This window comes from Solibacillus sp. GQ1, from assembly GCF_059758555.1.
In genome coordinates this window covers 115,343-169,445 of record NZ_JCAXEX010000005.1, presented here as the reverse complement: position 1 = coordinate 169,445, position 54,103 = coordinate 115,343, and the positions used below count along the sequence as shown (strand labels likewise).

The following is a 54,103-nucleotide window of genomic DNA, read 5'->3' as shown; positions in this document are numbered from 1 at the left end:
TCGTTGTGACAACTTTTATATCTTAACATTATTCCATGTTGTTTGTCAACACTTTTTAATGAAAAGTTTTTTTGCTGTTGAAGCATTTCTTTTTCATGCGACAACTTTTATTATATTACAGCATCCTTAGGCTTAAGTCAACACTTTTTATTATTTACCTTTCAAAAGATGTTATCTTGTAAGGACTTTATATATATTAACATTTGATTTTCTAATCGTCAATAGTTTATTCATTGTTTTTCTGTTTTTATTTTGAGTTTGTTTATCCAGGCAAAACTAATATAAAAAGGGGGTATTTCTTCTTTTAAAGAAACACCCTTTAACGATTAATTAGTTCAATTTATATCCTTGAGTAATGACACGCGAAATATAGAAACTTCTATTAGAAGAAAGATCCACAATTTCTCCTGTACGTGTTAATTTTACAAGTGGACGTGTAGGTGAATATTTATTGATGAACATTACTTCGCCCAGCTCTAAATTAGATAATTCAATTTTTGTTCCTATTGGTAGATCAACGACAATATTCATTAAAGCTTGAACAACTTTAATATCAAATTTTCCAAACTCCTCTTCCTTAATCATTTCGATTACTTTGAAAGGAGATTGCTTTGAACGATACATACGTTCACTAGTCATCGCATGGAATACATCCGCTACCGCAATAATTTGGGCAAATACTGAAATAGACCCAATACGATCACCTTTTGGATAGCCACTGCCATCCAAACGTTCATGGTGCTGATAAACAGCTACTTTCATAATATCCTTTATAGCCGTTACGTTTTTAATTAGTAAGTAACTATAGTAAGGATGTTTTCTTACTTCTCCAAATTCGGATTCTGTTAAAACGCTTTTCTTATCCCGTATACGTGAAGGAATTCTCGACATTCCACTATCTGCTAACATTCCGGCGATGGCAAGCTGAATTGTATCCCCTCGCTCATATCCCATTTTCTTTGCAATGACTGCTGCAATTAAACCTGTAGCAATACAATGATGGTATAAATAGTCCTTTGCATTTGAATAACTGTTCAGATCAAATATATAAGTGCGATTTTCTAAAACCATATCCATTAACGGAATCATTATGTTTCTTACTTTTGGCAGATCTACTCTTCCGCCAGCTTCCCAATTTAAAAATTCCTTTTTTAATTGTCCTATTCCATCAAGATAGGACTTTTCGAAACTTGTGGGTTGCTGTAACGGTAATGCTACTGAAGTATTATCTAACTTTTCTTCAATTATCTCCGTTTCTTCAACTTCGACTTCATTATGTACTAACACTGTTTTAAAATTAAATAACTCAAACACACGTAAATGCTCTGGTTTTACTTTTGTATTTTTGTAGATAATCGGATATTGTGTATTGGCAAAAATATCTTCAGCAATTACCTTACCTAATCGCAATTCCTCAACTCTTATCAATATTGCTTCCAATTTCACAACCCCTTAAGCTTGTTATCGGTTATTAAGTATGGATAAATTCTCACCCAATGATTTAATCTTTCTAAATAACTACTAATTTTTTCATATTAACGTTAATTATAACGAATGGAAAATAAATTACAACCAAAAAAAGTAATCTAGATAGTCTAAACTAACTAGATTACTTTTCGAATTACTCTTCTATAGCTGAATTTGACTCTTCTTCAGTTTCAGAATCGATTTCTTCTTCATCCGGAGCGTCATCTTCTTTTTTCACCCGTGCCACAGTTGCTACATATTCGTCATCAGCAAGTCTGATTAAGCGAACACCCTGTGTACTACGGCCGATAACAGATATATCGTTTACGTCCATTCGAATTAACATCCCATTAATCGTAATCAACATAATGTCTTCTGATCCATCTACAGCCTTTACCGCGCACATTTTACCGTTCTTATCAGTAATTTGCATCGTTTTCAGACCTAACCCGCCACGGCTTTGTAAACGGTATTCGGATTCAGGTGTACGCTTACCGTAACCATTTTCAGTGACAACTAAAATTTCCTGACCTGGCTCAAGAATTTCCATTCCTACTACAAAGTCACCTTCACGAAGTTTAATACCGCGTACCCCGGCAGCCGAACGACCCATCGAACGAATATCGTCCTCTTTAAATCGTACTAACATACCATCGCTTGTACCGATAATAATTTCCTTTGTGCCATCCGTTAAGTGAACAGAAATTAAATCATCATCTTCACGTAATGTAATGGCGATTAAACCATTCGTACGGATATTTGCAAACTGATCAACAGGTGTACGCTTTGTTACCCCTGTTTTTGTAGTAAAGATAAAGTAAGCATCTTCTTTAAATTCTGTTACGCGAATCATTGCTGTAACATGCTCACCTTTATCAATATTAAGTAAGTTTACAATTGGCAGCCCTTTCGCTTGGCGACCGAACTCCGGAATTTCATATCCTTTTGCACGGAATACTTTCCCTTTTGAAGTGAAGAAAAGAATTGTATCGTGTGTAGACGTGAATAATAAATGTTCTACGAAGTCATCTTCATTCGTTCCCATACCTTGTACACCACGGCCACCGCGTTTTTGCGAGCGGTACGTGTTTGCAGCTAAACGTTTAATATAACCGTTATGTGTTAATGTAAGTACCGAGTTTTCACGAGGAATTAAATCTTCGTCTTCGATCATTTCTAAGCCGCCAGCTGTAATTTCTGTACGGCGGTCATCACTGTAACGCTCTTTAATATCCGTCATTTCTGTGCGGATAATCTCGACTACTTTCGCTTCATCAGCTAAAATCGCTTTTAATTCATCGATTAACTTTAAAAGTTCCTGATACTCAGCCTCAATTTTTTCGCGTTCCAATCCGCTTAAACGCACAAGACGCATGTCTAAAATTGCTTGTGCCTGGCGTTCAGATAAATTAAAGCGCTCCATTAATTGAGGTCTTGCTTCTTCACCGCTGCGAGAAGCTCGGATAATAGAAATAATTTCATCAATATGATCAAGCGCAATACGTAAACCTTCTAAAATATGTGCACGTTCCTCTGCTTTTCGAAGTTCGAATGCAGTACGACGTTTAATAACTACTTTCTGGTGTTCTAAGTAATGATAAAGCACTTCTTTTAGACTTAATACTTTTGGCTGCCCGTCAACTAGCGCAAGCATATTTACACCAAAGCTTGATTGCATCGCTGTTTGCTTGAATAAATTGTTCAATACGACATTTGCATTGGCATCACGGCGTACTTCAATCACTATACGCATACCATTACGGTCTGATTCATCACGTAAATTAGTAATGCCATCGATTTTTTTGTCGCGAACTAACTCAGCAATTTTTTCAATTAGTTTTGCTTTGTTAACCTGATATGGCAATTCGTGTACTAAAATTGTCTCTTTGCCGTTTGAAGCTTGTTCAATTTCTACTTTAGCCCGAATTGTCAGTGAACCACGGCCCGATTCATATGCACGGCGAATACCGCTGCGCCCTAGAATAATTCCCCCTGTAGGGAAGTCAGGACCTGGAATGATTTCCATTAGCTCTTCTGTCGAAATACCTGTATTATCAGCTACTGCCAATACACCGTCAATTACTTCTCCAAGATGATGGGGCGGTATATTTGTAGCCATACCTACTGCGATACCAGAAGCACCATTCACCAATAGATTCGGATAGCGTGCCGGCAATACTAAAGGTTCATTTTCACTGCCATCATAGTTCGGTCCATAATCAATCGTATCTTTGTTAATATCGCGCAACATTTCCATCGCGATTTTAGACATACGTGATTCTGTATAACGCATTGCTGCTGCACCGTCACCATCAACAGAACCAAAGTTACCATGGCCATCGACTAGCATATAACGGTAGCTGAAGTCTTGCGCCATACGCACCATTGCATCATAAATTGATGAGTCACCGTGAGGGTGGAATTTACCCATTACGTCCCCTACAATACGGGCACTCTTTTTATAGGGTTTATCTGAAGTATTTCCTAGCTCCTGCATACCATAGAGGATACGACGATGTACTGGTTTAAGCCCATCACGTACGTCTGGTAAGGCACGCGAAACGATAACGCTCATCGCATAGCTTAAGAAAGATGATTTAATTTCTGTTGTAATATTTCTAGATTCAATATGTCCATGCTGAATGTCAGACAAAATAAGGACCTCCTTCCAATTGCACTAACTAATCAATTATGTCCAAGCATAATTGCATCCTTCAGCGGGTGTTTGAAAACCCGCTGAAGGATGTTAAATATCCAAGTCTTGCACGTATACTGCATTTTCTTCGATAAAATCACGACGAGGTGCAACTTCATCACCCATTAAGTGATCGAAAATTTTATCTGCTTCAATTGCATCATCCAATTCTACTCGAATTAAAGTACGGTGCTCTGGATCCATTGTTGTATCCCATAATTGCGTTGCATTCATTTCCCCTAAACCTTTATAACGCTGTACATTAGGCTTCGGTAACTTCGGAAGACGGTTTAAAATATCTTCTAACTCCTGATCCGAGTAGCAGTATTCAACATGCTTCCCTTGTTTCACCTGATAAAGCGGTGGTTTTGCGGCATATACATAGCCTGCTTCGATTAACGGACGCATGAAACGGAAGAAGAATGTCAGCAATAGCACACGAATATGTGCCCCATCGACATCGGCATCCGTCATAATGACGATTTTGTGATAACGTGCTTTCTCTAAATTAAACTCTTCCCCAATACCAGTACCGAATGCTGTAATCATTGCACGGATTTCAGCATTAGATAAAATACGGTCCAAGCGTGCTTTCTCAACGTTAAGGATTTTCCCGCGCAGTGGTAAGATCGCCTGGAAATGACGGTCACGGCCTGATTTAGCAGATCCACCGGCAGAGTCACCCTCTACAATATAAATCTCAGATTCAGCAGGGTTTGTCGAAGAACAGTCTGCTAATTTACCTGGTAAGCTTGAAACTTCCAATGCAGATTTACGACGTGTAAATTCACGAGCCTTTTTCGCTGCTACACGCGCACGTGCCGCCATTGTACCTTTTTCGATAACTTGGCGCGCAACCGTTGGATTTTCAAGTAGGAAACGTTCAAATCCGTCTGAGAATAAAGCATTTGTAATCTGACTTACTTCAGAGTTTCCAAGTTTTGTTTTAGTTTGGCCCTCAAATTGAGGTTCCGGGTGCTTTATTGATACGATTGCGGTTAAACCTTCACGAACATCTTCGCCTGTAAGGTTGGCATCCGATTCTTTAATCAAGTTTGATTTGCGGGCATAGTCGTTAATAACACGTGTTAAGGCCGTTTTAAAGCCTGATTCGTGCGTACCACCTTCATACGTGTTGATGTTGTTGGCAAAGGACATAATATTAGAGCTGAAGCCTGCATTATACTGCATGGCAATTTCAACCGTAATGCCTTCTTTTTCGCCTAACACATCAATCGGTACATGGATAGGGTCTTTATTTTCGTTTATATGCTCAACATATTCACGAATACCACCCTCAAAGTGGAATGTTTCAGAACGTTCCTGTCCTATGCGCTCATCTGCAATCGTAAGGCTGATGCCACGATTTAAGTAAGCTAATTCACGGATACGTGTCGCTAAAATATCGTATTCATAAACTGTTGTTTCTTTAAATATTTCGCTGTCAGCTTTAAATCGAGTTGTTGTACCTGTATGGTCTGTTTCACCAACCACTGTTAACTTTTGAACCGTTTGACCGCGCTCAAAAATAATTTCATGGATTTTACCATCGCGGTGTACTTGAACAATTGTCTGACTTGATAATGCGTTTACTACAGAAGCACCAACACCGTGAAGACCACCTGATACTTTATAGCCTCCGCCGCCAAATTTACCGCCGGCGTGCAGTACTGTCATAATTACTTCAACAGCAGGCATACCCATTTTTTCTTGAATATCTACGGGAATACCACGACCGTTATCTTCTACGCGAATCCAATTGTCTTGTTCAATTGTTACTGTGATTCCTGTACAATAACCTGCTAAAGCTTCATCAATACTATTATCAACAATTTCCCAAACTAAATGGTGCAATCCTTTTGAACTTGTTGAACCAATATACATACCCGGACGTTTTCGAACAGCCTCTAATCCTTCTAATACTTGTATTTGATCCGCATCATAAGATTGCTGGACTTTATTATCTTCTAAAGCCACTATTGTTCACCTACTCTTTCATAACTATCAGTATGCTTCTTTATTACGTATTTCAATGCACTTATGGTTGTTCAATTGTTCCTTGTGTGACGTGGAACAATTTTGCGTGCTGTATTGTGTCATGGTGAATACCTTCTACACTCGTTGTTGTAACGAATGTCTGGACCTCACCTTGAATTGTATTTAATAAATGTGATTGGCGGTAATCATCCAATTCAGATAAAACATCATCCAATAAAAGAATCGGAGTTTCCTTCGTTTCCTGTTTGATAAGTTCAATTTCGGCAAGTTTTAAAGATAATGCCGTTGTGCGTTGCTGCCCTTGTGAGCCGTATACTTGAACATCATAATCATTGACAAAAAACTGCAGATCGTCCCGATGAGGACCTATAAGTGTTACGCCTCTTTCAATTTCACGCTGCTTCACTTCTTCTAGTTTTTTTGTTAAGTAATCCGCCATTTCTTCAGTAGTCCAGCTTGCTTCCATCCCTGTTACAGGACGGTATTTTATGACAAGCTTTTCTAATCCCCGCGAAATGCCAAAGTGAATCGGTTCAGCCCAATCTTGTAAAAGCTCGATAAACTGAAATCTTTTACGGATAATTTGAATTGCCGCCTGCACATATTGTTCTGTATAAATTTCAAACATCACATCAGATGCGAGTGATTGTTTTCCCGCATTCTTTTTTAGTAAATGATTACGTTGTTTCAAAATCTTTTGGAATGTTAGTAAATCATGTAAGTAAACTGGGGAAATTTGTCCGATTTCCATATCGATGAATCTTCGGCGAATTTGGGGGCTGCCCTTTACGATATTCAAATCTTCCGGTGCAAACATTACTACATTCATCTGTCCGATATAATTGCTTAGTTTCGTTTGTTCAAGATGATTGATTTTGCCCTTTTTGCCTTTTTTTGAAATCGTCAATTCGATAGGAACGCCACCGTAACGCTTATTTACCACACCTTCTATTTTACCATAATCCGCATCCCAACGTATTAATTCTTTATCGTTCGCGGTACGATGAGATTTGGCCATCGCTAGTACATAGATTGATTCCATTACATTTGTTTTTCCTTGAGCATTTTCCCCAATAAAAACATTAATCTTATCTGAAAAATCCAGTGTTAACGATTCATAGTTACGATAATTTGTTAGCTGCAAGCGCTCGATGTTCATTAATTAATTTTCTCCGTTTTCAATAAATGCATCGACAATTTTGTAACGTCCTACACCAGGGATATTAATTACATCCCCATGACGCAATTTTTTTCCGCGGCGATCTTCCACTTCTCCATTTACGTATACTTCATGTTCACTTAAAAACCACTTTGCCATACCGCCGGAGCTAATTGTATCTGTCATTTTCAGCGCTTGACCAAGCGTAATAAATTCTGTATCAATTACTAATTCATTCAACGTAATTCATCCTCCACTTAAATAAAGTCTTATCATTCTATCATACCTAAAAATCGTCCATAAGTAAAAAAGGAACGGTCTCAATAACAAGTTAAGACCATTCCTTTAAGAATTTTTATTGAATTTTAGTAAGTACGTACCGGTAAAATCAATTGCAGTATTGCATCATCTGCAACAGAACGTAAGATGAACGGGCGCATTGCACCTGTAAATTCAATTACTACATCTTGTCCATCAATCGCTTTTAAGGCTTCCATCATATATTTTGCACTAAATGAAATCTTCAATGTTTCACCTTCCAGACTTTCCACTTGGATCTGCTCTTCGACTTTACCAATCTCAGGTGAATTTGATGAAATTTCGACTGTTTGATTTTCCAGTGTTTCAAAACGAACGACATTATTACGATCTTCACGAGCTAAAAGTGAAGCACGGTCAATTGCCTGCAATAAAGATTTTCCGTTAATCGTAATCATTGTTTTAAACTCTTCCGGAATTAAACGTGATGTATCCGGATAGTTGCCTTCTAAAAGACGAGAGAAGAACAGGACATCATCTGTTTTAAATAATACATGCTGGTTTGTCAGTACGATTTGAACAGGATTATTTGTGTCTTCTAAAATCTTGTTTAATTCATTTAAGCTTTTACCTGGAATTACGACTGAAGTAATATCATTTGGTAAATTTTCAAGATTTACTTTACGACGTGCTAAACGGTGACTATCCGTTGCAACGCATATTAATGCATCACCTTCAACTTTCCAGTTTACACCTGTCAACACCGGACGGCTTTCCGATGTCGCTACAGCAAATACAGTTTCTCTAATAACTGATTTTAATAAATCTGTTGGAATCGTAAATTGGCGGTCAGCAGCAATTTCAGGTAACTGTGGATATTCCGTTGCATCTAGGCCGATAAGGTGGAACTCTGATTTACCTGAACGGATAATAGTTGCATAGCCGTTTGTAATTTCGATTTCCACTTCATTAGTAGGCAATTTACGGATAATTTCATTGTACATACGAGCTTGTAGCACAATAGAGCCTGTTTGTGTAATATCCATAATCTGTTCGCCATTTTCTTCTACAGGAATGAAAGTCTGGATTGTAATGTCTGCATCACTACCAGTTAACGTCATACCTTCGTTTGTAACATCGATTTTAATCCCCGTTAAAATAGGGATCGTCGTTTTGGAACTTACGGCTTTCATTACATCGTTTAATCCTGCTAAAAGACGATCACGTAAAATAGTAAATTTCATTAGTTTACCTCTCTTATATAATTAATTATTTATTTAAAGATATTAATAGATATAGTAATAGGGCCTGTGAATTTGTGGATAACCCCTAATTTAAACAGGCAGAGCACGCTATCCACATGTTGATAAGCTGTGAATAGGTATGTGTGAAAAACATAAAGTTATACACAGAGATTATTTACCTAACATACTACGTATTTGTTTAATATCCTGCTGAAGCTGCTGATCTGTTTTAAGTAAGGAAGAAATCTTTTCATGGGCATGGATTACTGTTGTATGATCACGGCCTCCAAACTCCTCACCAATTTTAGGTAATGAGTAATCTGTTAGCTCACGCGATAAATACATCGCCACTTGACGAGGATAAGCAATCGATTTTGTCCGGCGCTTAGCCTTAAAATCTTCCAGACGTATACTGTAATGTTCACCAGTTGCAGTTTGAATATCTAAAATCGAAATCATGCGCGGTTTTGAATTTGGCATAATATCTTTTAAAGCTTCTGCAGCAAGTTCAGGCGAAACATCCATATTTACTAAAGATGAATAGGCCACAACCCGTATTAATGCCCCTTCAAGTTCACGAATATTTGTATCAACCTGATTGGCAATATAAAGCATGACTTCATTTGGAATATCGAGTCCATCAGCTTTGGCCTTCTTACGTAAAATAGCAATACGTGTTTCCAAATCTGGTGGTGCAATATCTGTAATTAGTCCCCATTCAAAGCGTGAACGCAAACGGTCCTCTAAAGTAGGGATTTCCTTTGGAGGGCGGTCACTTGAGATGACAATCTGCTTTGATTCTTCATGCAGTGTGTTGAATGTATGGAAGAATTCCTCTTGTGTCGATTCCTTACCAGCCAAAAATTGAATATCGTCAATTAGCAGTACATCAACATTGCGGTATTTATTTCGAAAATCGATTGTTTTATTATCACGGATGGAGTTTATGAACTCATTTGTGAACTTTTCAGATGATAAATAGACGACATTTGCTGTCGGATTATGTTCTTTTACATAATGGCCAATTGCATGCATTAAGTGAGTTTTTCCTAAACCTACCCCCCCATAAATAAAGAACGGGTTGTAAGCTTTTGCGGGTGCTTCTGCTACAGCTAGGCTCGCTGCATGGGCAAAGCGGTTACCGGAACCAATAACGAATGTATCAAATGTGTACTTTGGATTGAGCATACCCGGGGTAATGTCATGGTGTTCACTTGATTTTGCTTGAGTAATTGGGGGCGGTAGTTCAAAGTCGTCTGCCGTCTGATCTTTCTGGACAACAAAATTAATGACTAGATCCTCTCCAGTTAACTCGTTTAATATTCCTGTAATCATATGGATGTAATATTGTTCAAGCCAATCGCGGGCAAAAGAGTTAGGCGCGGAAATCGTCACTTTTGTGCCACTATGCGCAAGAAGTTTTGTTGATTTCAGCCAAGTATCAAAGCTCGGTTTCGAGATTTTCTGTTCAGCTTGGGCAAGGACGGCATTCCATAGGTTTTCTAAATGTTCCAAGCTCTTTCTTCCTTTCATTAATTCATTTCACATTCGATTCGTATATTTAAATGACAAGGCTCATACTAACCAAAATTAGATGAGAGTCTTTTTTATGTGAATTTCCTTACAATGCAAACTTTCTTGCTTACGAAAAAAGAAAGGCTCTGTTAAATGATTAATAGTAAACAGAGCTATAAAATATATATTTTATAATTAAAAAGGAGTTCATACACATAACCACAAGTTGTGGATAAAGGTTGTTCTAGAGTATGGGAAATCTTTGTCCACAGATTATCAACAATTGTGGATAATATATTTCCCAGAAAAGAATTCCACAAAGTAAAACACAGTTATCGTATCAAATAAAGTTAGGTATTTCAATACTTAAACGATCTTATCCACATAATCATATGTTATATACATAACAGTTGTCCACAGGTTTGTTATATGTGAAAAACATGTAGATAAGCGCTGTGGATAATTTTTAAGAGCAAAAATACTATTCACAGCATAAACGTAAATTAATTTTATAAATTGTGGATAACTGAGAGTGTGGATCAGGAAAGGGATTTATATGAGGTTTATAGAGAAAAAGAGAAAAATTATAATGAAGCATTGACAAACAGGTTTTATTCTTTATATAATATCATGGTCTGTATGTAGAGATAGATATAGTAACGCTCGAATTCAGGAGGTGTATATAAATGAAACGCACGTACCAACCTAAAAAACGTAAGCACTCTAAAGTTCACGGTTTCCGCGCTCGTATGAGCACTAAAAACGGCCGTAACGTATTAGCTCGCCGTCGTAAAAAAGGAAGAAAAGTATTATCAGCATAAGTCCACTGAGCCACATCAGTGGTCTTTTTTTTCTTTTATCGTTGTTGAATGAGCAAAAAAAGTACCAATGATTAGATGGAGCAGGTGAATGGATCATGAATAAACGCCAACGTATAAAGAAAAATGAAGATTTTCAAAAGGTGTTTAAAAAAGGTAAGTCGTTTGCGAATCGCCAATTTGTTGTATATTGCTTGAAAAAGGAAGAACAACAGGCGTTTCGTATTGGCTTATCAGTGAGCAAAAAAGTAGGAAATGCGGTCACTCGGGTTCAAGTGAAACGCTATATTCGCCAAGCTTTTCTGGAATTAAAAGATGAAGTAAAACAAGATATGGACTATGTTATTATCGCCAGAACGCAGGCGGCCACACTGGATTTTCACGAAACCAAAAAAAGCTTGCAGCATGTTTTAAAGGTTGCAAGAGTATATAAAGGATAGTTCCACAATTAATTGTTTATCATTCATTGCTCTATTCTTTGAATTTACAGAACAATTAGTAGTGTACGAACGTCCATAATGGTAAAATATTGTCATAAAAATTGAATAGGTTTGCTTTAGGAGGAAGAAGGTTGAAGAAAAATCTATGGATAATGCTGTCACTTGTTTCAGTAGTATTACTGCTATCAGGCTGTACAGAATTTGACCAACCAATTTCATCTGAAAGTGATGGCTTTTGGAATGAATATATTGTTTGGCCATTAGTATCATTTATCAAGCTTTTTGCTGATATGTTTGAAGGTAATGCGGCGAATTATGCATTTGCAATTATTATCGTAACTGTTATTATTCGTCTAATCATTCTGCCTTTAACTATCAAACAAGTAAAAAGTTCTAAGAAAATGCAGGAAATGCAACCGAAATTAAAAGAGCTGCAAGCAAAATACAGCTCAAAAGACGCGGCAACTCAGCAAAAATACCAGCAGGAAATGATGCAGTTAATGCAGACTTCAGGTGTTAACCCATTAGCTGGATGTTTACCGATTCTTATCCAAATGCCGATTTTAATCGGTTTCTATCATGCGATTAGCCGTATGAATGCAACACCGGATGCATTTGAATTAGGGACATTTTTAGCGGTTCCATTAGCAGAGCCTAGTATTGTATTTGCTGTTATCGCAGGTCTTATCCAGTACGTTGTATTAATGACTGGACCAGCAGTAGATAACCCACAAATGAAAATTATGATGTACATCATGCCATTAATGATCGTTGGTTTCGGTATTATTTTACCTGCCGCGTTATCATTATATTGGGTAGTCGGGAACTTTGTATCTGTATTACAAAACCTTGTTATTTACAAACCTTGGAATAAAAATAAACCGGATGCTACCGATGCTAAAGGAGCGAAATAAGTGAAACAAACTACGCAAATAGGCGCAACAGTAGAAGAAGCGATCTCATTAGCGTTACAAAAGCTTGGCCATACTCGTGAACAAGTTGATGTGGAAGTTTTACAAGAGGGTAAAAAAGGATTTTTAGGTTTTGGGGCACGAAATGCTGAAGTTCGTGTCACTGTAAAGGAAATTGTTCAGCAGCAAGTGGATCAAGAGACGACTTCAGATTCTGCATCTGATGTGGAAGAACTGACAATTGTCGAGGAAACAATCGAGAATGAGCCGGTTTCATCTAATGAAGATCAATCAATTCACCATGAACAACAACAAGTGGATCCTATTGAAGAGGCAAAAGGGTATTTAACGAATATTGCTTTAGGAATGGGAATTACAGATTTAACAATTGACCATGAAACAGATGGCAAACATGTTTCATTTAAGTTATCGAGCGAGAAAGCAGCGTTATTAATTGGAAAGCGTGGCCTTACATTAAATGCGCTTCAACATTTAACTCAGCTCATTCTTAATAAAACAGCCAAATCGTTTATGATTTTACAAATGGATGTGGAAGATTATCGTGAGCGACGTCAAGTAGCGCTTGAACAGCTGGCATTACGTATGGCGGACAAGGCTATTCGAACACGAAAACCCGTATCATTTGAACCGATGGCATCTTATGAACGAAAAATTATTCATAATGCCCTGGCAAATCGTATAGATATTGAAACGCACTCAGAAGGTGTCGAACCAAATCGATATTTAGTCATAGAGCCAGTAAAATAATATACAGACAGTTTTCGACCTATTCTTTTGGATAGGTCGTTTTTTTAATGAAAGATGGAACCAAATCTACATTACTTTAGATTTTAATTAAAATATGTTAGTCTAAATTGTTAGTTAGTATAGCACGGATGTGATTTATCCACATGTGGATAACACTGAAATAGGAGGATATAAATGGAATTCGATACGATTGCTGCGATTTCCACTCCAATGGGAGAAGGAGCTATTGCGATTGTTCGTCTGAGCGGCGATGAGGCGGTAGCGATTGCAGATAAAATATTTAAATCACCAAATCATAAGCGTTTGACGGAAGTTGCGACACATACGATCCATTACGGACATCTGATCGACCCGAAAACGGATGAAGTGGTAGAGGAAGTTATGTTGAGCTTAATGCGCGGACCGAAGACATTTACGCGAGAAGATGTTGTCGAAATCAATTGTCATGGAGGTATTGTGTCTGTTAACCGAGTATTACAGCTTGTCTTACGTTACGGTGCACGTTTAGCAGAGCCTGGGGAATTTACGAAACGTGCATTTTTAAATGGCCGTATCGACTTATCACAGGCAGAAGCGGTAATGGATTTAATTCGTGCAAAAACTGACCGCGCGATGAACGTTGCGCTTGGCCAGATGGATGGAAAGCTATCACGTCTTATTACATCTTTACGCCAGGCATTATTAGAGACGTTGGCACAAGTGGAAGTAAACATTGATTATCCGGAATATGACGATGTAGAAGAAATGACGATTCCTGTACTTCTTGAAAAATGCGGTTGGGTACGAGAGGAAATAATTAAATTACTTCAAACATCATCTCAAGGTAAAATTTTACGTGAAGGTTTATCTACCGTTATTTTAGGACGTCCAAACGTAGGTAAATCATCTCTTTTAAATAGTTTGGTTCAAGAAAATAAAGCGATTGTAACCGACATTGCAGGCACAACTCGTGATATTATTGAAGAATACGTAAATGTACGTGGAGTTCCTTTACGTTTAGTTGATACAGCAGGTATTCGGGAAACAGAAGATATTGTTGAACGAATCGGAGTTGAACGTTCGAGAGAGGCATTAAAAGATGCCGATTTAATATTGCTTGTATTAAATTACGGAGAAGAGCTTACAGAAGAAGATGAACGCCTTTTTGAAACGATTCAGGCGATGGATTATATTGTCGTTGTCAACAAGACAGATATCGAACGCAAAATCGATTTAAACCGTGTTCATGAATTGGCTGGAAAACATCGTGTCGTAACGACTTCGTTATTGAAAGAAGAAGGTGTAATCGAGCTGGAAGAAGCGATTGCAGCATTGTTCTTTGAAGGGCAAGTAGAAGCGAATGATTTAACATATGTATCAAATGCGCGGCATATTGCGCTATTGCATCAAGCTCAACAGGTGATTGAGGATGCGCTTGCTGCAGCTGAGTCAGGTGTACCTGTCGATATGATTCAAATCGATGTGACACGTACATGGGAAATTCTTGGTGAAATTATTGGAGATACTGTACAGGAAAGCTTAATTAATCAGCTATTCTCGCAGTTCTGTTTAGGGAAATAAATCGGAATAAAAGAGAGGAAGAACAACATGTCAATACAATACGAAGCAGGTAATTTTGACGTAATCGTTGTTGGTGCAGGACATGCAGGTGTGGAATCTGCCTATGCAGCTGCGAAAATGGGTGCTAAGACACTCATGCTTACAATTAACTTAGATATGATTGCGTTTATGCCTTGTAATCCATCAGTCGGCGGACCTGCAAAAGGAATCGTTGTTCGCGAAATTGATGCACTTGGCGGTTTAATGGGACGCATTATCGATAAAACACATATTCAAATGCGCATGTTAAATACCGGGAAAGGTCCAGCAGTACGTGCTTTACGTGCACAAGCGGATAAATTCCAGTATCAGCATGAAATGAAACGGGTTTTGGAAGAAGAAGAAAACCTTCAAATTCATCAGGCAATGGTCGATGAACTAATTGTAGAGGATGGCGAAGTAAAAGGTGTTATTACACAAGTTGGAGCAATTTACCGTGCACCGGCTGTCATCATTACTACAGGTACGTTTTTACGTGGGGAAATTATTTTAGGAAATCTGAAATATTCTTCAGGTCCAAACAACCAGCAGCCATCGATTAAATTAGCGGATAACTTAAAAGAATTAGGGTTTGACTTAATTCGTTTTAAAACAGGAACACCACCACGTGTAAACAACCGTACAATTGATTATTCAAAAACGGAAATTCAACCTGGTGATGATGTACCCCGTGCATTCAGTTTTGAAACAACAGAATATATTATGGATCAGCTTCCTTGCTGGTTAACTTATACAACAGAAGAAACACATCGTACAATTGAGGAAAACCTGCACTTGTCTCCAATGTTTTCAGGGATGATTAAAGGGACAGGTCCACGTTACTGCCCATCAATTGAAGATAAAGTAACGCGCTTTAACGATAAGCCGCGTCACCAGATTTTCCTTGAGCCTGAAGGACGCAATACACGTGAAGTATATGTCCAAGGTTTATCGACAAGCTTACCAGAGCATGTTCAAAAGAAATTAATCGCATCGATTCCTGGTTTAGAGAATGCCGAAATGATGCGTGCAGGCTATGCGATTGAGTACGATTCAGTTATTCCTACACAATTATGGCCAACGTTAGAAACGAAAAAAATCCAAGGTCTTTATACAGCAGGTCAAATTAACGGTACTTCAGGCTATGAAGAAGCAGCAGGGCAAGGGTTAATGGCCGGAATGAATGCCGCAGCAAAAGTATTAGGCCGTGAAGAAATTATTTTAGACCGTTCAGATGCCTATATCGGTGTATTAATTGACGACCTAGTTACAAAAGGTACGAATGAACCTTACCGTCTATTAACTTCACGTGCAGAGTACCGTCTTCTATTACGTCATGACAATGCAGATTTACGTTTAACTGAAATTGGTTATAAAGCAGGGATGATTACAGAAGATCGTTACGCGAAGTTCCAAGTGAAAAAAGCACAGATTGAACAGGAAATTGCACGTCTGCGTGAAATAATCATTAAGCCGAATGAGACGACACAAGAAGTCATCCGCAATGCTGGCGGCGCGGAGCTAAAAGATGGTATCCGCGGAGCAGACCTTTTAAAACGTACTGAAATGACGTATGATTTAGTTGCTTCCCTAACTCCATCAGAAGTGGAACTTTCAGGTGATGTAAAAGAGCAGATTGAAATTCAATTAAAATATGAAGGGTATATTCAAAAAGCACTTCAGCAAGTAGAAAAAATGAAGAAGCTTGAGGATAAGAAAATCCCTGAAAATATCGATTATGATGCTATTCCAAGCTTGGCGACAGAAGCACGCATGAAGCTTAAAAGTGTTCAGCCGCTTTCAATTGCTCAAGCATCACGTATTTCAGGTGTAAACCCTGCAGATGTTTCAATTTTACTTGTCTATATTGAGCAAGGTAAAATTGCAAAAGTAACTACGAATTGAATGATGTGAGCGTCTTTATCCAAAAAAGGCGCTCATTCTTTAATATGGAGGAGTCATTTTATGAACGAAAAGCAATTTATCGAAGCATTGAAGGAAAAGGGTATTGAGCTTTCAGAACACCAGATTGCGCAGTTTAAAAAATATTTTGAGCTTTTAGTTGAGTGGAATGAAAAAATGAACTTAACGGCAATTACGGATTTGGAAGGCGTTTATTTAAAGCACTTCTATGATTCAATCAGTGCGTCATTTTATTTTGATTTTACAAAAGTAACAACAGTATGCGATGTTGGTGCAGGTGCAGGATTCCCAAGTATCCCTATTAAAATTTGCTTCCCGCATTTACAAATTACGATTGTCGATTCACTTAATAAACGAATTACATTTTTAAATCATTTAACAAATGAGTTAAACTTGGATCATATGACATTTGTCCATGCCCGTGCTGAAGAGTTTGGTCAAAATACAGCATACCGTGAAAAATTTGATGTTGTCACAGCCCGCGCGGTAGCACGTCTTTCTGTATTATCAGAGCTATGTATTCCATTAGCAAAAGAAGGCGGTTATTTTGTTGCATTAAAAGCTGCAGCAGGTGCAGAAGAATTAAAAGATGCGACGAAAGCCATCTCAACATTAGGCGGAAAATTAATAGAGGAGTTTGCATTCCATTTACCGGTAGAGGAAAGCGAACGTTCACTTTATGTATTTGATAAAGTAAAATCAACACCAAAAAAATACCCGCGTAAACCAGGTGTTCCTAATAAAACACCAATTAAATAAAAAAGTTAACCAAATTTGAATATATCCGTCTTTTGCTGCATATATATTTATATTTATGTTTTTTTAGTGGATAGAAAAATATAAGTTTATTTTGAAATACAAATGGGTAAAGACATTATTTTGTCCTATTTTAGGCGAAATCTGTCTTTCTCGTAAATTACTATTCATTGAACACTGTACATTTTTGAATGAATCAGAAATAATATTGTATATGAGGTAGACAGTTTCCTAAAGGTGGTGCCACACGGATGAAAAGTACTTTTTCACGTTTTTTCGGAGGCGGGAGCAAAGAGCCTGAAGTAGAAAGTGAAGTAGAAGTAATAGAGAATATCTCGATGGCTTCAGAAGAAGTAGTTAAAATTCCAATAGACAAAATCATTCCGAACCGTTATCAGCCACGTACAGTTTTTGATGATGAGAAGATTGAAGAATTAGCAAGAACTATTCATACACATGGCGTCATTCAACCAATTGTGATTCGTCCAATTAATAATGACGCAGATAAATATGAAATAATTGCCGGTGAGCGACGTTATCGAGCGATGAAATCCCTACAATGGACAGAAGTGCCTGCTATTGTACGCAATTTAAATGATCGAGAAACGGCGTCTATTGCCCTGATTGAAAACCTTCAACGTGAGGAATTAACAGCAATTGAAGAAGCGCTTGCTTATCAACAATTATTAGGGTTGCATCAGCTTACACAAGAAGCGCTTGCACAACGTCTTGGTAAAGGCCAATCAACAGTTGCTAATAAATTGCGTTTATTAAAGTTGCCTCAATTTGTTCAGGATGCTATTTTAAATCGTGAAATTTCGGAACGTCATGCCCGGGCTTTAATTGTAATCAAAGATGAGCAATTACAAATGCAGCTCATTGTAGCGACGAAAGAGTTTGATTGGAATGTTAGACAGCTTGAAGAGCAAATTCAAAAAATTCTAAATCCCGATGAGCCAGAGATAAAAAAACGTAAACCAAGCAGAAAAGCGATTAGCAAAGATGTGCGTATTGCCCTTAATACGATTAAGCAGTCGTTATCGATGGTGACGAAAAGTGGAATTAATGTAAAAACGGAGGAAGAGGATACAGACGATTACTACCAAATCACTGTAAAAATTCCGAAGAAAAAATAAATTATTGAACTGCCCGAAAGATAACGACTTTCTAGGCAGTTTTTTTAGTAGATTAGTAGGTTTGGCAAGTTTTTTGAAATATTTTTATTTTCATAGCATCGTTTTCTAACATTTTTTGTTAAGATAAGAGAAACAGTATTATAAAAGGAAGATTTAGTCATCCGGGATTTTTAGACTTTAAAAATATACCTAAATTGAAGTGATGAAAGCAGGTGCGGATATTGGGACGTATTATTGCGATAGCCAATCAAAAAGGTGGCGTTGGAAAAACGACAACCTCTGTTAACTTAAGTGCATGTTTAGCTTTTTTAGGAAAGAAAGTATTAATAATCGATATCGACCCACAAGGTAACGCTTCAAGCGGATTAGGTGTTCGAAAAGGTGATTTAGAAAGCTGTGTATACGACGTACTGATCAATGATGAAGATATTAAAGGTGTCATCCAACAAACGGATGTAGAAAATTTATATATTGTCCCTGCTACAATATCATTGGCAGGTGCTGAAATTGAGCTTGTGTCCACAATTTCCCGTGAAGTTCGACTGAAAAAATCATTGCAGGAGATTAAAAATAATTTTGATTTCATTATTATTGATTGTCCGCCATCACTTGGCTTATTAACAATTAATGCGCTGACTGCCTCCGATGCACTGATTATCCCGGTCCAATGTGAATATTACGCATTAGAGGGGTTGAGCCAGTTGCTTTCAACAGTCCGCCTTGTCCAAAAACATTTGAACAAGGAGTTAATGATTGATGGTGTGTTGCTAACAATGCTGGATGCCCGTACGAATTTAGGACTTCAAGTGATTGATGAAGTAAAACGCTATTTCCAGGATAAAGTATATCGTTCGATCATTCCGCGTAATGTGCGGTTAAGTGAGGCACCGAGCCATGGTAAACCGGTAATTTTATATGATTCAAAATCACGCGGGGCAGAAATTTACTTAGAGTTTGCAAGGGAAGTGATTAAAAATGGTTAAAGGTTTAGGTAAAGGAATTGATGCGCTTTTTCGTGAAGAGGCCGTACATAAAGAAGACCAGGTACAGCAAATTGCAGTAGGGAAAATTTTAGCAAATCCATTTCAGCCACGTAAAATCTTTGATGAGACTGCAATTGAAGAATTAGCAAGCTCTATTATTGAACATGGTATTATTCAACCGATTGTTGTCCGTAAAAATGCTAGGAAATATGAAATTGTAGCAGGTGAACGCCGTTATCGTGCGGCTGTCAGTGCAGGTTTAACAGAAGTACCTGTCATTGTAAAAGACTTTAATGAGCAGCAAATGATGGAAGTTGCTATTTTGGAAAACTTGCAACGCGAAGATTTAACGCCAATTGAAGAGGCAGAAGCATACAACAGTTTAATTGTGAAACTGAATTTTACACAAGATGATTTAGCGAAACGATTAGGAAAAAGCCGTCCGCATATTGCGAACTTAATCCGTCTGTTGCAGTTACCTGAAGACATTCGAGACCTTGTCAACGAAGGGAAACTGACAATGGGGCATGGCCGTGCATTACTTGGATTAAAAAATAAACGGCGTATACCTGAAGTGGCACAAAAAGTAATAAAGGACCACCTTAATGTTCGCCAATTGGAAAAGTATATCCAGGATTTAAATGAGGCCGTTTCACGTGAAACAAAGCCGACAAAAAAGGATATTCATACACAGGCAACGGAGTCTCAATTACGTGATTATTTTGGAACACAAGTACAAATCAAAAAAGCTAAGAATAAAGGTAAAATTGAAATTGAATTTTATTCAGATGATGATTTGCACCGCATTTTGGAAATATTAAATATGGAACAAGAATAAAAAGTGCTGAGCGAAAAGTTTCAGCACTTTTTTTGTGAACAGTTATAATATAAAAAAATACTACATAATGATGAATTTGTTAGACGGTAAATAGAAAGAGGGAAATTCATGGTATTACTAGGTTCTCTGTTAAATGCATTATTTATTATAATCGGTGCGTTGGTCGGCCGTATCTTTAAAAATATTCCGGAATCCATGCAGCAAACAGTGTTATCAATTATCGGTTTAGTTGTGGCGCTTTTAGGAATTCAAATGGGATTGGAGAGTACGAATTTCATTCTCCTTATAGTCAGTTTAATCATGGGTGCGGTCATCGGTGAATGGCTCGACCTTGAAGGAAAGTTTAATCGCTTCGGTCAATGGATTGAATCCCTTTTTGGAAAACGTGCACAAAAAGGAACGATTGCAGAGGGGTTTGTTACTGCAACGCTCATTTTTGTTATTGGCTCCATGGGGATTCTCGGTGCTCTTGATAGTGGTTTGCGCAATGATCACAATATTCTTATCACTAAAGGGATTATCGATGGATTTATGTCGATTATATTAAGTTCAACTTTAGGAATCGGTGTCTTACTATCGGCGGTTCCTGTACTTTTATATCAAGGCTCGATTGCATTATTTGCAGGTGTTATTAGTACATATATTCCTAGTGAAGCATTGGATCTATTTATCACAGAAATGACAGCGACGGGCGGTATTATGATTATGGCAATCGGTTTGAATATTGCCGGATTAACGAAAATCCGTATAGCCAATCTGCTGCCAGCGATTTTGATGGTCGGGATACTCGTTGCGATTATTTTTCCGTTTCAGTAAATGGCGCTGCCATGCTAAAACAAGTGCCCGAACAATTTTATCACTCATAGAATACGTAACATGCAGTCTCGTATTTTGTAATACTTTTGCTTCCATAAAGCCTCCTACGTTAACAATTCCTTTAACAGAAATGTTACCGATAGGAGGCAACTCTTTTTTCACGGCTTTTCCGGGATAAAGAGGACCCTGTTGGATTAGAATAGAACCAATCGCATTTGATTCACCTAAACAAGCATCAATTGCAATAATAAAAGGTTGCTCTTTTTCATTAATCAACTGCTCGTAACGCTCTACAATATTGAGCGCGTGAAGCGGTGCCTGCAATGTACCAACAACCGGAAATGGAAATGAGAAAGTTTGGTGCAGCTGGCTGCCGATAATCGGGCCTAATGCATCACCTGTAGATCGGTCTGTACCGATACAGCAAAAAATAAGTTCTTCATGGTCAAACGGAATCGTTTTTAAAAAGATTTCGCTCAGCTCCCAAACAGCGCTCGTCTGCTCGTAATGGACGCTATAATTTTGAGGACAGGCTTGTGTCATATCATCACTCCTTTAATTTTTAAATTAAATAGATTACTCGAGAAATAAGCTAAAATACGATATATTTATGCAGTATATTCAATTTTAAAGTTTGTTATACAAGAGGTGGTAAATTTGGAAAAAGATTTGAAATTAGATTTAGAGGAATTTGCTGAAACGGATATTAAAGGGCTCGCACACTATACGACAGAACTTTGGGAATATGTCACAAGTACGGAGTTTTTGGTAAAGATTATTGCAGCCGGCGCGAAGATTCTGGCGATTATCGTTATTTCATATCTTGTCGTTTTTATCGGTAAGAAGATTATTCACCGAGTGTTTATGCTGCGTGTAAGAAATAATGAGCGTCGACAGCTTACAATTGTAAAGCTGCTGCAAAGCGTACTGAGCTATTTAGTGTACTTCTCTGCCATTATGGGAATTTTATCGGCTATGAATATACAAGTTGCCGGGTTACTTGCAGGGGCCGGGATTGCTTCTGTAGCAATTGCCTTTGGTGCGCAAAACTTAGTGAAGGATGTCATTACAGGATTTTTCATTATTTTAGAGGATCAGTTCGGCGTAGGGGATTTTGTGAAAATCAATACGGCTGAAGGTACCGTTATGGAAATTGGTCTTCGTACAACGAAAGTAAAGGGAGTAACAGGTGAGCAGTTTATTATTCCAAACGGCAGTATTGTAGATGTCATCAACTATTCCATCAATAACTCAAAAGCTACGATAAATATGCAAATTTCGCTCGATGCGAATATTGAAAAAGTGCAGATGGTCATACAAAACTATTTGGATACGTTACCGCAAAATTATGAGGAACTAGTTTCTGCTCCTGTCTTTTTAGGTGTCACAAATACGACAAGCACAGAAGCGACAATTGCTATTACAATAGAAACATTACCATTACAGCAATATTCAATATCACGTATTATTCGGAAAGATGTAATCGACATCTTAACACGCAACGGTATTCCTCTTGCTGTACCGAAAATGATGTTTTATGAGCGAAATCAGGGAGGAGAATAATAGATGGAAGCAAAGCAGTACGGTCTTAATGACGTTGTGGAAATGAAAAAACAACATCCTTGTGGCACAAACGAATGGAAAGTAATTCGATTAGGTGCCGATATTCGCATAAAATGTGAGGGGTGCGGACATAGCGTTATGATTCCACGCCGCGAGTTTGAGAAAAAAATGAAGAAAATTTTACGCCAGGCAGAAGAAGTCTAAAAGCAAAATAGACTTTTATGTCCGCAATCAATATAATAGACAAGGTTGTAAAATTTAATGGACAGAAAAATCCATAAAAGAATTAATAATAAAATTAAATGAACTGAACATAGAAAGGTTGTGTCAATATGGCATTAACAGCTGGTATTGTTGGTTTACCGAACGTAGGAAAATCGACTTTATTCAACGCAATTACAAAAGCAGGCGCTCTTGCAGCTAACTATCCGTTCGCAACAATCGAACCGAACGTTGGTAGCGTAACTGTTCCGGATGAGCGTTTAGACAAATTAACAGAATTAGTAGTACCAAAGAAAACAGTTCCGACAACTTTTGAATTCACAGACATCGCAGGTATCGTAAAAGGTGCTTCTACTGGTGAAGGTTTAGGAAACAAATTCCTTGCTCACATTCGTGAAGTAGATGCAATTTGCCAAGTTGTTCGTTGTTTTGAAGATGAAAATATTACACACGTTTCGGGTACAGTAAACCCGATCGATGACATTGAAGTTATTAATTTAGAGTTAATTTTAGCGGATATGGAATCAGTGGATAAACGTATTGCACGTGTAGCAAAAATGGCGAAACAAAAAGATAAAGAAGCTATGGTAGAAGAGCCAATTCTTCAAAAGCTTAAAGAAGTATTAGAAGCTGAAAAACCTGCTCGCGCGGCAGACCTTTCAGATGACGAGAAAAAAGTAATCAAAGGTTTACATCTATTAACGATTAAACCAATGCTTTATGTTGCCAATGTTTCTGAGGATGAGGTAGCGGATCCATCTGAAAACAAGTATGTAAAAATGGTACAAGAATACGCAGCAGCTGAAGGCGCTCAAGTAATTACTGTTTGTGCAAAAATTGAAGAAGAAATTTCTGAGTTGGAAGACGATGAGAAAAAAGAATTTTTAGCTGAATTAGGAATTGCTGAATCAGGTTTAGACCAATTGATTAAAGCTTCATACAGCCTATTAGGTTTAGCTACTTACTTTACAGCTGGTGTACAGGAAGTTCGTGCATGGACATTCCGCAAAGGTATGAAAGCACCACAATGTGCCGGTATTATTCATACTGATTTTGAACGCGGCTTTATCCGTGCTGAAACGGTTGCATTTACGGATTTAGTAGAGTACGGTTCAAAGCCGGCTGCAAAAGAAGCAGGCCGAGTGCGCGCTGAAGGTAAAGAATACGTAGTACAAGACGGCGACATATTGGAATTCTTATTTAACGTATAATTAGTAGACGCTTTGTGAGTAGAAATCTATCCTCGCAAAGCGTTTATTTATATATGAAATAATCTATTTCATTAATATTAAAAGATGTAGCCAGTTGCATAGAAATAACAACTATGATACAATTCATTGATGTGAGTAATAGAAGTTACTTACTCCTTGCTCCCTATTTAGTAGGAGAGCCCAAGTCCATAAGGAGGTGCAAACACAAATGAGAAAGTACGAATTAATGTACATCATCCGCCCAAACATTGAAGAAGAAGCGAAGAAAGCTTTAGTAGAGCGTTTCCAAGAAATCTTAACTTCAAATGGTGCAGAGATCACAGAAGCAAAAGATTGGGGTAAGCGTCGTTTAGCTTACGAAATCAATGACTTCCGCGAAGGTTTCTACCAAATCGTGAAAGTTAACGCTGGTACTGAAGCTATCAACGAATACACTCGTCTAGCTAACATCAGCGAAGACATCATCCGTCACATCGCAGTACGCGAAGAAGACAAATAATTTTTAAACTTAAATGCTGAAAAAAGGAGGGTGCATTGATGATTAACCGTGTCGTATTAGTCGGAAGACTTACAAAGGATCCAGAGCTTCGTTACACACCGAGTGGAGTTCCAATGGCACGCTTTACGATTGCCGTAAACCGTACATTTTCGAGCCAGTCTGGTGAACGCGAAGCAGATTTCATAGGCTGTATCGCCTGGAGAAAACAAGCTGAAAACTTAGCAAACTTCATGAGAAAAGGGAGTTTGATTGGTGTAGAAGGTCGTATTCAAACAGGTAGCTTTGAAGGACAAGATGGAAAGCGTGTGTATACAACAGATGTCGTTGCTGATTCAGTGCAGTTCTTAGAACCACGTGGAGGAGCTAATGCATCACAAGGTGCACCAAGCCAACAATACGGTGGAGGGCAAAATTATGGTGGTCAGCCATCTTATAATCAGCCTAACCAACAATTTGGAGGCGCGCAATCTCAGGATTCTTACGGTTCTTATCAACAGCCAGCTCAAAATCAGCAAAACTATACACGTGTAGATGAAGATCCATTTGCAAACAGTAAAGGACCGATTGAAGTATCTGAAGACGATTTACCGTTCTAAGAACTTCACATCTATAATTAAAAATTAAAAGGAGGAACACGATAATGGCACCACGTCGCGGAGGCCGCAAACGCCGTAAAGTTTGCTACTTCACTTCAAATAACATTACGCACATCGACTACAAAGATGTAGATCTTTTAAAGAAATTCATCTCTGAGCGCGGTAAAATTTTACCACGTCGCGTAACTGGTACTTCTGCTAAATACCAACGTAAACTTACATCTGCAATCAAAGTTTCACGTATTATGGCATTATTACCATTCGTAGCTGAAGAAAAATAATTTTTTCTTAAAAGTACAGCATAGGCTTAACTGCCTCTGTTGTACTTTTTTTATTGTTTAAAGGTTTTTTATAGTTCCATAACAAAAGCTGCCACAAAATTACTTGTGACAGCTTGAGAGGTGCAATAGCCTATTTGCAGGCTGTTGCATTATTATTTTGTAATTAATTCAAGATTGACTGGAATTACTTCATCAACCGTTTCACCGTTTAAATAAGCAATCGCTGTTTCCATTGCGATCTTTCCAATCTCATCAGGTTTTTGTGCAACCGTTGCAGCTAAACTTCCTGCTTTTACCGCAGCTACCGCATCGTCAGTCGCATCAAAGCCAACTACTACAATCTTCTTACCCGAAGCCGAAATTGCTTCTTGTGCACCTAATGCCATTTCGTCATTGTGCGCAAATACGGCTGTAACATCCGGATTGGACTGCAGAATGTTCTCCATTACTGTTAAGCCCTCTGAACGGTTAAAGTTCGCTGTTTGCTTTGCAACGACGTCTAAGATACCTGTGACAGCTTCATTGAACCCTTGTCCACGATCACGTGCAGCAGATGAACCTGCGACACCTTCCAATTCGACAACTTTGGCACCTTCACCAACTAACTCTGTAATATATTCTCCTGCCAGCTTTCCGCCAGCTACGTTATCAGAGGCGATATGTGATATGACTTCGCCACCTTCAGAAGAACGGTCTACCGTAATGACGGGAATATTTAAAGCATTAGCAGATTCAACAGCAGTTGCAACAGCAACAGAATCTACAGGGTTAATAATAATCAAATCAACGTTTTGCTGGATTAAATCTTCAATATCGGAGGCTTGCTTCGACGCATTATCCTGCGCATCTACAATCGTTGTTTTCACACCGAGCTCTTTTGCCTTTGCTTCTGCATTTTCACTTAACGTTACGAAGAATGGATTGTTTAAAGTTGAAATAGATAAACCGATTGTTAATGTATCATTACTGCTTTCTGTTGATGTAGCGGATGTTCCGAAAGAAGGTTCCAAAGAGAAGCCTGGTTTTACCGAACAAGCCGACAGTATCACTGTGGCCAAAAGTGCCATTAATAATATTAATTGTTTTTTCACGCTAATGACCTCCATCTACGCTGTTTTCTTACGGTCAATTAACACCGCGATTAAAATAACAATCCCTTTTACTACTTGCTGGAAGAATGAAGAAACGCCGATTAAGTTCAATCCGTTATTCAACACTCCGATAATTAAGGCACCTACTAATGTACCGAAAATCCAGCCTTTACCGCCTGTTAAACTTGTCCCACCTAAGACAACTGCTGCAATTGCATCCAACTCATAAGATGTACCTGCTGTTGGCTGTGCAGAGTTTAAACGAGATGTTAAAATCAGCGCAGATAAAGCTGCTAACATACCAGTTAATGAGTATACAGCAATTTTTACACGATCCACATTGATACCTGATAATTTAGAAGCCGCTTCATTGCCGCCTACTGCATAAACACGGCGACCGAATGTTGTTTTATGCATAATTACATATAACGCAATGAAAGCTAGAATCATTGTACATACTGGAACTGGAATACCGAAGAAGTATCCTTTACCTAACATCTGGAATGTAATTTCATTTCCTAAGTCAGAAACAGGGCGACCATCCGTATACACTAACGTTAATCCACGGTAAATTGTCATTGTTGCCAATGTTGCGATGAATGGTGCTACTTTTCCTTTTGCAATGATGACACCATTTACAGCACCAAGAACAGCACCTAATAATAAGGCCGCTAGAATGGTTAATACAGGATCTATTCCTGAAGCGAGCATTGTGGCTGCTACGGCACCTGTAAGGGCCAATGTCGAGCCAACCGATAAGTCGATGCCGCCAGTTAAAATAACAAAAGTCATACCAAATGCGATAAGTGCACTAATCGATACTTGACGTAAAATATTTAAAACATTATCTGTTGTCATAAAGCTTGGATTTAAAATCGTAATGACAATTACAATTAAAAATAATCCTAAAAGAGGACCTAGCTTTCCTAACATTTCTTTTGAGCTAGTTTTTAACAACTTCTTCTCCTCCTGTTGCGTAATGCATAATAGTTTCTTGTGTTAAGTCAACATTGTCTAAAATAGCTGTTTGACGTCCTTCGTGCATGATCATTACACGGTCCGCCATACCTAACACTTCCGTTAGCTCTGAGGAAATCATTAAAATGGCTACACCTTCCTCGGCTAACTGATTCATAATCGAGTAGATTTCTTTTTTTGCACCAATATCAACACCGCGAGTAGGTTCGTCCAATATTAAAATATCCGGTTTTGTACTTAACCACTTTGCGATAACTACTTTTTGCTGATTACCGCCGCTTAATGAGCCAACAGCCTGTGTCGCATCACTGCAGCGAATATTTAGCTGCTCAATATATTTAGCAGCATGTGATTGCTCTTGTTGTGGTTGAATAAAGCCGCTTTTTGCAATTGTTTTCAAATTTGTTAAAAACATATTTTCCTTAATCGAAAAATCCAGTACAAGACCTTCTGTTTTACGGTCTTCCGTCACAAATCCAATCCCGTATTTCATTGCTTGAATCGGGTTTTTGATCGTCACTTTTTCCCCGTGGATGTAAATATCGCCTCTAGACTTTTTAAGGTTACCGAAAATAGCCTGTGCAACTTCTGTACGGCCTGCCCCCATTAAACCGGCAAATGCTAATATTTCGCCTTTACGAATCTGAAAGTTAATATCTTTGCATACCGCAGGACATGTTAACCCTTTTACTTCTAGAGCAACGTCTCCTATTTCTGCATTGCGGCTTGGATAACGTTCACCAAGCTCACGTCCGACCATCATTTTAACGATTTCATCAAAAGTTGTTTTTGGAATTTCCCGAACACCAACATACTCACCATCACGTAAAATCGTAATACGATCACAAATTGCAAAAATCTCTTCCATACGATGGGAAATATAAACAAACGAAATCCCTTTTGCTTTCAGTTCTCTAATCGTTTCAAATAGTGTTTCAATCTCACGATCTGTAAGAGCAGCTGTCGGTTCATCCATTACGATATACTTTGCTTCTGAATTAATCGCTTTGGCTATTTCAATTAGCTGTTGTTTTCCGACTGAAAGCGAACCGGCAGGCTGACGTACATCAATATGCAAACCGAGTTTTGCCAACAGTGTCTTTGCATCTTTATTCATTTCACGTGTACGCAGGAATCCCGTACGACCAATTGTTTTTTCTTTTCCTAAAAACAGGTTTTCCGCTACAGATAAATGCGGCAGAATATTTAATTCTTGGTGAATTACGTGAATGCCTAAGTTTTCGGCGTCTTTTGCTGAAGTAAATGTATACGACTGACCATCAACTAGCACATCACCGTTATCACGCGAGTAGATACCGGCCAAAATTTTCATCATCGTTGATTTACCAGCACCATTTTCACCCATTAAGGCGTGGATTTCCCCGTCTAACAGAGTGAACTCAACATTGTTTAATACGACGTTGCCATTGAATGCTTTTCTTATGCCCTTCATTTCAATCATGTTCCGTCACCTACCTTAGAAAATTACGCCGCTTTGTAGCATGATATTGGCGTATGGTGTTATTTCACCTGTACGAATAATGACCTTTGCTTCGCTCGACATCTTCTTGAATTGTTCGTGGGATATATATGTAACCGGTTCCACTTTTTGCAATATAGAAGAATGAATAGTTTCGTTAGCAGTTTTTATTTCTTCAGCTAAGTAACTATGTTCTACTTTTAAATCTTCTAGAACAACTTCTAAAATCGTCATAAATCCTGGTTCCCCCAGTTTGTATGCTAAATCGATACATGTAACGCCGTCCGGAACCGGTAAGCCGCAATCAGCAATAACAATTTTGTCTGTATGACCTAAACGTGCAAATATACCGGCTAATTCGCGATTTAAAATGCCCTGTTTTTTCATTTTGCGCCTTCCTTTCGAGCAATTACTTCCTCTAATTTTGGCATACCACCTTGGGCTCCAAATTTTTCAACGGATAATGACGCCGCTATATTCGCAAAAAATACGGCTTCTTCAATAGACTGACCGTTTGTAATAGCATGTGCGAATGCACCGTTAAATGTATCACCGGCACCTGTTGTATCAACAGCCGTTGTTTTATATCCTTTTATATGCACATGTTTTGTTCCATCGAAGTAACGCGCACCATCTTCACCTAATGTCACTATTAACTGATTTGGGTATTTTTCTAATGCTGCTTCAACATCGTTCCCGAAAAGTAAGGCACATTCAGTTTCGTTTGGTGTTAAGTATTTAATATACGGCATCCACTCAATGTCGAAGTTTGCTGCCGGAGCAGGGTTGAAGAGTACCGGTACTTGAAGCTCTTTACATAACTTTAAGCTGTACTCAATCGTTTCTACTGGAATTTCAAGCTGCATGATCACTAAATGACTATTTTCAATGACAGTTTTTGCTGAAGCAATCTCTTCTGGTGTTACTTTAGAGTTGGCACCTGGTACAACGACAATACGGTTGTCCGATTCGTGGAGTAAAATATTAGCAATGCCAGTAGCACCATTTGTATTTATTACTAAGCTTGTATCTATATTTTCTTCATTCAGATTCGCACGCAGTTCCGTACCGAAGCTGTCTGTGCCGACAGCACCTAACATTTTAACTTGGCTGCCTAAGCGTGCAGCAGCTACTGCCTGATTCGCACCTTTGCCGCCTGGAACCGTTGTAAATAAGCTTCCTAAAACAGTTTCCCCTTTTTTGGGGAATACATCCATTTGAACGACTAAGTCCATATTGATGCTTCCTATTACCGTAATCATTTTGCAGCTTCCTTTCTTGTCGTCCCTCGAACAATTAGTTGTGGATCTATATTTAATAACGTTTGTATTATTTCTTTGCCTTCAATCTGTTCAATTAACATTGTTGCGGCTGCAGCACCCATTTTGTACAGATCCTGGCCGACCGTTGTTAATGGAGGGGATACCATTTCACCGAGTGCAATTCCATCAAAGCCTACAATTTGCAGTTCTTCGGGTACGCGCTTACCAAGCTTATGCGCAATATGAAGTGCAGCAATGGCTAATGTATCACTGCTTGCAAAAATACCGTCAATCTGAGGATTTACAGCTAAAGTTTGTTCAATCGCTTCAGCAGCAACTTTAAAATCAAATGATGTTGTTATAACAATTGGCTCTAGTCCTCGTTTGTCCGTTGCTTCGAGAAATCCTGTAAGGCGATCATCCGCAGTTTTTAAACCTTGCGGACCACGTATACATAGTAAATTTCCTGCTCCATTCGTAAGTAAGTACTCCGCCCCAATCCTGGCACCTTTTTCGTTATCGGTTGCTACAGTTGGAACAGTTGCATCGATTATTCGGTCAAGTGCAACGATTGGTGTATTGATGGACATATAAACAGAAGGATCCAGTAAGCTTGTTGCTACTATTAAGCCGGCAACATATGTTTGTGACAGGCGCTCTAAATATAACAACTCTTTTTCCATCTGGTCGTCAGAATTACAAAGAACAACTGTATAACCATAAGACAATGCCATGTCTTCCACTGCACGCGCCAGTTCAGGGAAATATGGGTTTTTTATATCCGGAACAATGAGACCAATAATATTGGATTGTTTTTTACTTAATGAACGTGCAACACTGCTTGGCTTATAATCCAGCTCAAGAATTGCCTGTTCAATACGTTCTGATGACTTTTTACTGACATAACCATTTTGGTTTAAGTAGCGTGATACTGTTGCCACAGAAAGATTTGCAACCTTTGCTACATCTTTAATGTTAACCATCTATCCGCCCCCTAAACAAAATGTGTTACCGGTTACATAATATATGCTATACAATACAAATTGTCAACGAAATAAAGGACATAAAAGACAGAAAAACGGCTTTTAATACGTAGAATATAGTTATTCAAACAAAAATTACTCCATATTAAGTTATACTAAAAAAATCATAATGACATACTATTCATAGCTTGTGCATTCTATGCAGTGGATTTCCACCCTATATATTGGTCATATACCAGTATTTACATGCACTTATATGCTTTAGATGTAAGCAGATTTTTATGTAGAGGAGAAGTTAAAGGGAATGTAATAATGGATTGGTTTAATTCATTCTTCTTGTCGTAACGGTTATTTTGTTTGACCATGCAAAAATGGTACAATAGGAAGGTGAGAAAAGTTGAAAGCAGACTGGTCGAAAAGCCGACCAAATGTAAGAGCAAAGTTTGAATAGTCCTTGCATTATAGTCTAGCGAACAACAGATAAGGAAGGTTCTCCATGCAAAATAATCAATCAAGAAAGCTGGCACATGGTGCAATGATGATTGCGCTTTTCACTGTGCTGATGGCAATCGTATTTTATATTCCACTGGCGAATATTATCGCGGCGATTATTGCTCCATTACCGATGATTTGGTATAGCGCAAACTATAATCGGAAGTCATCGCTTTTAGTCGCAGTGATTGCTGTATTTATTACTTTTTTTATTGGTGGACTGCTATTACTACCCGCTTCATTAATCTTTGCAGCAGCAGGTGTAGCAATAGGGGATGCTATTTATCATAAAAAGAGTAAAGTATTTATGTTTATCTCAACGAGTATTGTCCTGCTGATCACATTTGCGATTCAGTATTTAATTTCATTGCGTTTGTTTGAAGTAGATTTTATTCGGGATTCTCTTGCGCTCATGAAGACGAGCTATATGGAATCGATTAAAATGACGGAGAGTCTGACTGGACAACCTGTGCCCAAAGAAACAATGGATTTGGCGAATACAATGTTAAATACGTTGGAAATGACAATGCCGGCTTCCATTACATTTGCCATGTTATTTTTAACATTTATTATTATTACCGTTAATTTACCGATTTTAAAGCGTTTAAAAGTAGACGTACCAAAGTTTGCGAAGTTTAGTGAATTACGTTTACCACGATCAGTGTTATGGTATTACTTAATCGCTTTATCAGTGAATTTATTCGTTCGTCCAGAAGCCGGTTCTTCATTGGCTATTATTATGCTAAATATTTCAATGGTATTATGGGTATTATTAACAATACAAGGTATCTCATTTATACATTTTGTCATTGATGCATTTGGTTATCCGAAGTTTATAAAAGTTTTAAGTACAATTTTAGCAATACCTCTCTATTCGTTTGTTATTTTAGTAGGTATTGTTGATTTAGGCTTTAATGCACGTAGTTACATTCGAGAAAAGAGTCAGAAATGAGGAGCTGATGGAATGGGGATTTTTCGTAAAAGACCAATTCGATATCCACTATTAGTATTGTTTTTACTTGGTGCAGTAGCAGCTATCCTTATTATGATGTGGAATGTATGGGTGGGAATAGCCTTTATAGCTATTTATTCAGTAGCAGCTTACTACACGGTAAAAGTTGAATTATTAACATATGTAGAAACCGAAAAGCATATTCAATCACTTTCCTACCGGATGGAGGATGTCGGAAAAGAGGCATTTCTGGAAATGCCATTCGGAATTCTGTTAATGAATGATGAAATGACGGTGGAATGGGCCAACCCGTTTATGCTTCGCGTCCTGCAGCAAGAATCGCTGGTCGGATATGAACTTGAAATGATTTCAGAAGAGCTGCCTCTACTAGTTAATCAAGACCAAAAAAATGAAACGGTCATTGCTATCAATGATCGGAAATATCATATTTATTATAAAGAAGAAGAGAAACTTTTCTATTTCTTTGATATTACAAAACAAGTACAGATTGAAAAGCAATATATGGCGGACCGTACTGTACTCGCTATACTATTTATCGATAACTATGATGAGCTTACATCTGGCATGGATGACCAGGCACGAAGCGTCACCAATACGATGATGACATCAATTATAAATGAATGGGCAGCACATTATGATATCTTTGTGAAAAGAATCGCATCGGATCGTTACATGGCTGTGTTAAATGAATCGATTTTATCGGAGCTTGAGCAGAAACGTTTTTCAATTTTAGATGTCATCCGGGAACGAACGTTGATGCAGAAAAATTTATCATTAACATTAAGTATTGGCATTGGAGCAGGCTCTCAATCTCTTGTAGAGCTTGGGCAATTAGCGCAGTCGGGACTTGATCTAGTTCTGGGGCGTGGTGGTGACCAAGTTGCCATTAAGCAGTCCAATGGTAAAATTCGCTTTTATGGCGGTAAAACAAACCCTGTTGAAAAACGTACAAGAGTACGTGCCCGTGTAATCTCTCATGCACTAAGTGATTTAATTCAAGATAGTGACCGCGTTTTCGTAATGGGCCATAAAAATCCGGACATGGACTCAATAGGAGCATCTGTCGGTGTACGTAAAATGGTTGCGATGAATGGAATTGAAGGGTTTGTCGTAGTCAATTTTGATGAAGTACGCGGAAGTGTAGACCGGTTAATGACCGAGTTAGAGCAAAAAACCGATTTTTACGATCGCTTTATTACTCCGGATGAAGCTTTATCAAAAATAACGCCAAAATCACTTGTAGTTATTGTCGATACTCATAAGCCAAGTATGGTAATTGATAGTCGAATATTAAGTAGAACAGATAAGGTTGTTGTTATCGACCATCACCGTCGTGGAGAAGAGTTTATCAATAATCCGACATTAGTATATATGGAGCCATATGCATCTTCTACAGCAGAACTCGTTACGGAGCTGCTAGAATACCAGCCTCAAAATGAAAAGTTATTGCCGCTTGAAGCGACAGCATTATTGTCCGGTATTATTGTGGATACAAAAAGCTTTACATTAAGAACAGGTGCGCGTACATTTGAAGCCGCTTCATATTTACGTACATTTGGTGCTGATACCGTACTGATACAACGTCTGTTAAAAGAAGATGTAGAAACATATGTCGCACGTTCAAAAATTATTCAAACTGTAGAATTCCCGTTTGCAGGAATTGCGGTTGCAAAAGGTGAAGATTCAAAAGTATACGATTCAGTATTAATCGCACAAACTGCAGACATTTTACTAACAATGAAAGATGTCGGTGCCTCGTTTGTCATTGCCCATCGCAATGATGGACTGATCGGCATTAGTGCACGTTCATTAGGAGAAGTAAATGTCCAGCTTGTCATGGAAAAGCTTGGCGGTGGAGGCCATTTAACAAATGCCGCTACCCAAATGGAAGCACAATCCATTGATGAGGTTAAAAAATATTTATATGAAGCAATTAATGAAGTAGTCGAAGGGAGTAAAGAATCATGAAAGTAGTATTTTTAAAAGACGTAAAAGGTAAAGGCAAAAAAGGTGAAATTAAAGAAGTAGCAGAAGGTTATGCACGTAACTTTTTACTTAAAAACGGTTATGCAAAAGAAGCTAATAACCAGGCAATTAGCGAACTGCAAGGTCAAAAGCGTTTAGAAGAGAAAAATGCGGCGGCAGAGTTGCAGGCAGCAAAAGATTTAAAAGAGCAATTAGAAGCAATTACAGTAGAAGTAAAAGCGAAATCAGGTGAAGGTGGTCGCCTATTTGGTTCAGTATCTACAAAGCAAATTGCAGATGCATTACAAAAGAAACATGGTTTTAAAGTAGATAAACGCAAAATGGATTGTAATGACGGACTTCGTTCATTAGGTTATGCCAATGTACCAGTGAAGTTACATCAAGATGTAAAGGCTAATTTAAAGGTACATGTAATTGAAGAATAAGGAGCGACAACAATGAACGAATCCATGATGGACCGTGTTCCCCCACATAATAGTGAAGCGGAACAATCGGTCATTGGAGCCGTTTTCCTTGAACCACAAGCTCTAATAACAGCATCTGAAATTGTTATAGCAGATGATTTTTATCATATTGCACATCAAAAGATTTTCCAAACGATGCTGAACTTGAGCGATCAGGGAAAAGCAATTGATCTTGTCACTGTAACGGAAGAATTATCAGCAAAAAAAGAGCTAGAGGATATCGGCGGGTTAAGCTATATTACGGAATTATCGAGTGCTGTTCCGACAGCTGCCAATATCGCACATTACGCAAAGATTGTAGAAGAAAAGGCGATTTTACGTCGCCTTATTCGCGTTGCATCTAAAATTGCGGATGACGGATATACGCGTGAAGATGAAGTAGAGGTTCTTTTAGCAGAAGCTGAAAAGAAAATGCTTGAAGTTTCGAACCGTAAAAATGCTGGCGACTTTAAGCACGTAAAAGATGTACTCGTTCAAACATTTGATAATATTGAACAGCTCCAGTCACGTGAGGGGGATGTGACAGGTATTCCTACCGGTTTCCGTGATTTGGACAAGATGACGGCCGGTTTCCAACGCAACGATTTAATTATTGTGGCAGCCCGTCCATCGGTTGGTAAAACAGCCTTTGCCTTAAACGTAGCCCAAAGTGTTGCTGTAAAGGCCCGTGAAAATGTAGCGATTTTCTCTCTTGAAATGGGAGCAGACCAGCTTGTCATGCGTATGTTATGTGCAGAAGGTAATATCGATGCACAACGCTTGCGTACAGGCGCTTTAGAAACAGAGGACTGGAGCAAGCTGACAATGGCTATGGGAAGTTTATCAAATTCCGGTATTTACATCGATGACTCTCCGGGTGTGCGCATGACAGATATACGTGCCAAATGCCGACGATTAGCTAAGGAAAACGGTTTAGGAATGATTATGATCGATTACTTGCAGCTTATTTTAGGTAGCGGTAAACCAGGAGAGAACCGTCAGCAGGAAGTATCGGAAATTTCCCGTTCATTAAAAGGTTTAGCGCGTGAATTAAAGGTACCTATAATTGCCCTATCACAGCTGTCGCGTGGTGTAGAGCAACGTCAAGATAAAAGACCGATGATGAGTGACTTGCGTGAATCTGGTTCGATTGAGCAAGATGCCGATATCGTAGCCTTCTTATACCGTGATGATTACTACGATAAAGAATCGGAAAGTAAGGATATTATCGAAATCATTATTGCAAAACAACGTAACGGTCCAACAGGCACGGTAAGCTTGGCATTCCGTAAAGAGTACAATAAGTTCTTGAATTTAGAATTTACTCCTCCTCCACGAGAAGAATAACCCTTAAACACGAACGTTTCACATTCGTTGAATGTGTACGTTCGTGTTTTTTGTTGACATTTAGGATTTGAACTTGTTAAAATGTTCATGTTTCATCATTAAGGAATTAAAAGGTAAATTCTTATGAAAAAGAATGAAATACTTAATATATAATTTTCATTAGGTGAATCATTCGTCGGAGGTGCACATAGATGACAGCTGTAGTTGTAGTAGGTACGCAATGGGGAGACGAAGGAAAAGGTAAAATTACAGATTTCCTTTCAAAAAGAGCAGATGCAATCGCACGTTATGCTGGTGGAGATAACGCGGGTCACACAATTAAAATTGGTGGAGAAACATATAAATTGCATTTAATCCCTTCAGGAATTTTTTATCCGGATAAACTTTCTGTTATTGGAAATGGTGTTGTTCTTAATCCAAAGTCAATTGTAACGGAATTAAAAGGACTGCAAGCTAGAGGAATTGATACATCGAATTTAAGAATTTCCAATCGTGCACATGTTATTTTGCCATATCACATTTATCAGGATATTGTAGAGGAACAGGCACGTGGTGATGAAAAAATAGGAACGACAGCAAAGGGAATTGGTCCATGCTACCAAGATAAAGTTGCACGAATTGGGATTCGTGTAGCAGATCTATTAGATAAAGAAACATTTGAAAAAAAATTACGCGCAAATTTAACATTAAAAAATCGCTTATTTACTAAGTTTTATGAAGTAGAAGGCTTACAATTTGATGATATATTCGAGGAATACTACGCTTACGGTCAAGAAATTGCCCAATATGTAACAGATACATCGAAAGTGCTGAACGATGTTATTGATGAAGGCGGTAAAGTGCTGTTTGAAGGGGCACAGGGGATTATGCTTGATGTCGATCAAGGGACTTATCCATATGTAACTTCTTCAAATCCAGTGGCAGGCGGTATCGCAATTGGATCAGGTGTTGGTCCAACTGCAGTAGAACGCGTTGTTGGTGTTTGTAAGGCATATACGTCCCGTGTTGGAGATGGTCCATTTCCATCTGAACTTCATGATGAAATTGGCCAGCAAATTCGGGAAGTTGGCCGTGAATATGGGACAACAACAGGCCGTCCGCGTCGTGTTGGATGGTTTGACTCGGTTGTAGTTCGTCATTCACGCCGAGTTTCGGGAATAACGGACTTAGCATTAAATTCAATTGATGTATTATCAGGTCTTGAAACAGTTAAAATTTGTACAGCGTATGAATATAACGGGGAACAGATTACAGAATATCCAGCAAACTTGGAAATCATTGAACAGTGTAAACCTGTCTATGAAGAACTACCAGGTTGGTCAGAAGATGTGACGAACGTTCGGACATTTGATGAGCTTCCTGAGAATGCGAAAAATTATGTACAGCGCATTGTTGAGCTTACAGGTATTTCATTGATGACTTTCTCAGTTGGCCCTTCACGTGAGCAAACAAATATCGTAAATGAAATTTGGAAATAATTCATTAAAGTATAGAAGCGTATTAAAAGTCTAGCCGGCTTTTAATACGTTTTTTTTGTTACTAAGAAAAACTATAAATGGATATAAGGAGGGTTAGTGGACTATTTTACCTACTAAAAATGTAACATCCTTTTAGAAAATAATACAATTACATTACAAAAAGACTGGAGCGGTTCATTTGAAATGAGAAATATGATACATTAGCAAAGTGTGTTTTTACAATCGCTAGTTAATGAAAATACATCTTTTTATAGTACAGATCTAGTCGAAAGGAGCTTTATCATGAGTTCAAAAGGAAACAAGTTAGACTTAAAAAAATCTAATCTAAGTCTAATGAATCGTCATAATAGAAAATTTAAAGTGGCTACCTTATTTGCCTTACTTGTTTCTACAGTGACATTCAATATAGGTTTCGCGAATGAAACAGATAAAGAAAAATTCGCTAAAGTTTTCCACGTTTATGTAGCTGATACATACGTAGGTTCTGTTGCAGATGAAGCAACAGTAAATGAGATTGTCGAGCAAAAAGAGCAAGAGGCAAGCGAACAATATGAAGACTTAACTATTGACGCAGGCGCTGATATCTCACTTATACCAGAGCAAGTATTTACAGTCGAAGCTAATGAAGAGCAGACATTAAAAAACCTTCAAGAGGCAATAACTGTTCAGGCAAAAGCCCATTCCCTAAAAGTGGGGGAAACAGTCGTTGCATCAGTGAAGGATAAAGAAGAGTTTGAAGCTGTAATTGACGGATTAAAGCTTCAATTTGTGACACAAAACGATTTAAAAGAATTGCAAAACAATGCTAATAAAGATTCTATACCCAAATTACAAAAGGATGAAACACGCCTGGTCGATCTTGCATTATCTACTCCGATTACAGGTGATGAAGTGTTAGCAGAGCCGGCAAATATTGTTTCTTCCAAACAAGCGGTACAACTTTTACAAACAGGTGCATTGGAGCAAGAAGTATATACTGTAAAAGCAGGAGATGTGTTAGGTTCAATTGCAAAAGCACATGATTTAACAACTGCTGAGTTATTAAAAATCAACCCTACACTTAAAGCAGACACTGTCCTTCAAATTGGCGAACAAGTCAATGTAACTGTACAAAAGCCATTTGTTACAGTAAAGGCAGTTTATGAAAAGAAAAAAGTAGAGGAAATCGACTTTGCGAAAATCGTCAAAGAAGATGCAACGATGCTTAAAGGTAAAAAAGTAGTTAAGCAGGAAGGCGAAAAGGGCAAAAAAGAAGTTTCCTACTTAATCACTGAAGAGAATGGTGTCCGAACAGAAAGAATACAATCAGAGGCAAATGTAGTAGCAGAGCCTGAAGACCGTATTGTCGTTGTCGGAACTAAAGTGATTCCTTCTGTTGGAACAGGTACTTTTGCTTGGCCGGCAGTTGGTGGATATATCTCAAGTAATATGGGAGAGCGTTGGGGACGTTATCACTACGGTATTGATATTGCCCGCCCATCAAACTATACAATAAAAGCCTCAGATAATGGTGTTGTCAAAACGGCAGGCAAGCATTCAACATACGGAAATTATGTAGTGATTAACCATAAAAACGGTTTTGAAACATTGTATGCCCATTTATCTCGCATTGATGTAAAAGTGGGACAAGTAGTCGAACAAGGTTCCGCTTTAGGACAAATGGGTTCAACGGGGCGTTCAACAGGCACACACTTACATTTCGAAGTTCATAAAAACGGTAAAGAAGTAAATCCGTTATCATATTTAGATTAACTTTTAGCAGTCCAAGGCAGAATTGGACTGCTTTTTCTATAATATGGTCTTCAAGTTATTAGAGTGGATAAAATTCAAAAACTATTCTTAAATGGGTGGAATATTTCCCGGAAAATAATCATAGCAGTATAGCTGTATAATGCACCAAACGGCAAAGCATGATAGAGTAGTTATAGTAAAAATAAAGATAACCTTTCATAATTATATAGAGAATTTATGAGAAAAGAGGAATTAGATGATGGATAAAACGATATTAGTTGTAGACGATGAGAAACCAATTGCAGACATTCTGCAGTTTAATTTAATAAAAGAAGGTTATCGCGTCATTTGTGCATATGATGGGGACGAAGCGCTTCAAAGAGTAGAAGAAGAACAGCCTGATTTAATGTTGCTGGATATTATGCTACCTAAACGTGACGGCATGGAAGTATGTCGTGAAGTGCGTAAAAAATATGATTTCCCAATTATTATGCTTACGGCAAAAGGTTCGGAAATCGATAAAGTGCTGGGGCTGGAAATGGGTGCTGACGACTATGTAACAAAGCCGTTCAGTACACGTGAATTAATTGCCCGTGTAAAAGCGAATATGCGCCGATTAAATGTGCCTGCTCAAATAGAAGAAGCACAAGCGGAAACGAATGATATTGTAGTGGGCTCTTTAACGATTCAGCCAGATGCCTATTTAGTATTAAAGCGTGACGAGTCAATTGAATTAACACACCGTGAATTTGAATTACTGCATTATTTAGCAAAACATATTGGTCAAGTTATGACACGTGAGCATTTGCTGCAAACAGTATGGGGGTATGATTATTTCGGTGATGTACGAACAGTGGACGTAACAATCCGCCGTTTACGTGAAAAAATTGAAGATAATCCAAGTCATCCTTTATGGATTGTTACGAGACGAGGAGTCGGCTATTACTTACGAAACCCTGAACAGGAGTAAAATACATGCAAAAAGTGAACTTTTTTAAGTCCATCCATGTAAAGCTTGTACTGATTTATGTCCTATTAATTATTATTGCTCTTCAAATTATAGGCATTTATTTCTCAAAGCAGCTGGAGACGAGTTTAAAAACGAATTTCCAGGATTCAATTCGCCAAAGAATAGAGCTTGTGCATTATAGTGTTCGTGAAGAAATGTTAAAAGTGCGCGATGAAAATACGCCTCCTACGATAGAGGATAGTTTAAAGTCCATTTTGCAGGGTTTTTCTACAGAAGATATTAACAAAATCAATGTAGTGGACCGTCAATACCGTATATTGGCTACTTCCGATAATGACCAGGCAATTGTTGGTCAACGGATAAATGAAGAAATTATCCAACAGGCCGCGTCTTCCGAAACACTGTTGGATAAGGTTTCAATGGATCGGGATACAGGAGATCGCATGTGGATACTGGCTGTCCCTATTATGGATAATGTAGGGCCCAAGGGGGAATTGAAGGGTGTCATTTACGTTCAATCGAATATTGAAAAGGTATATGAGCAATTAAATGAAATTAATCGTATTTTTGCAGCAGGTATTGCAGTTTCGCTTGCTATTACGATTATATTAGGAATTTTAGTTGCGAGAACCATCACTCGCCCTATTTCCGATATGCGAAAACAGGCGCAGGCAATGTCAAAAGGGAATTATGCAAGGAAAGTGCGTGTATACGGAACAGATGAAATTGGACAGTTAGCCATTGCCTTCAATCATTTGACCAATCGCCTTCAGGAAGCACAATCCACGACAGAGGCTGAACGCCGGAAACTGGCAAGCGTACTTAGTAATATGACAGATGGTGTAATTGCAACAGACCGTAAAGGGAAAATTATTTTGATTAATGATCCGGCATTGGAATTGCTTCATGATTCACGTGAAACAACTTTAAACCGCCCAATTGCATCGGTATTGCGTTTAGACCAGGAATATAGTTTTGAAGACTTGATTCATATGAAAGATCCTGTGAATCTTGATTTTAGTATGAATGATGCGCCATATGTGTTACGAGCAAACTTTTCTGTAATTCAAAAGGAAACAGGTTTTGTTAATGGTCTGATTACAGTATTGCATGATATTACCGAACAGGAAAAAATCGATATGGAACGTCGTGAATTTGTTGCGAATGTTTCCCATGAATTGCGTACGCCGTTAACGACGATGCGCAGCTATTTAGAAGCCCTTGCAGAAGGTGCGTGGAAAGATGAAAATATAGCGCCAACATTTTTAAACGTCACACAAACTGAAACAGAGCGTATGATTCGCCTTGTTAATGATTTGCTGCAGTTATCAAAAATGGACAGCCAGGAGTATGAACTGAACTTGGAGTTTGTTGAATTTAATAAGTTTTTCACGCAAATTATCGACCGATTTGAAATGTCGAAGTCAAAAAATGTAGAGTTTATCCGATTGCTTCCGGAAAAAAGTTATTTTGTTGATATTGATACCGATAAGCTGACACAGGTAATCGATAATATTATTTCAAATGCATTGAAGTATTCTCCGGATGGCGGCAATATTCGTTTTGGTTTTACCGTTCATGATAATATGATTCGCGTTATGATTTCAGATGATGGCATGGGAATTCCGAAAGAAAATGTGACGCGAATTTTTGATCGTTTCTATCGTGTAGACCGAGCAAGAGCAAGGTCGATGGGTGGAACAGGTTTAGGTCTTGCAATCGCTCGTGAAATGATTGAAGCACACGGCGGGAAAATTTGGGCAGAAAGTGAGGAAGGCCAGGGTACTACGATATTCTTCACATTGCCATATGAATTGGATGAAGCGGGTGATTGGGAATGAAATATGTTGAACAGATAAAATCTCTTTTATTAGCATTCCTCGTTCTACTCAGCATTGTGTTTACACTTCTTATTTGGAATTACAAACCGGAATATGAAACGATAAAGGAGACCCAGATTGAGGAAGTACTTGTCGGCAAACCTAAGGATTTACAGGAAGTAATAAAACCGTACAGATTGTTGTATCGCCAAAATGACCAATTTTACGGGACAGTCTCTTCAACACCTTTAAAAGGTTTATATAAACACTTACGTTTATGGCAAGTTTACGAGATGGAATTAATTAAAAGTGACCTTTCAGACAGTAAAATGAATGAAATGGTGCGTATGAATAATCGTATAACAATGTTTTATAATGAAGAAATTCCTTTGCGCGTTTTCTCTAATCTATTGTCATATAATGAAAATGAAATACCGGATGCAAGCTTTACACGTCTAATTATAGACTGGTCAAATGTTGAAAATAGTGATCAGATACAGTTGCTCTTCCTAAACACAGAAAAACGTTTATATTATAGAGCGTATGCAAGCGTACCGGATAAGGATTATTTCATGGAGAAGGTAATTGAACCAGCCAATGATTATAGCCAATACGTTGAAGTTGAACGGGATGCTTTACGCTCTTTATATGTGGCCAAAGATCCTATACAGTTAGCGAGGGACAGATATTTAGCTGTAGATATTAAACCTGATCTATTTAAAAAGATTCTGTTCACCGATTTAAAAATCGTACAAAGGAATATTGAAAGTTCTCAATCCGAACGCTTTACTGATGGAACATCGTTAATGACAGTTGATAGCCAAAATCGGATAATAAATTATGTATACCCGACTGCAGAAAGTAATACACCGCTTCCTTCGACAAGATTATTGAAGGACAGTTATAATTTTATAAATGACCATGGTGGATTTACAATGGATTACCGCTTGTCCTATATGGACATTGGAAGGCATAGTACAGAGTATCAGCTATTTGTACAGGGTCTTCCTGTATACAGTAATGATACGATGACTCGTCTCGTAACTACTTGGGGTGAAGACCGTATTTTCCGTTACCGCCGCCCTTATTATTTAATGGATACTCATATTGATGGGGTACAGAGAGATCTGGAATCAGGGGAACAAATAGCTGAGTCACTCCGTACAAATAATAAAAAATTATTTAATGAAACAGAGGAAATCGTTGTTGGGTACGAATTAACGCTTGAAGAATCGGATCAGGATACGGATTTAGTCCTCGTATTGGAGCCAAAATGGTTTGCCGTAACAAACAATGAATGGACACGCCTTTCACCCGAGGAAACAGGGGGTGATGAATTTGGATTGGAGTAAAACGAAAACTATTTTTATATGGGTTTTTCTAGTATTGAATATCTTTTTATATACGCAGTATTTAGAGAGCTATAAAGAAGGAGAGAAAATAGAAGTTTTAGGGGAAACGGTGGAAATCGAAGCCCGTTTGAAGGAAGATAATATAACGTATATTGCCCTTCCGAACAATAAGGAAAGTGCGGCATATTATTCCGGACAAATTAAAAATTTCTCTCCATCTGAAGTGCCATACTTTCCGAATCAAAGTGCAAAGATCGAAAATAACAATAAGCTGATTGTGACGATGGACAAGCCTGTAAAGCTACAGAAAAGCGATACTCGAGATTCATATACTGAATTTGTCCACAACAATGTATATGAAGGTAATTCCTATGTGCTTTGGAATATCGATGAAGAGAAAAGAGAAGCGACATTTTTCCAGAAGGTGAATGATGTAACACTGTATTATAATGTGCGTGGTTATGTAAAACTTTATTGGGATAATGACAACCGCATTGTTTCCTATGAGCAAACAATGCTGGAAAAGCATGAAAAGTTAGATAAACAGCAAAATCTATTAACTGCAAGACAAGTATTGCAGATTCTATATGGAAAGAATTTATTAAAACCAAATTCTCAGATTACGGAAATGAATCTAGGCTACTCTACAATTGTTCAATTAACGCAAACACAAGTATTTGCACCGACATGGGAAGTGCGGGTAAAACTGGCTGATGACACAGAAGAAATACATTTTGTGAATGCGGTACAAGGACGAATTGTGGAGATCCAAAATGACTTATCCGAAATTGTTGAGCAGACAGAGGATTTGGAAGAGTAGGGAGTTTTAACAATGCGATTTAGCGTTTTAGCAAGTGGCAGTACAGGAAACGCAGTCTACGTAGAAAATGATGAACACTCATTTTTGATTGATGCAGGCTTAAGCGGAAAGAAAATGGAGCAACTGTTTGCTAATATAGATCGTGATATGAAAAGTTTATCAGGTATTTTAGTAACACATGAGCATAGTGACCATATAAAAGGGCTCGGTGTCATTGCACGTAAATATAATATTCCTGTATTTGCAAATGCAAAAACATGGACAGCGATGGACGGGCTAGTAGGAACAATCCCAACCGATTTATGTTTTGATTTTGATATGGAAACAGTAAAAACATTCGGCGGGCTGGATATTCAATCATTTGCCGTGTCTCACGATGCTGCTGAACCGATGTTCTATACATTCTATGAGAACGGGCGAAAGCTAGTTGTCATTACAGATACAGGCTATGTCAGTGACCGGATGAAAGGATATATCTCAGCAGCAGATGCCTACGTATTTGAAAGTAACCACGATGTGAGTATGCTTCAAATGGGCAAATATCCTTGGAGTATTAAACGCCGTATATTATCGGATGTAGGGCATGTTTCAAATGAGGATGCTGCAGTAGCAATGGCTGATGTTGTAGCAGAAAAACCGACGCAAATTTATTTGGCGCATTTAAGTAAAGACAACAATATGAAAGATCTGGCGCGGATGAGCGTAGAACAGACATTACAGTCATGCGGTATTATTGCAGGGGAATATTTGCATCTGCATGATACCGATGCCAATGAGCCGACAAAGCTTGTGACAGTTTAATTTAGCAAGGCATAATTGAAGTAAATATGGGTAAAAGATAGGTGTGTTAAAAGTTTCTACTTTTAGCATACCTTTTTTATTTTATGAACAATTTTTTAATTAGGTTTTATGTGATTTTCATCTAATTTTAATGTTAAGTGTGTATGCTAACAGTAAGAGGAATAAAGAAAGGATGAGCGATATGGGATACTATCCTGAAGACGATAAAAAAGAAACTCAAAATGATCGTATTGCTGAGCTTGAGGCTCGTTTAAAAAGAGAAGAAGAAGAAAAAAAACAGCGGCAAAATAGAAAAGAAAAAAAAGGCGGGAGTAAAGGCGGGTACTTTTTATCTGGCTTGAGTGGTGTTGTCGTTGGTGCTTTATTATTATGGCTCCTGCTCCCCTCGTTGGCAAATCAGCTACCAGGTGGTAATGAAGTTAACTCGGTTACAAATGATTCCCCAAACTCAACGATTAGCCAAACTGCAACAGAGGTGACAACTGATGTAACAAATGCGGTTGAAAAAGTATCGAGTGCCGTTGTTGGGATTACAAATATCCAAAATGTAGCACCAAACTTTTGGAATCAAAGTACGGGAGAAGCTCAAGCGGTAGGTAGCGGTTCAGGCGTTGTATATAAAAAAGAAGGGAACTTTGCCTTTATCGTAACGAACCACCATGTTGTGGATGGTGCAGAACAAATTGAAGTAACTTTAGATGATGGCGAGAAAGTAAAAGCAGAGCTTATCGGTTCTGATATTTGGACAGACTTGGCAATACTTTCAATACCAAGTGAAGGAATCGATACAGTAGCTAACTTTGGAAATTCGGATGTATTAAAACAAGGTGAAACGGTAATTGCCATCGGAAATCCATTAGGATTAGATTTTTATGGTTCGGTAACAACAGGTGTAATTTCGGGGAAAGACCGCTCTGTACCTGTCGACTTAAATGAAGATGGTGCAGAAGACTGGTCAACAGAAGTATTACAGACTGATGCAGCAATCAACTCAGGAAACTCAGGCGGAGCTTTAGTGAATATTGCAGGTGAGTTAATCGGTATAAATTCCATGAAAATTGCCCAGTCTTCAGTTGAGGGCTTAGGATTTGCGATTCCGATCAATTCAGCAATTCCAATTATTGAACAACTCGAAAAGCATGGGGAAGTACAACGCCCAACTATGGGAATTTCCTTAGTCGATTTAACGGAAGTACCGGCTTATTATCAACAGCAAACATTAAAATTACCTGAAGAAGTAACGAATGGTGTTGTCATTTCTCAAGTTGTAAGAGGTTCAGCTGCAGATAAAGCAGGTTTACAGCAATACGATGTCATTGTAGAAATGGATGGCGAAAAAATCGAAAATGCAATTGAGCTTCGTAAACATTTATATAATCAAAAATCTATTGGCGATACATTAAAAATTAAAGTATATCGCAACGGTAAAATAGTAGAGGCTAATTTAGAGTTAGTGGAAAATGCACAATTGTAAATGTGGATAACTTAATTAAAGAATGAAATTGTACACAACGGGTAGAGAAGAAAAAGGCTTGTCTTTTCTACTCGTTTTTTGTCTGTTACAATGGGTTGTGGATAACATTTCAAAAATTGTGAATAAGTTTGTGGAAATTTCAGAAAAGAAAGAAGGTTTAAAAATGAAGACGTACAGCTGTGAAACCCATATAGATCATGCGTTAGATATGCACGTGGCAGAAACAGAAAATTTCCCGATGATGGATTTGTTATCGGAAGAGGAAAAGTTATCAACAACTTGTTCTTACTGCGAACAGTCCGCAACATATGTTGTATCAAGTAAATAACTTTACACAATATATAGTTTTTATTTGTGGATATGTGCATAACTTTTGTGGATAACTTGTTTGTAAATGGAACGTAAAGGTGGATAAGTTGTGAATATTACTATCATCTCGGTTGGTAAGTTGAAAGAAAAGTATTTAAAAATGGGTATTGAGGAATATGTAAAGCGATTAGGCGTCTATGCGAAAATCGATTTAGTAGAAGTACCGGATGAGAAAGCACCTGAGCAGTTAAGTGAAGCTGATATGGAAATCGTCAAACGTAAAGAAGGTGACCGTATCCTTGCGAAAATCAATGACGGTACATATGTCATCGCATTGGCACTTGACGGTAAAATGAAAACGAGTGAAGAAATGGCCGCAGATTTAGAGGCGCTAATGACTTACGGGAAAAGCAAAGTCGCGTTTGTTATAGGCGGATCATTAGGATTGCATGCGGATGTACTTAATCGCGCGGATGAAAAACTGTGCTTCGGAAAAATGACGCTGCCTCACCAGTTGATGAAACTAGTGCTAGTAGAGCAGATTTACCGCAGTTTTAGAATTATTAAGGGTGAACCGTATCATAAGTAAGTGCGGTTTTTAATAAACCATCGATTACAGTAGTTTTACTGTAGTTGATGGTTTGTTTTTGTTTGTCTAAGAGTAATAATTTGCAGATGAATAGGGAGTAGCATGACTTAATATAAACTCTTTTTATGTAGATCTAAAATATACAAAAGCTAAGACCGATTTTCTTTTATAGAAGATCGGCCTTTACAAATTGTTTACGGATTTTCTCCTATACTTTATTCTTTGTTCAACTCGAAATGTAATTCAGGATATTTGAAAAAACCAATCATCATCCTGTATTAAGTAATGATATCAACCTTCAAATGTCGATTGGTATGGCTTTTAGTGAGCAATCGGCTGGTAAAACGGAAAGTCTCTACATAGAAGCAGATAAAAAGATGTATGAAGAAAAGAAACGAAAACGAAAACCGATATCTATGCTCCATTAAAGCATTTTTATCTATTTATTATAATTGATATAAGAAATACCGTAAAAAATAACCATCACCTGAAGTTTGAAGGAGTATATGAGGCATTAAATAAATCAAAGCTTCAATAATCTACATCTCGTAAGACAATCAGTAGGTGTAGCTTATTAAAGCTTTTTTTATGAGATGACATTAGGAATTTTACACGTAATTGTAAATGTTTGCTTCTCTGCTTTAAATTCTAAATATCCGTTATGCTGCTCTATAATTTGCCGAATAATTGAAGTACCTAAACCATTATGATTTGGTTTTGTTGTAACACCAGTCTTGGCAAACAGTTGGTCAGCAATATCCTTCGGCAAGGGAATTGTATTGTTTGAACAAGTTAATAGATATAGACCGCTTTTTTTACGAAGGCTTAATTCAATAAAAGCTTGATTGTTATACTTCGTTTGCCATTCAATGCTTGCATCAATCGCATTTTCTAATATATTCCCTATTAGCTGAACGATTTCATCAGATGGAAGGGATAAATTTGATACAGGTGTTTCAAACAAATAATTAATTGCAATATTGTGGCTTCGTGCCTTTTCGTAATTCGTATATAATACTGCTGCTACTGCCCCCTGCTCTCCCTTTATCGACAAGTTCGTCTGTTCATATCGCTTTACTAACCCTTGCATATAGGTTTTCACTTCATCAACCTTATCTTTTTCCAGTAAATAAGCAATTGCTGATACATGCTTTAAGTAATCGTGACGTTCTTTACGTACCTCTTGAAATGTACGATTAAATTCTACTAGCTTTTCATTTACTTCTAACTGTACTGTTGAAATCCTAAATAGCGCTTTCTGCTTTTGTGAAGTATAAATAACCACAAGCAATGCGCCAAAAAGTAAGAGGAGATTTTGTACACTCTTCCCATTTAATACATAGATCCCATACATACATAAATGAATTATTACACTCCAATCAAGCTTTAACGTAAATCTTTTCATAGCTACCAATGGTAAAATGATGCTTATTGGAATGCTTATGTATAAGGAAAGATAGCCTACTGTTGCGAGGGCAAAATGGGTACAACAAATGATGAAAAAATATAGTTTATGCTTCATATTGCCACCTCAAAAGTAATTTTTTTGTATAATATCTAAGTTTTCCTTTGTAATAACTGCTTTTTCTTCAATTCCTTCAAAGGACACCAAGTAGGAATTCTTCGCGTATAACGAAAAATTTAATATGTATTGAATATTGATAATAAATGAGCGGTGAGCTCTTATAAACAAACGGTCCCTTAACTCTCCCTCTAATTCATTTAAGGTTTGATAGGTTTTTACAGGACCATTTTTTGTATAGATCGTTGTAGCACGACCTGAACGTTCAATAAATATAATGTCCTTTTTTTGTACGATATGAATATCAGATTTTTGCTTAATAAAAATCCGGCCCGATAACTCGGCTTTTTGTTGCTTTGCTAACAATCTTTCAACAGAAGATACAAGTCTTTCTTTTGTATAGGGCTTCATTATGTAATCATGAACGTTCAATTCAAAAGCATGAACAGCGTACCCGCTATTGCCTGTTACAAAGATAACCATAATTTGTAAGGCGTGTGTATAAATAATATCAGCTAATTCGTAACCCGATAATTCTGGCATTTCAATATCCGCAATCAGTAAATCAATCGATTGCTTTTTTATTTCCTCATAGGCTTGCTGTGCACTTGTAGTAGCAAATACAATATTTATTTCTTCGATTGGCTCTATAATTGCCTTTAGTTTATCTAAATCAATTGCTCGGTCATCTACTAATCCTACTCTCATGTTATACACCTCGTAATAAATATACACTATACGTAAAATTTTGACAGTTCTACAAACCATTCTCCCTTTTCACGACATAATAGGGCATTTTTGCGACAACATCGCAGACACCTCTTGTATTTATTTGTACGATAAAAACATCAAATAAACGAGGTGACGGAAATGATTGAAATTAAAGGAGTAACAAAACAATTTCAAAATAAGAAACAATATATAACTGCCTTAAAGCAAGTTTCCCTAGAAGTTCATGAGGGTGAGGTACTTGGGCTCCTAGGTGAAAACGGTGCTGGGAAAACAACCTTACTACGAACAATCGCTACTCTAATTGAACCGTCTTCAGGCAGCGTTGAAGTAGCAGGTTTTCATACCGTAAAGCAATCTGATGAAGTGAAAAAAAGAATCGGCGTACTGTTTGGTAGTGAGACAGGACTTTATGAGCGACTAACAACACGTGAAAACTTAGAGTATTTTGGTTCACTTTATGGCTTAGGTAAGCATGAAACAAAAGTGCGAATTGAAAAATTAGCCAAAATGTTTGGCATGAGAGACTATTTAGATCGAAAAATCGGTGGGTTTTCAAAAGGGATGCGTCAAAAAGTGGCCATTGCAAGAACATTATTACATGATCCGGATATCGTACTCTTTGATGAACCAACGACAGGGCTAGATATTACATCATCCAATACTTTCCGTCAGCTTGTGCATCAACTGAAACGTGAAGGGAAAACCATTATTTTCTCCAGTCATATTGTAGAGGAAGTAACGATGCTATGTGATCGGGTAGCAATGATTCATAAAGGTGAGCTTGTCTATGATGGCACTCTTGAACAGCTTTATGCTGAAGAAGGCTCAAGCGATTTAAACTATATTTTCATGAGTAAATTAGTACGTGGAGGAAATGAAGATGCTTAATATATTCAAAAAAGAGTTAAAGGATACATTTCGAGATCAACGCACATTAATTTTAACTGTATTTTTACCATTAGTTTTAATGTCAGCATTAGTATTCTTCTATGAAAAAATGATGGCGCCTGACGAGGATATTCAGCTTCATGTCGTGACAGAAAAAGAGCAGTTAGAGTTTGTAAAAGGTTTACTAGATGGAAAAGGAAATTTAGAGCTTCGTGCTGTTGATGATGTTGAAGTTACTATTAAAGAAGGTGAAGCAGTAGCCGGACTTATTCTTACTGGAGACTTTGAACAGCAAATCGCTGCTGGAAATGCGCCAACAGTTAAAATATTAGGCGATGCATATAGTGAAAATAGCTATATTGCCATGTCAGCAATCGAAATGGCTTTAACACAATACAGTCAGGCAATTGTTTCTGAACGTTTAGGACAACAAAATGTAGAAACGTCGATTATAACACCTTTTACAGTTAATAAAGTACAAGTAATCGAAGGTGATCAATCTGTACAAATGATGAGCTTCCTTATTCCAATGATGCTAGTTATTGCAGTAGGTGTAGGTATTTCATCTTCAGCAGCAGATTTTATTGCAGGTGAAAAAGAACGCCGTACGATGGAAGCTTTATTAATGACTCCTGTAAATCGCAGTTCATTTTTATTAGGCAAATGGTTAACACTCGTTATTCTCGCTACGGTTACAGGCATTTTAACGTTAGGCATTGTATTTATTGAAATATACTTCTTTACAGAACAGTTAAAAGCCGGCTTGACAATGGAAGGAAATGTTTGGTTAATTGGCACGGTCGCTCTTTTAATTATAATCAGTTTCGCTGCATTAATGGCTTCAGCGTTATTGCTGACAAGTATTTTTGGTAAGACGGTAAAAGAAGCACAAAGCTACGGAACACCCATAATTATGGTTGGAATTTTACCGGCATTATTCATCACAAGTGTCGGGCTAAATGAATTAACTACTGGATATTTTTTAGTTCCAATCTTAAATGTGTTTGCTATTTTTAAAGAATTATTTGTTGGAGTCATTGATATCGAGCATGTATTCCTTACACTTGGAGTTAACATAGTGTTAGCGTTAGTAATTCTAGCAGTAGGACGTATTTTATTTGCGAAAGATAAATGGGTGTTGTAATAAAATAAATAATAACAAATCCCTTGTGGCTGCATGCAAGGGATTTATTTTTATCTACTACAGCGCATCTACTTTTTGTTTTAGAAGATCTGATTAAAATTTAAACCGCACTTAACCATATTACGTAGATCCGTATCATAAGTAAGTGCGGTTTATAAATTTTGTGAAAGAAGGTTTTCTTTAGTTGGAGGCAGTTTCACGAAAGATGCAACTGCAGATCCAATGTAATTTTTATTTATGCTTCTCGTAAGATAGGAAGGGTGCAGCAGCGGAACGAGCCGCCGGATTTAATAATTTCTGTAATATCCACTTCAATTACCTGAAAGCCCCGATTTCGAAGCTGTTTGTTGACATTAATATTAACTGGCAGACTTAATATCCGCTTGTTGCCAATACTCAATACATTTGTACCTAATTGAAATTGCTCTTCTTCAGAAACCTCAATTAAATCATAACGTGCTGCAAAAAAATTAATTTCTTTTTGTGTTAAAGCATTTTTATAAATAAGGGCTACTTCAGGGGAAACGATATTAAATATACAATCTAAATGCAAGTATTTTTCTTTAAATGGAATAGGAATGACCTTAAAATTATTTAATAGACGCTGTAATTGTTCAACAGCCTTTTCGTCCGTCCGATTACTGAGTCCCACGTAGATGGTATTCTGATCGATTACAACATCCCCGCCTTCAATTCGTTCCTCGATTAAATTATAATAGGAGATTTCTTCGTCCTCCAGCCACTGCTTTAAAATGTTTTCCTCTCCTGAGCGAACTTCTGTCGCCATTTTAGCAACAAAAATTGTTTGTCCTAGTGTAAAACCAACATCCCTTGTAAAGACCTGTTCAGGATATTTTTTATGAAAAGGTAATAAAATAACATCGACGTTATTTTCCTGTAGAATTCTAACAAATTCAGCATGCTGCTCGAGTGCGCGTTCAATATGGATGCCTTCCTTCTTAAAATGCTCCTGTGTTTCATTAATTATCTCACGAATCGCCATATATTGAGGTTGACAAAGAAGTACTTTTTTTAAAACATCGTACTCACTCATGCAAAAGGTCTTGAGATTTATGTTTGGGCGTTCTGTCACTTTTAGGTACTCCTATCATCGCTTTTTGAACTAGTTTTTCCGAAACGGTCATTATTATTACAAACGGACATACTGAAATTAAAGTCAATAGCATTTCTATTATTATATATTTATAGTCACATATTCCTAAATGAACATGAAACTAGAAATACATATATATATAATTCGCATCAAAGATGTCTTAATAGAAAGAAAAGGGACAACCTTTACAATTCGGTTGCCACAATCTTAAATAGATGCAGTTTTTGTAACTTTGATTCGGTACGGATCTTTCTAAATAATACCCTTCAAAGTGTATGGTATTTTCGAGCCTGTAAACATAAGATGTTTTAATTATTCATGTTCGCAAGGGGGAAAATATTTGGGATTGCAGAAAGAGGAGAACATAGAAGGAACAAAACCTAATTTCCTTATCTTTATAGTGGATGAACAACGATTTCCGACAGTTTACGAAAATAAGGAACTAAAGAAATGGCGTAAAGAAAATTTAAAGACACAGGAATTATTACGGGAAAATGGAATGGAATTTTTAAACCATTACGTTGGAAGCACTGCATGCTCACCGAGTAGAGCAACACTGTATACGGGACAATACCCATCATTACATGGGCTAACTAAAACAACTGGGGCTGCTGCGTCTTCATTTGAACCGGACGTATTCTGGCTAGAT

General features: G+C 37.7%; 52 protein-coding genes (1 of these 52 only partly in view). 35 read left to right on the top strand and 17 right to left on the bottom strand.

Annotated elements, in window-relative coordinates; translation table 11 throughout:
* Nucleotides 1-330 precede the first annotated feature (330 nt).
* The 7 genes from AC6CH1_RS17205 to dnaA form a co-directional block, all read right to left on the bottom strand.
* Nucleotides 331-1,446, bottom strand: coding sequence for an HD-GYP domain-containing protein (locus AC6CH1_RS17205; RefSeq protein ID WP_498318602.1), 1,116 nt, complete (start codon nucleotides 1,444-1,446; stop codon nucleotides 331-333).
* Between the two features lie 175 nt (nucleotides 1,447-1,621).
* Entirely contained in the window at nucleotides 1,622-4,120 is a 2,499-nt protein-coding gene (gene gyrA / locus AC6CH1_RS17200) for a DNA gyrase subunit A (RefSeq protein ID WP_498318601.1), read from the bottom strand.
* Between the two features lie 93 nt (nucleotides 4,121-4,213).
* A complete protein-coding gene (gene gyrB / locus AC6CH1_RS17195) occupies nucleotides 4,214-6,139 on the bottom strand; it encodes a DNA topoisomerase (ATP-hydrolyzing) subunit B (RefSeq protein WP_251691055.1) in 1,926 nt (641 codons plus the stop codon).
* Between the two features lie 61 nt (nucleotides 6,140-6,200).
* Nucleotides 6,201-7,319, bottom strand: a complete 1,119-nt coding sequence (gene recF / locus AC6CH1_RS17190; protein ID WP_427713585.1) for a DNA replication/repair protein RecF — start codon at nucleotides 7,317-7,319, stop codon at nucleotides 6,201-6,203.
* A gap of 3 nt (nucleotides 7,320-7,322) precedes the next feature.
* Nucleotides 7,323-7,559, bottom strand: a complete 237-nt coding sequence (gene yaaA / locus AC6CH1_RS17185) for a S4 domain-containing protein YaaA (protein WP_285848958.1) — start codon at nucleotides 7,557-7,559, stop codon at nucleotides 7,323-7,325.
* A gap of 125 nt (nucleotides 7,560-7,684) precedes the next feature.
* A complete protein-coding gene (gene dnaN, locus AC6CH1_RS17180; protein ID WP_251691051.1) occupies nucleotides 7,685-8,821 on the bottom strand; it encodes a DNA polymerase III subunit beta in 1,137 nt (378 codons plus the stop codon).
* A gap of 171 nt (nucleotides 8,822-8,992) precedes the next feature.
* Entirely contained in the window at nucleotides 8,993-10,336 is a 1,344-nt protein-coding gene (gene dnaA / locus AC6CH1_RS17175) for a chromosomal replication initiator protein DnaA (protein ID WP_008408391.1), read from the bottom strand.
* 686 nt (nucleotides 10,337-11,022) lie between these two features.
* Between dnaA and rpmH the strand changes: the two genes are divergently transcribed.
* The 11 genes from rpmH (at nucleotide 11,023) to AC6CH1_RS17120 (ending at nucleotide 21,303) form a co-directional block, all read left to right on the top strand.
* Nucleotides 11,023-11,157 (top strand): 50S ribosomal protein L34, encoded by a 135-nt coding sequence (gene rpmH, locus AC6CH1_RS17170; protein WP_008408389.1) that lies wholly within the window; start codon nucleotides 11,023-11,025, stop codon nucleotides 11,155-11,157.
* A gap of 95 nt (nucleotides 11,158-11,252) precedes the next feature.
* Complete coding sequence (gene rnpA / locus AC6CH1_RS17165) at nucleotides 11,253-11,594, top strand: ribonuclease P protein component (RefSeq protein WP_008408387.1); 342 nt, start codon at nucleotides 11,253-11,255, stop codon at nucleotides 11,592-11,594.
* 131 nt (nucleotides 11,595-11,725) lie between these two features.
* On the top strand, nucleotides 11,726-12,508 hold the full coding sequence (gene yidC, locus AC6CH1_RS17160) for a membrane protein insertase YidC (RefSeq protein WP_087617927.1): 783 nt from the start codon (nucleotides 11,726-11,728) through the stop codon (nucleotides 12,506-12,508).
* Nucleotides 12,509-13,273 (top strand): RNA-binding cell elongation regulator Jag/EloR, encoded by a 765-nt coding sequence (jag, locus tag AC6CH1_RS17155; protein ID WP_251691049.1) that lies wholly within the window; start codon nucleotides 12,509-12,511, stop codon nucleotides 13,271-13,273.
* A gap of 174 nt (nucleotides 13,274-13,447) precedes the next feature.
* Complete coding sequence (gene mnmE / locus AC6CH1_RS17150) at nucleotides 13,448-14,833, top strand: tRNA uridine-5-carboxymethylaminomethyl(34) synthesis GTPase MnmE (RefSeq protein ID WP_008408382.1); 1,386 nt, start codon at nucleotides 13,448-13,450, stop codon at nucleotides 14,831-14,833.
* A 27-nt stretch (nucleotides 14,834-14,860) separates the two neighbouring features.
* Nucleotides 14,861-16,756, top strand: coding sequence for a tRNA uridine-5-carboxymethylaminomethyl(34) synthesis enzyme MnmG (gene mnmG, locus AC6CH1_RS17145; RefSeq protein ID WP_285848957.1), 1,896 nt, complete (start codon nucleotides 14,861-14,863; stop codon nucleotides 16,754-16,756).
* A 60-nt stretch (nucleotides 16,757-16,816) separates the two neighbouring features.
* The gene (gene rsmG, locus AC6CH1_RS17140) at nucleotides 16,817-17,533 is read left to right on the top strand and encodes a 16S rRNA (guanine(527)-N(7))-methyltransferase RsmG (RefSeq protein ID WP_008408378.1); all 717 of its coding nucleotides are present in this window, start codon (nucleotides 16,817-16,819) and stop codon (nucleotides 17,531-17,533) included.
* Nucleotides 17,534-17,781: 248 nt separating this feature from the next.
* Nucleotides 17,782-18,666 carry a nucleoid occlusion protein gene (gene noc / locus AC6CH1_RS17135; protein WP_498318596.1) on the top strand — a complete coding sequence of 295 codons (885 nt, stop codon included), beginning with the start codon at nucleotides 17,782-17,784 and terminating at the stop codon, nucleotides 18,664-18,666.
* 221 nt (nucleotides 18,667-18,887) lie between these two features.
* Nucleotides 18,888-19,649 carry a ParA family protein gene (locus AC6CH1_RS17130; RefSeq protein ID WP_079523590.1) on the top strand — a complete coding sequence of 254 codons (762 nt, stop codon included), beginning with the start codon at nucleotides 18,888-18,890 and terminating at the stop codon, nucleotides 19,647-19,649.
* Nucleotides 19,642-20,487 carry a ParB/RepB/Spo0J family partition protein gene (locus AC6CH1_RS17125; RefSeq protein WP_251691043.1) on the top strand — a complete coding sequence of 282 codons (846 nt, stop codon included), beginning with the start codon at nucleotides 19,642-19,644 and terminating at the stop codon, nucleotides 20,485-20,487. The genes AC6CH1_RS17130 and AC6CH1_RS17125 overlap by 8 nt, the downstream gene beginning before the upstream one ends.
* Before the next feature lie 108 nt (nucleotides 20,488-20,595).
* Nucleotides 20,596-21,303, top strand: coding sequence for a DUF554 domain-containing protein (locus tag AC6CH1_RS17120; RefSeq protein WP_498318595.1), 708 nt, complete (start codon nucleotides 20,596-20,598; stop codon nucleotides 21,301-21,303).
* Here AC6CH1_RS17120 and yyaC read toward each other — a convergent pair.
* Nucleotides 21,220-21,846, bottom strand: coding sequence for a spore protease YyaC (gene yyaC / locus AC6CH1_RS17115; protein ID WP_008408365.1), 627 nt, complete (start codon nucleotides 21,844-21,846; stop codon nucleotides 21,220-21,222). The two genes, AC6CH1_RS17120 and yyaC, sit on opposite strands and share 84 nt — an antisense overlap.
* Nucleotides 21,847-21,960: 114 nt before the next feature.
* Here yyaC and AC6CH1_RS17110 point away from each other — a divergent pair, with 114 nt between their 5' ends.
* The 6 genes from AC6CH1_RS17110 (at nucleotide 21,961) to rpsR (ending at nucleotide 25,675) form a co-directional block, all read left to right on the top strand.
* Entirely contained in the window at nucleotides 21,961-22,866 is a 906-nt protein-coding gene (locus AC6CH1_RS17110; protein ID WP_251691036.1) for a mechanosensitive ion channel family protein, read from the top strand.
* A gap of 3 nt (nucleotides 22,867-22,869) precedes the next feature.
* Nucleotides 22,870-23,070 (top strand): DUF951 domain-containing protein, encoded by a 201-nt coding sequence (locus AC6CH1_RS17105; RefSeq protein ID WP_079523585.1) that lies wholly within the window; start codon nucleotides 22,870-22,872, stop codon nucleotides 23,068-23,070.
* 128 nt (nucleotides 23,071-23,198) lie between these two features.
* Nucleotides 23,199-24,299 carry a redox-regulated ATPase YchF gene (gene ychF, locus AC6CH1_RS17100; protein WP_427713600.1) on the top strand — a complete coding sequence of 367 codons (1,101 nt, stop codon included), beginning with the start codon at nucleotides 23,199-23,201 and terminating at the stop codon, nucleotides 24,297-24,299.
* Nucleotides 24,300-24,507: 208 nt separating this feature from the next.
* Entirely contained in the window at nucleotides 24,508-24,798 is a 291-nt protein-coding gene (rpsF, locus tag AC6CH1_RS17095) for a 30S ribosomal protein S6 (protein ID WP_008408357.1), read from the top strand.
* Nucleotides 24,799-24,836: 38 nt separating this feature from the next.
* A complete protein-coding gene (gene ssb, locus AC6CH1_RS17090) occupies nucleotides 24,837-25,394 on the top strand; it encodes a single-stranded DNA-binding protein (protein ID WP_008408356.1) in 558 nt (185 codons plus the stop codon).
* A gap of 41 nt (nucleotides 25,395-25,435) precedes the next feature.
* Nucleotides 25,436-25,675: a 30S ribosomal protein S18 gene (gene rpsR, locus AC6CH1_RS17085; protein WP_172954456.1), complete on the top strand. Its 240-nt coding sequence runs from the start codon at nucleotides 25,436-25,438 to the stop codon at nucleotides 25,673-25,675.
* 152 nt (nucleotides 25,676-25,827) lie between these two features.
* Here the strand turns inward: rpsR and rbsB are convergent, their stop codons facing one another.
* Genes rbsB through AC6CH1_RS17055 form a run of 6 tightly spaced genes read right to left on the bottom strand, consistent with a single transcriptional unit; the run spans nucleotide 25,828 to nucleotide 31,469 of the window.
* On the bottom strand, nucleotides 25,828-26,766 hold the full coding sequence (gene rbsB / locus AC6CH1_RS17080; protein ID WP_251691032.1) for a ribose ABC transporter substrate-binding protein RbsB: 939 nt from the start codon (nucleotides 26,764-26,766) through the stop codon (nucleotides 25,828-25,830).
* 15 nt (nucleotides 26,767-26,781) lie between these two features.
* A complete protein-coding gene (gene rbsC / locus AC6CH1_RS17075) occupies nucleotides 26,782-27,723 on the bottom strand; it encodes a ribose ABC transporter permease (protein ID WP_285848955.1) in 942 nt (313 codons plus the stop codon).
* Nucleotides 27,710-29,206 (bottom strand): sugar ABC transporter ATP-binding protein, encoded by a 1,497-nt coding sequence (locus AC6CH1_RS17070; protein WP_251691030.1) that lies wholly within the window; start codon nucleotides 29,204-29,206, stop codon nucleotides 27,710-27,712. Before AC6CH1_RS17070 ends, rbsC begins: the two co-directional genes overlap by 14 nt.
* A gap of 15 nt (nucleotides 29,207-29,221) precedes the next feature.
* Nucleotides 29,222-29,611, bottom strand: a complete 390-nt coding sequence (gene rbsD, locus AC6CH1_RS17065; protein WP_498318592.1) for a D-ribose pyranase — start codon at nucleotides 29,609-29,611, stop codon at nucleotides 29,222-29,224.
* Complete coding sequence (gene rbsK / locus AC6CH1_RS17060; protein ID WP_498318590.1) at nucleotides 29,608-30,486, bottom strand: ribokinase; 879 nt, start codon at nucleotides 30,484-30,486, stop codon at nucleotides 29,608-29,610. The genes rbsD and rbsK overlap by 4 nt, the downstream gene beginning before the upstream one ends.
* Entirely contained in the window at nucleotides 30,483-31,469 is a 987-nt protein-coding gene (locus tag AC6CH1_RS17055) for a LacI family DNA-binding transcriptional regulator (RefSeq protein ID WP_251691024.1), read from the bottom strand. The genes rbsK and AC6CH1_RS17055 overlap by 4 nt, the downstream gene beginning before the upstream one ends.
* A gap of 496 nt (nucleotides 31,470-31,965) precedes the next feature.
* Here AC6CH1_RS17055 and AC6CH1_RS17050 point away from each other — a divergent pair, with 496 nt between their 5' ends.
* The 15 genes from AC6CH1_RS17050 to AC6CH1_RS16980 all read left to right on the top strand — a co-directional run bounded on the left by AC6CH1_RS17050 (nucleotide 31,966) and on the right by AC6CH1_RS16980 (nucleotide 48,482).
* Nucleotides 31,966-32,913: a YybS family protein gene (locus AC6CH1_RS17050; protein WP_251691021.1), complete on the top strand. Its 948-nt coding sequence runs from the start codon at nucleotides 31,966-31,968 to the stop codon at nucleotides 32,911-32,913.
* A 12-nt stretch (nucleotides 32,914-32,925) separates the two neighbouring features.
* Nucleotides 32,926-34,902 (top strand): DHH family phosphoesterase, encoded by a 1,977-nt coding sequence (locus tag AC6CH1_RS17045; protein ID WP_251691020.1) that lies wholly within the window; start codon nucleotides 32,926-32,928, stop codon nucleotides 34,900-34,902.
* Nucleotides 34,899-35,345, top strand: a complete 447-nt coding sequence (gene rplI, locus AC6CH1_RS17040; RefSeq protein WP_498318588.1) for a 50S ribosomal protein L9 — start codon at nucleotides 34,899-34,901, stop codon at nucleotides 35,343-35,345. The genes AC6CH1_RS17045 and rplI overlap by 4 nt, the downstream gene beginning before the upstream one ends.
* A 12-nt stretch (nucleotides 35,346-35,357) precedes the next feature.
* Nucleotides 35,358-36,710 carry a replicative DNA helicase gene (dnaB, locus tag AC6CH1_RS17035; protein ID WP_251691016.1) on the top strand — a complete coding sequence of 451 codons (1,353 nt, stop codon included), beginning with the start codon at nucleotides 35,358-35,360 and terminating at the stop codon, nucleotides 36,708-36,710.
* Nucleotides 36,711-36,901: 191 nt separating this feature from the next.
* Nucleotides 36,902-38,188: an adenylosuccinate synthase gene (locus tag AC6CH1_RS17030; protein ID WP_251691014.1), complete on the top strand. Its 1,287-nt coding sequence runs from the start codon at nucleotides 36,902-36,904 to the stop codon at nucleotides 38,186-38,188.
* Nucleotides 38,189-38,470: 282 nt separating this feature from the next.
* Complete coding sequence (locus AC6CH1_RS17025) at nucleotides 38,471-39,940, top strand: peptidoglycan DD-metalloendopeptidase family protein (protein ID WP_427713612.1); 1,470 nt, start codon at nucleotides 38,471-38,473, stop codon at nucleotides 39,938-39,940.
* A 238-nt stretch (nucleotides 39,941-40,178) separates the two neighbouring features.
* The gene (gene yycF, locus AC6CH1_RS17020; RefSeq protein ID WP_008408338.1) at nucleotides 40,179-40,889 is read left to right on the top strand and encodes a response regulator YycF; all 711 of its coding nucleotides are present in this window, start codon (nucleotides 40,179-40,181) and stop codon (nucleotides 40,887-40,889) included.
* A 5-nt stretch (nucleotides 40,890-40,894) separates the two neighbouring features.
* Nucleotides 40,895-42,730, top strand: coding sequence for a cell wall metabolism sensor histidine kinase WalK (gene walK / locus AC6CH1_RS17015; protein ID WP_498318586.1), 1,836 nt, complete (start codon nucleotides 40,895-40,897; stop codon nucleotides 42,728-42,730).
* Entirely contained in the window at nucleotides 42,727-44,061 is a 1,335-nt protein-coding gene (locus AC6CH1_RS17010; RefSeq protein ID WP_498318584.1) for a YycH family regulatory protein, read from the top strand. The genes walK and AC6CH1_RS17010 overlap by 4 nt, the downstream gene beginning before the upstream one ends.
* Nucleotides 44,048-44,881, top strand: a complete 834-nt coding sequence (locus AC6CH1_RS17005) for a two-component system regulatory protein YycI (protein ID WP_498318582.1) — start codon at nucleotides 44,048-44,050, stop codon at nucleotides 44,879-44,881. The genes AC6CH1_RS17010 and AC6CH1_RS17005 overlap by 14 nt, the downstream gene beginning before the upstream one ends.
* A 12-nt stretch (nucleotides 44,882-44,893) precedes the next feature.
* Nucleotides 44,894-45,682: an MBL fold metallo-hydrolase gene (locus tag AC6CH1_RS17000; RefSeq protein WP_251691005.1), complete on the top strand. Its 789-nt coding sequence runs from the start codon at nucleotides 44,894-44,896 to the stop codon at nucleotides 45,680-45,682.
* Between the two features lie 181 nt (nucleotides 45,683-45,863).
* Nucleotides 45,864-47,156 carry a S1C family serine protease gene (locus AC6CH1_RS16995; protein ID WP_251691004.1) on the top strand — a complete coding sequence of 431 codons (1,293 nt, stop codon included), beginning with the start codon at nucleotides 45,864-45,866 and terminating at the stop codon, nucleotides 47,154-47,156.
* Between the two features lie 163 nt (nucleotides 47,157-47,319).
* Nucleotides 47,320-47,484, top strand: a complete 165-nt coding sequence (locus AC6CH1_RS16990) for a CxxH/CxxC protein (RefSeq protein ID WP_079523607.1) — start codon at nucleotides 47,320-47,322, stop codon at nucleotides 47,482-47,484.
* Nucleotides 47,485-47,574: 90 nt separating this feature from the next.
* A complete protein-coding gene (gene rlmH, locus AC6CH1_RS16985; protein WP_498318580.1) occupies nucleotides 47,575-48,054 on the top strand; it encodes a 23S rRNA (pseudouridine(1915)-N(3))-methyltransferase RlmH in 480 nt (159 codons plus the stop codon).
* A 248-nt stretch (nucleotides 48,055-48,302) separates the two neighbouring features.
* A complete protein-coding gene (locus AC6CH1_RS16980; RefSeq protein ID WP_498318608.1) occupies nucleotides 48,303-48,482 on the top strand; it encodes a diguanylate cyclase domain-containing protein in 180 nt (59 codons plus the stop codon).
* Between the two features lie 158 nt (nucleotides 48,483-48,640).
* On the opposite strand, the gene AC6CH1_RS16975 is transcribed toward AC6CH1_RS16980, so the two are convergent.
* Nucleotides 48,641-49,576: a sensor histidine kinase gene (locus AC6CH1_RS16975; protein WP_498318578.1), complete on the bottom strand. Its 936-nt coding sequence runs from the start codon at nucleotides 49,574-49,576 to the stop codon at nucleotides 48,641-48,643.
* A 9-nt stretch (nucleotides 49,577-49,585) separates the two neighbouring features.
* A complete protein-coding gene (locus tag AC6CH1_RS16970) occupies nucleotides 49,586-50,284 on the bottom strand; it encodes a LytR/AlgR family response regulator transcription factor (protein WP_076259527.1) in 699 nt (232 codons plus the stop codon).
* Between the two features lie 162 nt (nucleotides 50,285-50,446).
* On the opposite strand from AC6CH1_RS16970, the gene AC6CH1_RS16965 reads away from it, so the two are divergent.
* Both AC6CH1_RS16965 and AC6CH1_RS16960 read left to right on the top strand, forming a co-directional pair.
* Nucleotides 50,447-51,196: an ABC transporter ATP-binding protein gene (locus AC6CH1_RS16965; RefSeq protein WP_427713633.1), complete on the top strand. Its 750-nt coding sequence runs from the start codon at nucleotides 50,447-50,449 to the stop codon at nucleotides 51,194-51,196.
* Nucleotides 51,189-52,340 (top strand): ABC transporter permease, encoded by a 1,152-nt coding sequence (locus AC6CH1_RS16960; protein WP_498318576.1) that lies wholly within the window; start codon nucleotides 51,189-51,191, stop codon nucleotides 52,338-52,340. The genes AC6CH1_RS16965 and AC6CH1_RS16960 overlap by 8 nt, the downstream gene beginning before the upstream one ends.
* 235 nt (nucleotides 52,341-52,575) lie before the next feature.
* On the opposite strand, the gene AC6CH1_RS16955 is transcribed toward AC6CH1_RS16960, so the two are convergent.
* Nucleotides 52,576-53,394 (bottom strand): dimethylarginine dimethylaminohydrolase family protein, encoded by an 819-nt coding sequence (locus tag AC6CH1_RS16955; protein WP_498318606.1) that lies wholly within the window; start codon nucleotides 53,392-53,394, stop codon nucleotides 52,576-52,578.
* Between the two features lie 400 nt (nucleotides 53,395-53,794).
* On the opposite strand from AC6CH1_RS16955, the gene AC6CH1_RS16950 reads away from it, so the two are divergent.
* A protein-coding gene (locus tag AC6CH1_RS16950; RefSeq protein ID WP_498318575.1) for a sulfatase family protein crosses the window boundary here: on the top strand, nucleotides 53,795-54,103 show its 5' end (the start). The gene runs 1,488 nt beyond the window's last position; only the first 309 of its 1,797 coding nucleotides appear in the window; its start codon is at nucleotides 53,795-53,797; the stop codon falls past the right edge of the window.

Coding starts and splice junctions, on each gene's coding strand:
- recF (WP_427713585.1), bottom strand. CDS start 7,319: ATGAACATCGAGCGCTTGCAGCTAACAAATTATCGTAACTATGAATCG.
- dnaN (WP_251691051.1), bottom strand. CDS start 8,821: ATGAAATTTACTATTTTACGTGATCGTCTTTTAGCAGGATTAAACGAT.
- rpmH (WP_008408389.1), top strand. CDS start 11,023: ATGAAACGCACGTACCAACCTAAAAAACGTAAGCACTCTAAAGTTCAC.
- rnpA (WP_008408387.1), top strand. CDS start 11,253: ATGAATAAACGCCAACGTATAAAGAAAAATGAAGATTTTCAAAAGGTG.
- mnmE (WP_008408382.1), top strand. CDS start 13,448: ATGGAATTCGATACGATTGCTGCGATTTCCACTCCAATGGGAGAAGGA.
- mnmG (WP_285848957.1), top strand. CDS start 14,861: ATGTCAATACAATACGAAGCAGGTAATTTTGACGTAATCGTTGTTGGT.
- rsmG (WP_008408378.1), top strand. CDS start 16,817: ATGAACGAAAAGCAATTTATCGAAGCATTGAAGGAAAAGGGTATTGAG.
- noc (WP_498318596.1), top strand. CDS start 17,782: ATGAAAAGTACTTTTTCACGTTTTTTCGGAGGCGGGAGCAAAGAGCCT.
- AC6CH1_RS17125 (WP_251691043.1), top strand. CDS start 19,642: ATGGTTAAAGGTTTAGGTAAAGGAATTGATGCGCTTTTTCGTGAAGAG.
- AC6CH1_RS17120 (WP_498318595.1), top strand. CDS start 20,596: ATGGTATTACTAGGTTCTCTGTTAAATGCATTATTTATTATAATCGGT.
- yyaC (WP_008408365.1), bottom strand. CDS start 21,846: ATGACACAAGCCTGTCCTCAAAATTATAGCGTCCATTACGAGCAGACG.
- AC6CH1_RS17105 (WP_079523585.1), top strand. CDS start 22,870: ATGGAAGCAAAGCAGTACGGTCTTAATGACGTTGTGGAAATGAAAAAA.
- ychF (WP_427713600.1), top strand. CDS start 23,199: ATGGCATTAACAGCTGGTATTGTTGGTTTACCGAACGTAGGAAAATCG.
- rpsF (WP_008408357.1), top strand. CDS start 24,508: ATGAGAAAGTACGAATTAATGTACATCATCCGCCCAAACATTGAAGAA.
- ssb (WP_008408356.1), top strand. CDS start 24,837: ATGATTAACCGTGTCGTATTAGTCGGAAGACTTACAAAGGATCCAGAG.
- AC6CH1_RS17070 (WP_251691030.1), bottom strand. CDS start 29,206: ATGATTGAAATGAAGGGCATAAGAAAAGCATTCAATGGCAACGTCGTA.
- rbsD (WP_498318592.1), bottom strand. CDS start 29,611: ATGAAAAAACAGGGCATTTTAAATCGCGAATTAGCCGGTATATTTGCA.
- rbsK (WP_498318590.1), bottom strand. CDS start 30,486: ATGATTACGGTAATAGGAAGCATCAATATGGACTTAGTCGTTCAAATG.
- AC6CH1_RS17055 (WP_251691024.1), bottom strand. CDS start 31,469: ATGGTTAACATTAAAGATGTAGCAAAGGTTGCAAATCTTTCTGTGGCA.
- AC6CH1_RS17050 (WP_251691021.1), top strand. CDS start 31,966: ATGCAAAATAATCAATCAAGAAAGCTGGCACATGGTGCAATGATGATT.
- AC6CH1_RS17045 (WP_251691020.1), top strand. CDS start 32,926: ATGGGGATTTTTCGTAAAAGACCAATTCGATATCCACTATTAGTATTG.
- rplI (WP_498318588.1), top strand. CDS start 34,899: ATGAAAGTAGTATTTTTAAAAGACGTAAAAGGTAAAGGCAAAAAAGGT.
- dnaB (WP_251691016.1), top strand. CDS start 35,358: ATGAACGAATCCATGATGGACCGTGTTCCCCCACATAATAGTGAAGCG.
- AC6CH1_RS17030 (WP_251691014.1), top strand. CDS start 36,902: ATGACAGCTGTAGTTGTAGTAGGTACGCAATGGGGAGACGAAGGAAAA.
- AC6CH1_RS17025 (WP_427713612.1), top strand. CDS start 38,471: ATGAGTTCAAAAGGAAACAAGTTAGACTTAAAAAAATCTAATCTAAGT.
- yycF (WP_008408338.1), top strand. CDS start 40,179: ATGGATAAAACGATATTAGTTGTAGACGATGAGAAACCAATTGCAGAC.
- walK (WP_498318586.1), top strand. CDS start 40,895: ATGCAAAAAGTGAACTTTTTTAAGTCCATCCATGTAAAGCTTGTACTG.
- AC6CH1_RS17010 (WP_498318584.1), top strand. CDS start 42,727: ATGAAATATGTTGAACAGATAAAATCTCTTTTATTAGCATTCCTCGTT.
- AC6CH1_RS17000 (WP_251691005.1), top strand. CDS start 44,894: ATGCGATTTAGCGTTTTAGCAAGTGGCAGTACAGGAAACGCAGTCTAC.
- AC6CH1_RS16995 (WP_251691004.1), top strand. CDS start 45,864: ATGGGATACTATCCTGAAGACGATAAAAAAGAAACTCAAAATGATCGT.
- AC6CH1_RS16990 (WP_079523607.1), top strand. CDS start 47,320: ATGAAGACGTACAGCTGTGAAACCCATATAGATCATGCGTTAGATATG.
- AC6CH1_RS16975 (WP_498318578.1), bottom strand. CDS start 49,576: ATGAAGCATAAACTATATTTTTTCATCATTTGTTGTACCCATTTTGCC.
- AC6CH1_RS16970 (WP_076259527.1), bottom strand. CDS start 50,284: ATGAGAGTAGGATTAGTAGATGACCGAGCAATTGATTTAGATAAACTA.
- AC6CH1_RS16965 (WP_427713633.1), top strand. CDS start 50,447: ATGATTGAAATTAAAGGAGTAACAAAACAATTTCAAAATAAGAAACAA.
- AC6CH1_RS16960 (WP_498318576.1), top strand. CDS start 51,189: ATGCTTAATATATTCAAAAAAGAGTTAAAGGATACATTTCGAGATCAA.
- AC6CH1_RS16955 (WP_498318606.1), bottom strand. CDS start 53,394: ATGAGTGAGTACGATGTTTTAAAAAAAGTACTTCTTTGTCAACCTCAA.